We start from the raw sequence: 56,497 nt of genomic DNA on the forward strand, positions 1-56,497 counted from the left end.
GCAGCAGCATCTCTTAATTGGTCATTAACTGATGCAGCTGTTTTTGAACGTCTTGGATTTTTAATTTTGAGATATGAGCATATTCATCAATTTCTAAGAAATAAACAAGATATGTTTCATTTTTTGGTGTGATGTGCGAAACTTTCTGTAAATTCACGATATAAGACCGGTGTGTTTGACTAAATACAGAAGGGTTCAAATACATATAGATATCACTAATATTTTCATATGTCTCATAGACACGTGATTGAGTATAGATCAAACATTTTTTTCCGGATTTTTCAATAAAAATAATTTGATCAATTGGAATGTAGTAAGTAGATCCATTAAATTTTACAGGCAGCCTTTTTAATTGCTGACCTGGCTTTTTCGACTGATTTTCATCAATTCCAATGGAGTTTTTTGCCCGCTCTAACGCCATATAAAGCCTGGTTTTTTCAATCGGTTTTACGATGTAATCCAATGCTGACAGCTCAAATGCCTTCACAGCAAATTCATCGTAACCGGTGATAAAAATGAAGTTTAAATTCGGCTTAATTCGCAGGCACTTTTTTATGGCATCTACACCGTTAATCGTAGGCATATTAATGTCTACGAGCAAAAGGTCTGGGCTCTTGGCCATCACTTCCTGTACAAGCTGCTCTCCGTCTTTGCAGATGCTAATCACTTCAAATTCCGGAAGCTGTTCTATAAAATAATCTAAAATTTCAACCGAATCTTCGTTATCATCGGCAATAATTAAGTTAATTTTGTTCATCCTGACTCCCCCTAGGATACAATGTTAAAGTATAGTACGAACTATTGCCCATTCTGTTTTATGCATGTCTACACATCGTTATAGTGTTTTTATGTTGAGATGAATGATCTACACGGACGCTAATCGTTAATGAACACACAACGATTGTTCATGGGGAATATTGCAATAATTGTAGGTTTTCTAGAAGAAGACATAAAAACCGTTTATCTATTATCATTTATTTTCCTAACAATGATTTAATACCCTTTTTATAATCTGTAAATCAGCATGTCAAAATCTTTATTTAACATTTTCCATAAAGGCGACACGCTCTTTTCAATCATTTTGTTTTCTCTTACTATTAAAACATGTTCTACGCTCTTTCACCCGTACTTTTGTTAATTTTTTTACTTTTCATTAAAGGTAATTACTTACATATTGTCCTTAACAACCCTGATTTTGTGATTTAATCCAAAAGAATTTATGTATTTTTTATTCATTTTATTATAAAAATTCTAGCATACAAAGGTATGAACTTACATATGTATTCCGAACTAGTTCCTTTTAAAACTATGATTATTATACCATTTCATAGTATAAATCACATATAGTTAAACGTGAAGACTTTCCATTTCTTTAAGTGTTCAAAGCTATTTATTTGTAAAATAAATAGCTTCATTCCTCTATAAAGGCTACATAACTTAATTAACCATCTATTATTTGTAAAAAAACAGGCCTAAAGTTATAACCCGGCCTGTTTTACATTCATTTCTTATTTTGCATTTTTTACAATTTGCTGTGCTTGTTTTGATACAAAGAAGCGATTCTTTTTATCCTGTATCACTACGCTGTCCATTTGAATTTTTCTTCCATTTACAATAGCAATATTTTTATTTACTGGAAAACGTACCGTTCGCTTATTGTTTGTCACTACCAGCACAGGATTGTTTTTGTCTTTTGTGTCAACCGCTACATTTGAGCCTTTAAACGCTTTATTTGCTTCAATAAACAATTCGTTTGTTAATTCGTTTAAGTTAATGTTCATTGACTTAGCCATATGTTTGGCAATATCCGTATTATCAAAGTGCCCCGTTGGTCGATTTACGCCGTATGAATACAGAAATACATCTTCACCCGTATGACCGCCTGTTGTGAATCCAAGGTTTGCTCGGTTGGCTAATAACTTCGATAGTGTAGCACTGATTTCTTTTTTATCTCTTGCTTTAGTCAGCTGCGCTTTTTCCTCTGAAGTTAGATTTGATAAACCATACAAAGCAGCTACTTCTTCTTTATTTGATAAATCTTCTTTTAATTTAGACGTAGCACCTTCTAACGTCATTTTTGCTTTTTTTAATGGATCAATATAAGCAGAAACAGGTGTGGTATCGTATCCTTTTGTTGTATTTGCATTACCGATTGAAAGACCGCTGTTTCCGTGATCGGCAATCGCAATAACCATCGTATTTCCATCTTTTTTAGCGAACTCTACTGCTTTGCCCACTGCTTCATCAAACGCTAGTACATCGCTAATCATTCCTACTGGATCATTCGCATGAGCTGCCCAATCCGTTTTGCTTCCTTCAACAAATAAGAAAAAACCGTCTTTATCTTTGGATAGTGTTGTTATTGCTTTATTTGTCATCTGGGACAACTTTGGCTGTTCTGCTTTTGTCTGCGGTCGGTCCATATCATATGCTAAGTCTCGGTCGGCGAAGCTCCCCCAGATTTTTTTGGCGTGTGACTGCTCTAATTCCTTTTTATTTTCTACAAAGTCATATCCTCTTTTATTCAATACATTGACTAAGTTTTCACCGTCTTTCCGGCTTTTTTCTTCTTTTCCTGGAAGAAGAGATTGCTTACCTCCTCCAAGCACTACATCGATGTTTTGATACACTTGCTGCTCCGCTAGCGTTTGAAAATCATCACGGCTATAGTTGTGGGCTGAAAAACCAGCTGGTGTGGCGTGCTGGATTTCAGAGGTAGCCACAATTCCTGTCGCGCGCCCTGAAAGCTTTGCTCCTTCTAGAACGTTTGCTACGGGACGAAATTGATCTTCTTTTTCTACGGATTTAACCCCGGGTGTATTCACTACTGAAGGAAGCACACCTACATAGCCTGAATTTGATTTATTTCCTGTTGCTAAAGCAGTAGCTGCCGGAGCGGAATCTGTAATAGCAGATTCTGCCGAATACGCACGTACTCCCCCGGCCATCAGCTGATCCATATGTAACGGTTTTCCCTTGTACCATCTTGCGAGTGTAGTAGCATTTGAACTCGTCCCGTCCATTACCATCATAATGACATTTTGAGGTTTCTTAGCTGACTTGTGCTCCACTTTTGCTTCCGTTTGAATAAGTGAGTTTCCTACACCAAACGATGCCAATGCTACTGCTCCTGCCAGTGTAATACCTGCTAATTTTTTCTTCATATAAATGTACCCGCTCCTTTATTTAATTGTCTTCGACATGTCTAAAGTTACCATTCAAACGTAAACCCACTGTTTATCTGCTGTAAAAGAGTGTAAAGTTTGTCTTTATATTCTTCCTTTCTTCTTAAGAAAAAATAGTCGAATAAAAAGGAAGTACATGAACAAACTACCAGTAATAGAAAGTCAAGCGAGGGGCACGGTTATGTTTAAACATTTATTTAAAAGAAAAAATGCAGACGATCAGCCCAAAAAAACATTGGATGAACTGATTAACCAATTTAAAAAATCAAGTGATTTTACAACATTAGCCATTGGCTCGCAGCACCGAAAATACATCATTACTTATTTTAAACAGCTCGTAAACATGCAAAGTGTTGAAGATAAAATACTTGAGCCTTTTCAAAAACTAGACTTCACGTTAAGCAGTGTATATGAAGTCGAAAATGTTCTGCCCATTGAAGATATTTCCGTTACAAAAGATACAAAAGAAATTTTAGAAAAGCTGCTGCGCGGCTATGTGATGTTTCAACTGCATAAAGACGATAAGCTAGTAGCTCTTATTAAAGTTCAAAGCTTTGATACGGGGTTTCGAAAAGAAAATGAAACGGAAAATGAGTTCAGCGTCGTTGGTCCTAAAATTGGTTTTGTGGAGGATTTAGATGTCAATCTCTATTTAATGAGAAAAACGGTCATTTCCGAAAACCTTATTTTTAAAGAACTCACCGTAGGAAATAAATCGAAAACGCGCGTGGTGCTTGTTTACTTAGAAGGCGTAACGAACCCTCAGCACGTAGACACCATGACCCAGCGCCTTGAAGATATTGATTTCGACGTCATTTTTGATAGTACAATGCTTGATCAATTAATTTCCGATAATTCTTCTACGGCGTTTCCGCTTTTTTTAACAACAGAGCGGATTGATCGGGTCCTGTTTAGTCTGTTAAACGGGCAAGCTGCCTTCTTTTCGAGTGGTTCACCCTACGCAGTTACGGGACCGTCAACGTTGCTTGACTTCTTTATTTCACCTGAAGACTACTATTTACCATGGGTTCTAGGGTCATTTTTCCGGGTTATTCGTATTTTGGGCGTCTTTTTCTCTATTTTTGCTACGCCTCTTTATGTAGCCATTGTTACGTATCATTATGAGATGCTTCCAAAAGATTTGCTGGGGCCTATTATCTTTTCAAGGACAAACGTTCCTTTTCCACCGGTCATCGAAGTACTTTTTTTAGAAATCACCATTGAGCTGCTTCGGGAGGCAGGAGCCAGACTTCCAACAAAAGTAGGGCAAACACTGGGAATCGTAGGCGGGATTGTTATTGGGCAAGCAACGGTAGAAGCTGCGTTAACAAGCAATATTTTGCTTATTATTGTTTCACTGACAGCTTTAGCCTCTTTTACAACGCCTATTTTTAAAATGTCTAACACGATCCGGCTGCTACGTTTTCCGTTTATTTTGTTTGCCACTGCGTTCGGTTTAGTCGGCATCACCTTTGGCTTTTGTTTCTTGCTGGTTCATTTGCTTCGCTTAAAATCTTTAGGAATGCCTTATCTTGTTCCGCTTTTTCCGTTTCGCCCCACAGAGTATAGGGATACATTTCTGCGACTGCCCTATAGTCATACGGCCAAGCGGCCAAGCTACTTGCGCCCTTTAGAGCGCTTCCGCTATAACCCTAATAAAGCGAATAAGATGAAACGAAAAAGTAATTTAGATAATGAGTAAAGCGGGGAAACGTCATGAAAAGAATACTAATTTTATGCACTTGCCTTACTTTTTTAACGAGCTGTGCAGACCGTGAAACGATTGACGAAATTCAAGTAGTCAACTCCATCGGATATGATTATATTCCTCAAAGCAATAAAGTCAGAGGAACTATTTTATACCCTATCTATAAATACGGACCAACGGAAGAACCGAGTATTATTGCGGCTACTGCTAATTCATCATTTGATATTCCACTCCGTTTAAACAATAAATCATCTCTTCCCGTCGCGTTTGGGCAGCTGAGAAGCATCGTTATGGGAAAAGAATTTGCAACACATGGAGTAGAGGAGTTAGTAAATACAATTGCTAGAAATCCAGACCTTGGACGTAATATTAAATTAAGCATTGTAGACGGCAACGCACATGAATTATTAAGCTCCGTTACAAAAAAGAAAATTAAGGACTATCAGTTTATTTCTAATTTAATCGAACAAAATATCCGCACAGAAAATTTGCCTAACACCAATTTACAAATTTTTTTATTCAGTTTTTTTAGCGACGACCGTGACCCATACCTTCCTGTTTTAGCACAAGAAAAAGATGCTATTAAATTAAAGGGGCTGGCGCTTTTCAAAGAACAAAAAGTCGTTACAACCATCGGAATGAAAGAAACGTTTTTATTTAAGCTGCTAACAAGCGGAACAAAGCACGGCCGCTACTCAGTAAAAATTAAAGAAAGTGACCGTAAAGGCGAAATTATACTGCAAAACTTGCGAACCAAAACAAAATATGAAATTAAAGGAAATAATCAAAACCCAAGTATCGTTGCCCACTTAACTGTCGATGGTCTTGTAAAAGAGTTTCCTGGATGGATAGATTTAACAGACCCAGCCCGTATTAAAATGGTTGAAAAAACGCTTCAAAAAGATATTGAAAAAGACGGGGATGCTTTTATTAAGAAGCTTCAGCAGCACAAAATCGACCCCATTTGTTTTACAGATTATGTTCGAAGTAAAACGAGAAGGTTTAACAGTGAAAAATTCAAAGCGCAATATCCGGATATGAATATTGAAGTAAAAGCTCGCGTTCACCTTATTCAAACCGGTATTAGCAACTAGGAGGAAGAAAAGATGCACAATACAATTAAAGAAGAAAATCAAGTTTCCCCTTCTTTTCTTTTTTTCTTAGTTCACTCTACTCAGATTGGCGTTGGAATACTAGGATTTCAGCGTTATGTTATTAAAGGTGCCGGATATGAAGCATGGATATCTATCATCCTTGCAGCGATCAGCACCTGTATTTTATTGGCAATGATTTTTAATATTTTAACCCGTGAAAACAGCGATATTATTGATATTCACCGGCTATATTTTGGAAAATACCTTGGAGGGGCTTTAACCCTTGCCGCTTCCATTTATTATTTTATCTTTGCATTAACGATTTACCGAACATATGTAGAGATTTTGCAAATATGGATGTTTCCACAGTTAGAAACATGGGTCGTATCACTTGTATACCTGCCTATTATTTACTACACAGTTTCCGGTGGGTTTCGTGTGATTACTGGAATTGCCTTTTTTGGAGTCATGCTTCCCTTGCCGCTCGTATTTGCCTTACTCTATCCGTTAAAGTATGGGCACCTTAATAATTTATTTCCTTTATTTGACCACACAATATGGGAATTTTTAATTTCAACTAAAATGATGACCTTTGAGAATTTGGGATTTGAATCCGTGCTTTTTTTCTATCCATTTATAAAAAATGGCGCTACTAGTCAGAAGTGGGGGCAATATGGGGTTTTGTTCAGTACTTTTTTATATTTGTGCACAGCATTAGTATCATTTGCTTACTTTAGTCAAGGACAGTTAGGCCATACCATCTGGCCAACTTTAACAATGGCTAAAATTATTGAAATCCCATTTTTACAGCGTTTTGAATATATTTTAATTTCTCTGTGGCTTTTAGTCGTTCTTCCTACTATTGCTGTCAGCGTATGGTGTACAATTCGTGGATTTAGTAAAACATTTAATAAGCCGCCTACGATTTTTCTCATATTAGTTCTTATTGCTCTTCTTGGCTTTTCTATTTTCTTTGATGATAGAGAAACCATCGATCAGCTTAATACACGATTATCCATGACCGGCTTTTACTTTATTTATGGCTACATTCCTTTCCTTTTTCTCTATAGCCTTATTCGAGCCAAAATAAAACAAAAGAAAGCACAAAAAGAAGAGCGTGAGCCAACTTTAAGTTGAATCACGCTCTTTCTTTCATATTATTTTATTTGTTAAATAAAACAGCGTATTCCCCGTATCCTTCTTTTTCTAAATCTTCCTTCGGAACAAAGCGAAGAGCTGCTGAGTTGATGCAGTAGCGCAAGCCGCCTGCATCTTGCGGACCATCATCAAATAAATGGCCTAAATGAGAGTTAGCCGTTTTGCTTCGTACTTCTGTACGAACCATATTATGACTAACGTCCATGTTTTCTTTTACTTCATCTTTATTAATCGCTTTTGTGAAAGACGGCCATCCGCATCCGGCATCATATTTATCAGTTGAACTAAACAACGGCTCTCCTGATACGATATCTACATAAATACCATCTTCTGTATGGTCCCAAAATTCATTGCGAAACGGAGGTTCCGTTGCGTCATTTTGAGTAACTTCATATTGAATAGGCGTTAATGTCGTTTTCAGCTGCTCGTCGTGTCCAAAGTCTTTCCAGTTTTCTTTAATAAAACGATCACGTCCAGATCCGCGTCGATACATAGCATAGCGGAATTTATTTTTCTTATAGTAACCTTGATGATATTCTTCCGCTTCATAAAACGGTTTTGCCGGTAGAATTTGTGTAGCAATCGGCTCAGAAAAACGACCGCTTGCTTCTAATTGCTGCTTCGATTCTTCAGCTAGTGCCTTTTGATGTTCATTGTGATAAAAAATAGCTGTTCGATATGAATCGCCTCGATCCGCAAATTGTCCCCCTGCATCCGTTGGATCAATTTGAGGCCAGTATAGTTCTAAAAGCTTTTCATATGGAAAAACCTCTGGATCAAATGTAATTTGGACCGCTTCATAGTGGCCCGTGGTTTCTGAGCATACTTCTTTGTACGTCGGGTTCTCTTTGTGACCGCCTGTATAGCCAGATACAACTTTTATAATGCCTGGCTGTTCATCAAAGGGCTTCACCATACACCAAAAACAGCCGCCCGCAAAAGTTGCTACTTCATATTGTTCTGTCAAAAAGATGACCTCCTTCATGTGTTCTTTCTATTATTATACGCTGATTTTATGTTCTCACCAACTAACTTGCCTTTCATACTCTTTGCGTTTTAAGACAAAAAAATAATCAGTGAAAGCCATGTTCACTGATTATTCTTCCGCATTTAAAGCGCTTTATTTTTGATCGCCTTTAATTTTGTGAAACAGTTTATTCACCGTTTCAATTTCTTTATCTGTAAAGTGCTCAAAACGCTCAAGGAAATAGGCTCGTTTCTTCTCTTGAATAGCATTAAAAATATCCTGTCCTTCCTTGGTCAGTTCAATATCAATAATACGCCGATCGTTTTCAGACCGTTTGCGTGCAATGTAGCCTTTTGATAAAAGCAAGTCGGTTACCGCCGTAATGTGGCTTGCTGAAACCTGAAGATGCTTTGATAAATCAGTTGATCGCTGCCTGCCGGAATCAACCAGCATACGAAGCACCATAAATTCATTTGTTGATAGCTCTGAATTGTATACTTCATTAATTTCTTGGCGAAGCTGTCTGAACACAAAGCGAAACAGCGTCTCCATTTCTTGAACGAGCTCTTCTCTTTTTTTCACTTGTCACTCTCCTTAACGCTATCGCCTGATAACGAATATGTATTTACGAAAGTATTTCACTTTCTTAACTTAATTAGTTTTATCAAATTACTAAGCGTTTCGTCAACTATTATTGAGATTTTTTTCCACAATTCTGTACAAGTTGATGTATTTTTCATAAAATTCCATAAAAAAAGCGATTTACCGTTATGGTAAATCGCTGCTAATAGCTAAAAATACCGGTTAAAAAGCTTCTCCATCTCGGAACAGGCTTTTTACCTTTTAAGCTGTCTTCACTTTTTAACTGACTTTCAAGTTCCACTACTCGATTTTCTAATTTCGTAATAACTTTATTTAATCGATCTATTTCTGAACGATGCTCTAAAATTTGAAAAGTCACTACTTCTCCCGCTTTTTCTTCTGTACGCTTTTCATTTTCAATTAGCCTTAAAAAAAGCTGATCAAGCTGCTTTTGCATGTCTTGTGCACGTTCATCAGATATAACGACCTCCTCTTTTTCCACTACTTTTTCTACCACTTTGACGACGGCTTGACGATTGCGATTTTTTTGAAAGTTTCTAAGTGCTTCAACATTTTCTTCTGTAAACTCACAGTGTCCTGATTCATTTCTCTCTAGCTCGATATCCGCCATTTTGACCCACTTTAATACCGTACTTGGATGTATTCCCAGCGTTTTTGCCACATCTACCGTTTTCATCGTCATGTTCCATCCCTCCATTTTTTTCATTTACTAGCCATTTCGAGAGAAATTTTTAAATCCCTTCATGCGTGACAAAACTAGTATGAATTCGTCAAAGAAAGTGGACGTTCAACAAATGAAGAAAATGATGTCATTATTGCTTAGAAAAACTCGTACAATCCTTCTGCAAAATAACAAAATTCGTGCTGTGAAATCTGCTTGCCATATCCCTTAAAAAAAGACGCGCGCTCTTTACCTGTAAAGATTCCGTCTTCAAAGCGCACAGCAAGCGCCATATCATAACGAGCATCTCCGCAAGTTCCTCCGCTCCAGTCAATAACAGCTGTTTGAACGAATTTGTAAGCACTCGGGCTTTGAAAGTCCGCCAGTGCCTGTATATTTTTTAATACATAATATTCCTTATATAACCATTTTCTGTACTTTTCCCCTTTTGTCCGCTTTAAAACATACCTTCCTTTAGCGGTATGAAGGATACCAACATCCGACGTACATCCCTGCTTTGGAAACGTCACTTTTTCGATTTTTTTCACATACTTTTTTATAGAGTCAGGAATTTCTTCTACTATAATAGGATGCAACTGTCTCACTCTCCTTTCTTCCTACATTCTCTTTTAATTGCTCTTTCCCTACACAAAAAGTTGAGACATAACGAAATCAATTCAATCTAGAGACAAACAAATGGGGTAAATGAGCTATTATGAAGCGCTTGTTACCCCGCTGTTGATTTCCGTGCAAGACTTCGCTTTCCGCGGGCGGCCGGTGAGCCTCCTCGTCGCTTCCGCTCCTGTGGGATCTCACCTGTTCCGCTTTTTTTACAGGAGTCTCCGTCTTTCCCTCCAATCAACAGCTAGAAGCAGCTAACTACATACTTGAAACATACGTTCACCATTCCAATAAAAAAATCCGAACGATTACTCGTTCGGACCTTCCTTCAACTAAACTACTTTTGCCCAGTCTCTTAACCTTTACCAAGCACCCAGCGGCTTTTCGTAAACATCGTATAACCAACCGCAAATAAAACAACCGTACAAACCGATAAGCTTCCTATTGTATAGACGAGACTCTGCATGTCATAGACACCGTAGAGAAGCTGTTTCATAAGTGCAAATACGTTATAAATAGGAATTAAAAAGACATTGGACTGCAGCTCGTTTACAGATTTTCCCATCAGTAAAAAGCATGGCAGTATCGCTACTGTAACAATTTGCGATGTATAGCTTTGCGCTTCTTTAACCGAACTTGCTAAGAGACTAAAGATACAAAGAATTAGCCCTGCTAATAAGGCAAACAAAGTGATAGCCACTAGTAATGAAGCGCTAAAAGCAATGAGATGATTATTTAGATTCAAGGCATCATTTAACGTCACGGTAAAGTAGCGTACAAAAAGCACAAATGAAATAGTAGAAAGCACTCCGCTTAAGACCCCAAATGTAGAAATAGTAAACCACTTCCCTATTAGTAAATGTAGTCTTTTAATAGGAGCCATGAGTAGAGCTTCCATCGTTTTTCGCTCTTTTTCTCCTGCGAAAATATCATTAGCGGAAGGTACAATACCACCTAACACCCCTATAGCAATAATCATAGGAGCATAAATTGCCACCATAATTAATGAACTATTATCTTTATTTGAAAGGCTTTGTTCCTTGACATAGAAGGGCTGAATCGTTTGATCATTAATATTTAATTGTGTTAAACGTTCTTTTATAATGCCGTCCCTCTGTTTATTTAATATAGCTGTAACGTACTCTGTTGTACGTGAAGATTCTACGCTATCTGGACTTGTATAAATCATTACGTCCGGCGATTGCATATGGAGAATTTTATCAGAAAATTTCTTATCAACTTTTAAAGCTACTGATGCTTTGCCTTTTTCCACTGTTTGAAGTGGATCTTCGCTTTCCACAACTTGAAGGTTTCTATCTTTCTTTAACCATTCCACTACACTTGTATCTGAGCCTTTCTCAACAGCTATGGACATACCATCAGGTTGATTACTAGACATCATTCTATCTACAAAAAACAGCATCCCTACATTTAATAAAATCGGAATCAACACACTAAAGATAATCGTCTTTCGATCTCGCAAACAATCAATTAACTCTTTTTTATAAATATGCCAAATCATATTAAGCCCCCCTCACGATACGCGACATAAAGATATAGTTTAAATCTGTGCTTTCTTCTTCTTTATAAAGCTGTTCATTTGTTCCTTGATAAATCATTTTTCCTTTATGAATCATGATGATAGACTGACACAGCATCTCCACTTCTTCCATAATGTGACTGGAAAAAATAATCGTTTTTCCTTCTCTTTGCAGACTTTTAATAAGCTCACGAAACATGTTTGCTGATGTAATGTCTAATCCTGTAGTCGGCTCATCAAATAGGATAACGTCCGGGTTATGAAGAATAGTGCGTGCAATGGCTACTTTTTGACGCATTCCTTTTGAAAAGCCTCCGACGCGGCGATCCAAGTAGTCTTTCATTCCAAAACGTTTGGCCAGTTCCTCAATCCTTATCTTTGTTTCATGTTTGCTCATGCCATAAAACTTAGCAAAATAAGCTAAGTTTTCACGAGCGGTCAAACGGTCGTATAAGCCTGTTTCACCGCCAAAAAGCACGCCAATTCTTTGTTTTATTTTATCCGGCTGTTTATGAATGTTAATTCCGTGAATGAACATATTACCTTCCGATGGCTCAAGTACAGTCGACAGCATACGTAAAAGAGTTGTTTTCCCCGCACCATTTTCACCTAATAGCCCTACAATTTCTCCTTGTGAGATAGTTACATGAATATCTTGAACTGCTGCAATTGTTTGCTTTTTCTCTTTAAAATATTTCGTAACACCTTTGATTTCAATCATATCCGCTCTCCCCTTTTACTGTGATTGACTATATCTTAGCTTATTTTTCATACAGCATCTTCCATCTTGTCATAAAGAGGGTTTTTTATGTCGCGAAACGTCCTTTCCACCTTGTAAATCATGGTAAAATAGTGTGGTAATATCCAATAGAATGAAACAAAGAGGGTTTTTATTTATGAAAGTAGGATTAGTGGACGATCATTCATATGATTTAGAGAAATTGAGGATTTCTTTAGAAAGAGAAGATGATATAGACATACTTTTTTCGACTAGCAGCGCGGAGGAAGCTTATAACGAAATTAAAAAAAATGAAATTGATTTATTAATTACAGATATTGAAATGCCAAAGCTATCAGGTTATGAGCTTGCAGACTTTATCAATGCCTACGCACTTGATATTCAAGTCATCTTTGTCACTGGGCACAGCGGCTTTGCCGTTCATGCATTTGAACTCAACGTTTTAGACTACATTATGAAGCCTTATTCTAAAGAGCGTTTGTTAAAAGGCATTCAGCGTTTTCATCAAAAAAAACAATCAACTGACACAAGAGATAAGCTTATTTTAAAACAAAAAACCGAAATGCAAGTGCTGAACAAACAAGATATTATATATGCAGAACGAACAGGTCGCTCTACCACAATCATAACGACAAATGGAGAATTTAGTACCTATCAATCATTAAACGAAATTGAAAAAGAATTAACAGCGAGTCATTTTCTAAGGTCTCATCGAGCTTTTATTATCAACATTTCCTATATTCAAAATTTCTCCCTGTATACTAAGCACTCCTACTCAGTGATGTTTCAAAGCACCGAAAAAACAGCTTTAATCACGAAAACAAATTTAGACATCTTGCAAAAAGAATACTTTTAAAGGAGGGACTATCTAAAATGAAACTATTTTACACACTAGTTTTACTAACTGTTTTCGTGCTCCTCTTTTTTAAAGACCTGCCTGTTAGTTTACATCTCCTACTTAGTTCTTTTATAATTGGTTCATTTTTTATATGGAGAAAGAAATATCAAACGGCTCCTTCACTAACTATAAAAAAAGCAATCGTACTGACGTCTTTTTTCCTGCTTTTATTTAGCCTATCTTCACCTTTTAGTATTGGCCTAACCGTTATCGCAATGATTGGTTACATGACCGACATGTTTTCGTCTTATCAACAATACATATTCGTAACCAACCGGGAAAGCAGTGCTTCACGTGAAATTCAAAAAAACAATGAGCTTTTTCAAGCGTTAAGGGCTGAAAGACATGATTTTATTAAACATGTCAGTGCCGTATCCTATCTTCTAGAAACAAATCAAAGACAGCAGGCACAAGAGTATATTCAAGATTACGTTGAAGCTTTGAATGATACCCATTCATATATTCAAGGTGAACATTCGCACGTTGCTTCTGTTGTACATCAAAGCAAGAATCAAGCACATACGTGGGGAATACATATGAATGTTCAATTAGATTCACCTTTATCACAGCTGCCTTTAAAGCATCTTGACCAAATGAATCTCATCATGAATTTACTGCATAATGCTTTAGAAGCCGCTCATTCTTCTGAGAAAAAAGAGATAACCGTTTCGAGTATGATCCGAAGCGGCATTTACATTTTAGAAGTCAGCAATTCTACCGCTCCTTTATCACGAGAGCGTCAAGATCACTTGTTTACTTCTTTTCATGTTACAGAAAAGAAAGAACGCCACGAAGGCCTTGGCACGTGGATTATTTCTGAACTTGTTTCCAACTACCACGGACGCTTGGAATATACGTATAACGATTTAACTCTTTCCATTAAAATAAAATTTCCAATAGTCGTTGCCTCAAAACAAGCAACATAGCCGCTGCAGCCCAAGCGGCTTTTTTTCGTATGAGCCTCTTCTATACGCACACACTATAAAAAGCACCGAAAAAAAGAAATATTTCACACTTGTTTTAGCTCTTTTATCGTCACTTTCTTAGTTTTTGATTTTTTATATGCAAATCTATTGCATTTCAAGTAAAAAACGAATATTATATATCATGTTGCTTTTAATGTTCGTTATTTTTGGAGGTTACTTATGTTTAAGTTAAAAGAATATAACACGGATGCTAAAACGGAGATTTTAGCTGGTATTACAACGTTTTTAACCATGATTTATATCGTCATTGTGAACCCAGTTATTTTGTCCAGCGCCGGCGTTCCTTTTGATCAAGTATTTACAGCTACTATTATTTCAGCAGTCGTAGCTACGCTATGGATGGCTCTTGCAGCTAACTATCCAATCGCTATTGCTCCCGGTATGGGAATGAATGCATACTTTGCTGCTTTAGTTGTTGGTTCAAATGGAAGTATCGACTATGCTACTGCTTTTTCAGCTGTATTCGTAGCGGGTATTATCTTTATCATCCTATCGTTAACATCGTTTCGTGAAAAATTAATTGAAGCTATTCCAAACAATTTAAAGCACGCGATTAGTGCTGGTATCGGTTTATTTATTGCGTTTATCGGGCTTCGTTCAGCCGGTATTATTGTTGCAAATAAGTCAAATTTAATTGGACTTGGTGATTTGCAGTCTGAAAAAGTAGTTTTAACACTGATTGGACTTGCGATTACAATCATTTTATATACGCTAAATGTAAACGGCGCTTTATTCTTCGGTATGATTATTACGGGGTTAATTGCTTTCTTTAGAGGACAGCTTTCATTTGATAAAGGTTTGTTTGCTTCTCCTCACCTTCCAGACGGCTTAATGATTTCAAATCCTTTTGCTGCTTTTGGAGATGTTATTCATCATGATCTGTACACAGTTGTTTTTTCTTTCTTACTTGTTACAATTTTTGATACAACAGGTACAATGGTAGGAGTAGCTCAACAGGCCGGTCTTATGAAAGGTAATAAGATGCCTCGCGTACGTCAAGCATTGCTTGCTGACTCATTTGGTACAACGATTGGAGCTTTATTTGGTACAAGCCCAACAACGGCTTACGTTGAATCTTCATCTGGTGTAGCAGCAGGCGGACGTACAGGTCTAACAGGTGTGACGGTAGCCATTTTATTTATTGTTGCAGCGTTCTTTAGTCCGGTTGTAAGCTCGGTTTCTGGCGTAGCAGCTATTACTTCACCTGCATTAATTATTGTCGGAAGCTTGATGATGGGTGCTGTAGCTAAAATTAATTGGAATGACTTTGATGAAGCGTTCCCTGCCTTTTTAGTTGTTCTAGCGATGCCTCTTACATCAAGTATTGCAACAGGAATTGCGCTAGGCTTCATTTCTTATCCGTTAATGAAGCTGGTAAAAGGAAAAGGCAAACAAGTCCATCCACTTGTGTATGTCTTTGCTGTTTTATTTCTCTATCAGCTCATCTTTTTACCGCATTAAAAAAGCTTGGAGATTCGTCTCCAAGCTTTTTTTATTGAAAGTGATTGTTATTTTCTTTTGTTTGATAAAGATAATTTTCCACATAGATTTGTTCTGCATCAGAAGCATTCTTTATTCCTTCTTCTGGATCTAATTCGATACTTCTCTTCTTAGCTATATAATCCACTAGCGCCCCAAACCCTAAAAGACCGCCTATGATCCCAGCAAATACAATCCATATTGGCAATCGCTTCACGTCCCTTTTCTTTTAATTGTATCATCCTCAGCAAAACAGGTAAATATTAACATAGTTATCCATTTGTAAATAAAACGCTTTTTACCAAATATACGTAAAAAACTTCTTTGTATTTGGTATACTAAACTCACGGCATGTTCTACAGAGAAAGGGGCTTAATTGCATATGAACAAACAGCTTGGAACGTTAATGTTTGTTATTTTTATGGTATTTGTCGGCTTTGGAGTGATCATCCCCATCGTACCTGAAGTTATTCGTGCCACGGGTGCAAGCACGGTCAATTTAGGAGTACTAATGGCTAGCTATTCGATCGCATCTTTTATTACCGCACCTTTTTGGGGGAAGCTTTCCGATATAAAAGGCCGGCGTCCCATCTTACTTTGGGGCTTACTCGGCTTTAGCGCAAGCTTTTTTCTTTTTTCGGTGGCAGAAAACTCTCTGACTTTAATGTATACGTCGCGCATCATCGGAGGTTTGTTCGCAGGAGCTGTTATTCCTTGTGCTTTTGCATATGCTTCTGATAGTACAGATGAAGAAAACCGAACGAAAGCAATGGGACTGTTAGGAATGTCGATTGGCTTAGGCTTTATTTTTGGACCGGCATTAGGCGGCGTCCTTTCATCTTTCGGCTTGTTTGTTCCCTTCGTTATCTCTGGTATCTTGTCACTGATTATGACAGCGTTCTCATTCTTTACGTTAAAAGAATCTTTACGAAAAGAATCTGCTGATAAAGTACAGACATCGAGATGGCATGACTTCACGTCAGATTTTCAAGGAGCTATGAAGTATTTATATGTTCTTTCATTTTTAGCGACTTTTACGCTCGCTGGTTTAGAAGCTACTTTTCAATTTTTTCAAATAGCGAAAATTAATGCTACTCCTACGACAATCGGATGGATGTTTATGGCGAGCGGTTTAACTCAAGCGCTGATTCAAGGCGGTGTGCTGCAGCGATTTAAAAAAGGAAATGAAAAAAAGCTGATGGCCATTGGCTTATTGGTTTCAGCAATAGGATTTACGTCTATTTTGTTATCTTCTAGTGCCGTTAATGCTACCTTATTTTTGTGCATATTTACAGCAGGAAATGCCCTTATTCGTCCTTGTGTCCTCTCATTAATTACAATGAGAACCAAAGTAGGATATGGCTCTGCTTCGGGGCTAACCGCCTCAATGGATAGCTTAGGGCGTATTTTTGGTCCTCTGCTTGGTGCATTTGCCTTTAAACTCAATATGACGCTGCCCTTTATTATCGGAGCTGTTGTCACTTTAGCTGCTTTACTGCTGATTCAGCGTCATACAGCTCTAGATTATTCTGAGCAAACACTCTCATCGTAGAGGCCGGGACAACATTATTTTAGTCGAAAGAAGATCCGAACGGTGAATCGAGATTTTTGATGGAGAATCCAGCGCGTTCGGATTTTTTATTGTTAGGAGTATTCTAGCTGTGTTAATTGGAAATCAACAGTCGATTCCTACTAGCTCATATAGCTCATTTGTTGGCCTTTAGATTAATTTAGCGATGTCTCAATCTCTTTTCATCGTTACTAACACAAGGTTATCAGCAGCTGCAGTGTGTTTTATAATTGAAAACTGATGCGCTTTGTACAGCTTAATCGCAGGTGTATTTTTTTCGGCTGTAGACACCATACATTCACATTCAGAATATCTTTGAAGTACATGTGTTAAAAGACGGCTTCCGATTCCTTTTCGAAAGTAACGAGGACGCACAACGAGGCGGCAAATCGTTAATCGCTCATTTTCTTTTTCAAACGACAGCACTCCTGCTAGCTTACCTTCAATCATTTCTCCGATAAACACTTCCTTGCTTTTCATAATATCTTCTTTGCTTTCTGTAAGCTGAGGAATATCTGAAAAACCAATGAGCCTTGCTTCTTCTTGATAAGCTTCTACTTGCACAGCTACTATTTGAAGAGCGATATCTACTCTTTGATGTTCGAGGATTTGAAGCATGAAAACCACTCCATTTCTTTCACAAATTTAGACAAATTCCATGTTTTCACTATATCCAAACGCCTTCCTTGTACATATTGTATTATGTACCGAATTAGCCAGGAGGTGTTTATATGCATATCACTGCTGAAAGAATTAGAGAAGCAACAGAAGCGATTGCTTCTACTGAGCTTGAAACGTTTATGTACCAAGAGCCAACTGCTCTTCACAGACGCTCTCGTCGTCGTTCTACTCGCCGTTCTACTCGCCGTTCTACTCGCCGCACTACTCGCCGCACTACTCGCCGCACTACTCGCCGCACTACTCGCCGCACTACTCGCCGTTCTACTCGCCGCACTACTCGCCGTTCTACTCGCCGTTCTACTCGCCGTTCTACTCGCCGTTCTACTCGCCGTTCTACTCGTCGTTCTAGCCGTCGCCGCTGTCGCTGCGGTTCACCTTGCTGCTCATACCCATGGTTTAATAAATCATTTGGCTGCTGCTTTAAAGGGCATGGCTGTCGTCGCTAAATAAATCTAAAGCAAGTCGAGTTTAAAACATACGCGGCTTGCTTTTTTTAAGATTTTTATTTTACATAATCATTCGTTTTACTCTTCTTGAAAAGGAAAACAACGTATAATAATGGGAAAGAATCTCTCTTTAAAGGAGGCCTATCCATGCACTTATCTTTTGATCATCTTGTTCATTTTTCACCTGATCCTATTAAAGCTCAGAAAGAACTAAACGAATATGGAATAAATGTCATTAAAGGCGGCATCCATGAAAAATGGGGCACTTTTAACACGTTGGCTTATTTTAACCTCAGCTATATTGAATGGCTTGGGCTTAGAGATATCGCGTTAGCTCAAAACGTTACAGATAATGACCTTATTCAGCAGCTTGTTAACGAACATACACCGCTTGGTCATTTTGGCCGATTTGCACTTCGTACAGATGATATGGATTTGCTGATAAAAGAGCTGGAAAGCAAGAACGTCACTGTAAAAGGTCCTGTAGCGGGTTCTCGCCAAACCAATGATGGAGAAAGACTTCAATGGAAAATGTGTTTTATTGAAGCTGACCACGATTCCCTGCCTCTTCCTTTTTTTATTGAATGGGGTGAACCAGAAGAAAAACGCAAGCCAAAGCTAGCGGATCTTTCTTCCCACCAAGCTGGTCAGCTGCAGCTAAAAAATATTTACTGTGCTGTACATAACCTCGAAGAATCCATCAGCAAGTGGACGAAACTGCTGGACGTTCAGTCTGGCGAAAGCTACAAAGACTCTTTACTTGATGCACGTTGTCAAAAACTATATGTCAATGGAGGAAACCTTATTTTTTGCAGCGGAACACAAGGTGTTGTCCATGATACATTAAAAAAAGTTGGAGAACGTCCATTTTTGGTTGAATTGGATCACGCTCTAACACCGCAACAAATTACCGTACAAGGAGCTTTTTTTAAATTCAACAAATAAACATCCGCGGACGGATGTTTATTTGTGTGCTTCTTTTATAGCTTGATAAATGAAATGAGGCAAAATTTCAAAGGAATACTGAACGTCTAATCTTTCGGTCCATTGATGCGCATCTCTTCCCAGCGGTCCAATGTTCAGCACCGGCATCTTCAGCTCCTCTAGCTCTTCTAACGGGATATGATACCCTTTATTCCATAGGGGCATATTGGCTACTAACGTGTTAAATGTATGAAGCGGATGCTGCAGGCTGGCATAGCTTAAATCCGAAATTCCGCCAAAATAGCTTTGTTCAACTAGCTCCAATTGGAATTGCTCTTTGGCAGTTGCCTGTACGTTTGACAAAATCTCTTGTACAAACGGATCATCATGTGAACAAACGGCCGGATAAAAAGGCGGCGTAAAAAATAAGACCATCATCGGAGCTGCTTCTTTACATAAACCAGCTAAAGAGTTTACTAATTTAATGGTTTTATTTCTGTCATCCTCCTCTTGTGCCAAAAGTGCTGCTTCCATTTCGTGCACATATTTTTCGCCGTGCTGTTTGACTGCATGAGTATAAAGTTCTTCATACGTCCATACGTTCACGTCAAGAGATGAACCCTTCATTCCCTCAGCGTACTGCCTAGCGGCTTTATTATAATGTTTTTTTACATTCAAAGCCGCTTTGTCAGCCGATTTCAACAGCAGATCTGTTACTTCTTTAAGAGAGCGGTTTAACATAAATAAATTAAATAATACAACGGCAGAGTGCGGAACTTGAACTGAATACTCTTCTTTTAAATCTTTTTGTATCAGCACCGTAGGAGGTGGACTCGTTTCATCTCTTACTTTTTCGCAAAAATCAACGTTTAATTCTATTTCTTTTGTTAAATAAGAAGCTAGTAAATTAGCATTTAAACCAGCTAGCGGTTCCCCTACATGAGTTTCTTTTCCATAACACAAAAAGCTTGGCATGATTTTTCCAATCGATCCTGAGTACACATAGTTCGTTTGATCTCCAGGATAGCGGCTGAACACCGGTTCTGCATTTAGCATGAGAGAAAAATCCAGCTGATGTTTGCGGGCAAGTTCTAAAAGAACAGGCACTGCTTTTCTCATCCCAAGCGAATTTACTTCTTCATCCGGTACCGACAGCAGCAGGATGTTTCCGTCAAACTCTCCGTTGCATGCTCGTTCAACCATACTGATATGCAAGGCAATGCCTGCTTTCATGTCCATCGTTCCTCGGCCAAAAAGCCAGTCTCCTTTTATCATATCTTTTTGTACGTGCGCCGGAACTTGTTCCATATGGTTATAAAAAGTACTCGTTAATGTATCAGCGTGAAAAGCATCCTTTTTCCACTGTCCATAATCTTGTACATCCACTACATCGTAATGACTTACTAGTACAACTGTTTTATTCGTATTTTTCCCTTGAACAAAAGCTGTGACAATCGATCGCCCGTCTCCTGTTGAATGAAGCTCGACTTGCTCGTTTTTTTGAAAGTAAGGCAGCTTCAATAAATACGACGCTATCGATTCAGCCATTTCCACTTCTGCCATCGTTCCTGTCACGCTAGGTATAGAAACCAATTCGCTTACAAGTTTTTTTAACTGTTCTTTTGTTTGATACAAAGATGTTTTGTTCGACATACCCTTCATCTCTTTCCTTTTTCTAAATTTTCTATCAAACAAAACCATTCGTCAATCCCTTTGACAGAGACCCTTTCATTCTATCCCTATGTATCATAGTATGGCGCTGCCTTTATGCACATGATAAAAAAAGAGTGCGCGGCTAGGGATAGCACCGCACACTCTTTTTTTACTTTTGGTCATCTTCTAAAAAATCTAGGATACGATCAATAAGCTGTTCGCTTCCTGCATCGTTTCCGTGTTCAAGAGACATTTCCATTTCAATGCTCCTTTCATAAAATATTCTTGTTTTATAACATACCACAATTCATTTCGAATGTAACCTTTAATTTGTGTAAAAATTTCGACAATTTATGATTAATTTTAAAACCTAGTGAGTATTGATTATACCCACCAGATTCTTTGCTTGTCAAAAACCATGCTTTCTATTTAAAAACACTTAAAAAATAGAGGCGCGAGCAGACTTCTTCTATAAAAGACAGCCTACTCGCTCAAGCTTGGAACAGCATGATGAATAAATTTCTAGTTCATTTGCTTTTTGTATATCTTTAATATCTATGCCTACAGCATATGTACGAACATGGTTTTCGACCACAATTTCATAAAATGTTTCTAACTCACGATAAGCTACTTGATAATGCTTTCCTAATAATTTCACTGCTTCCTTTAATGCTTTCTCTCCTGTATGTGCTGCAACTGCTGTATGACTCATAAAACCCTCTCCTTTTAGAAAAATAAAAAAAACTCATTTTGCTTTGATGCAAAATGAGTTTTTCACCCGTTTTATCACCCAAAGCACATGCTTTGCTGGTAGGAGCACCTTACATTCGTAGGTTGCTGTGGAGTCAAAGAGCCAGATCTCTCGTCCACTCGTGATAACTTTTTAATTTAAAATTTATTTTATCAAACAATTCCATCCGCGTAAATAGAAAAATAAAAATATTTTAATTTTTTCGGTAATGGAATGAATTCAAAAAATGAAAGCTTAGATTAGCAAAATAAGAAGCTGCTACAAGTAATGCCTCTTCATTTAATGAAAAAGAAGGATGGTGCCATTCATATTCTCCAGCTGTACCCATCCATACAAAAAATCCTGGTACATGCTGCTGATATACGGCAAAATCTTCTCCTCCAGGCGATTGTTCAGCTTCTACGACTTGATAACTAAGATCCTCTGCCGCTTTAATAGCCAGTTTTTCCAGCTTATCATCATTGTTGACTACAGGAAGATATGGATACCATTTAACGTCTACTGAAGCCCCGAAAGCTGCGCCAATCCCTTCAGCAGTTCGTTTCATAAGAGCCGGTATTTTTTCTCTCGCTTCTTCTTGAAAGGTACGCACCGTTCCTTCAAGCGTTACTTTGTCAGGAATGACGTTCCACGAGCTCCCTCCGTGGATTTGAGTTATGCTGACAACAACATTTTGAAAGGGGCTGAGATTACGGCTGACAATGGTTTGTAAACTAGTAACAATTTGACCAGCAGCAGCAATCGGATCTATTGTTTTTTCAGGAATACCCGCGTGACCTCCTACTCCTTTGACGTCAATTTCAAAACGATCAACGCTTGCCATTAAAGGTCCCGGTTTGATACCAATGGTTCCTACAGGAAGATCCGGTTTGTTATGCATCCCAAATATCGCTTCCACTCCTTCGAGCACACCTTTTTCAACTAGCATTTTTGCCCCTGAAGCCGTTTCTTCGGCTGGCTGAAAGATAAATCGAATCGTACCGCAAAGCTCCTGCTGACGCTCTTTAAGAAGGATAGCTGCTCCGATTATAGAAGCCGTATGAAAATCATGGCCGCACGCGTGCATAACACCGTTCACTTCAGAAGCAAATGGCAGATTGGTTTTTTCTTCAATTGGCAGCGCATCAATATCAGCTCGAATAGCGATAGTAGGTCCCGGCTTTCCTCCTACAATTTCTGCTACTGTCCCTACGTCTAATTGGAATGCATCCGCTATAGAAATATCATAGTGCTTTAACCACTTTTTAATACGTTTAGTTGTTTCATATTCTTTCATTGAAAGCTCTGGAAACCGGTGCAGCTCACGGCGTATGTCTATTAACTCATTTAGTAGTAATTGGTCTGTCATATTTATCACTCTTTCACATTTCTTAATTTGGATCACTTCTCTATCTTTTACGACAAAGAGTGTACCTTATTGAATTTTTTATAAAGAAATACGGTCGTATAACCTTCTGCAAGGCGCTTTTCTTTAGCTTGAACATATCCTTTTCGTTCATACATCTCAACTAACCAAGGATGTTCTTTTGCTGTTCCTAAAGACACACCTGGTGATTTAAACATATTTTTTATTATCTCTTCCTCTACTAGATGCAGCAGCTTAGATCCAACGCCTTTCCTGGCAAACGACGGGTCTACTGCAAACCACCAAAGATGCGGAACAGCAAACGGACCTGGATGTTCTCCCCAAGGCATTCGTATAGACACAGTTGCAGCGATTCTTTTATCTTCTTCATATACATAGCAAAGGTTTTGAGAAATATTTTTCTTAACGAGGGCAAGATCAGCAGTAGCTGCTAAGAAAGGAATGCCTAGCTCTCGAATAGGCTTATATGCTTGTAGAGTTAAGTTCAATAAGTTATCTGCGTCGTCATTTGTTGCCAAACGGAATTCATTTTTCATCTCTTCGTCTCCTTATGTAGTGCTTAAATATTTTATTTAACTTATAAGTTTACTAAGAATTAAAAAAGACAGACTGCCGCCTTGCGTACTCACTATACAACTGCTTTTATAACGTGTCAATTCTATTTATCGTTTTCTATAAAGGGTATAAATAAAACAAAAGAGATTGAGACATAACTAAATCACTCCAAGCTGACGATGAAGAAATGGGATACATGAGCTGGACTGTTTGTTACACCGCTGTCGATTTCTGTGCAAACCTTCGCTTTCCGCAGGCGGCAGCTAAGCCTCCTCGTCACTTATGCTCCTGGGTGGCTCACCTCTTCCCCTTTTCCTTTTCCCCCAGAAGTCTTCATCTTGCCCTCCAACCAGTAGCTAGAAGCACCTACATACATGAAACCTACGTCCAACATAACCATGAAAAGATCTGAACGAAGTTGGATTCTCTATCAAGAATCTCCATTCATCGTTCGGATCTTCCTGCAACGAAAATACTTTTTTCACAGCCTCATTACGTATATACCAAGATCAACTTCAGGATTCACTTACCGTAGCTTTTAAAGTAGCTGCCAACACCACAAGTTCTTCTATAGATGCTAACTCCTCCTGTGAAGCCGCAGCTACTTCTTCAGCATAAGCAGCTGCTTGTTTAGCAACCTCTGAAAGGCCCATGACAGACTCCATTACCTTGAACGAATACCCATCAATCTCTCCTGTTGCCTTTGTCATTTTGTTCATTTGTTCTTGAGCAGCAAAAACATCTTCCATGATTGTGGAAAATTGTTCATTTACATCTTCGACAGTGGCAATACCAAGTGTGACTTCTTCTGTATTGACTTCCATGTTTTGATAAGCCTGCTTTGCCTGCGCTTCAATTTCTTTTAACAGATGACTGATTTGTATAGCGGACGTTTTAGATTCTTCCGCTAGCTTACGTACTTCTCCTGCTACTACAGCAAAACCTTTTCCATGTTCCCCAGCTCTTGCAGCTTCAATAGCAGCATTAAGTGCAAGAAGATTTGTTTGTTCAGCAATTCTTGTAATCGTGTCAATAATTCGTCCAATCTCTGTAGAACGATCTTCGAGTCCCTTTACTTCACTAGTGGATATCTTAACTGATTCATAGATTTTATTCATTTGGTTCGTCACCTCTTTCACCGAAACATTTCCAGTGGAAGCATGTTCAGAGGCTCTGTTCATCGATTGCTGTACCCTTGAAGAATGATCAGTCATTTTCTGAAGGAGCTTGGCCATATCCACCATAGCTTGCTCGGTTTCAACCACATTTAGCAACTGCTTATCAGAACCCGCAGCAATTTCTTGAATCGACATCGTAACTTCTGTCACAGCTGTTTTTGTTTCCTCCATGCTTGCAAACAGTTGCTCTGAGGAATGACTGACCGTGCTCTTTGTTTTACTTATTTTCTGACGCAGCATTCTCATGTGAATCATCATTTCATTAAATGAAGATATGAGTGTACTAATCTCATTTTTCCCTTTCAAAGGAGCAAGATCTACAGATAAATCACCGTTTGAAATCCCTTTCATTGTTTTTGACAAATTTTCAACCGCAATTATGTAGCGACGTATGATAAAATAGAACACGGTAGTTGTAAAAGAAACAAACAGAAATGTAATCACTAGCGTAATCGAAGCTGCTTGCTCTTGTTTCACAATAAGATAATAATTTGTTACTTCAATTACAGTAGATGTTATGGCCATCATGGCTGCAATCATACATAGCATTTTCATGCGTAAACTTTGAAAAGCTTTTTTCATTTTTTCATCCCCTATACAATCTAAAGACATAGAATGTCTAATCTATATTAGTAGTATCGGCATATTTTTATATTTTTTTGTAAAAACTAAAGAAGAATTGAAACAATTATTATTGGCGCTTTTCCACTAAATATTGGAATACATTTCATTCTGCAAGGCGCTGCAACAGCAGTTGATAACTGTCTGATTATTCTTTCATTTGACCAAACTCTACCTTTGCTTATAAAATGAAGATTTGTAGAAAGGAGTACGAAAAATTTTATGTATACGTATCAAACAGGCAATCAAACAATTGACTACAAAATTGAAGTCGTTCCAAATAGAACCGATATCACGGTGCAAATTTGTGACAAAGAAGGGGTAAAAGTTATTATCCCAAGAGGTCTTAATGAAAACAATGTGCGTTCAATCATCGCACGCAAAGCAACATGGATTTTAAAACAACTAAACGGTTCACAGCCAGCTGAGGAAAAGCCAGCTGCTCCAAAGAAAGAAGCAGTAAAAAAAGAAACAGCTAAAAAAGAGGCTCCTAAAGCAGCAGCTTCTGCAGCTAAAACTGGTTCTTTTGAAGAGGGAGACAAATTCCCTTACCTAGGACGTCAATACCGCTTAAACATCGTTCGTGGAGATGTAGCAAAGGCTGAAATGACATTCCGTGCAAAATTCATTGCTACAGTACCTGAAAGCTGGAACGAGCAGCAAACAAATGAAGGTATTGGACAACTATTAACAGAATGGTACCAAGGCCGCGCAGGTGAAAAATTCCAAGAAGCTTTGAAATCTGTTAAAAAAACTGCAGACAATGCTCCTGAATCTGTTAAGTGGGACGAGTTAGGTGAAGAATACGCTACGACTCAAGATAATACAATCGTATTAAACTGGCGTTTGCTAACAGCTCCTCTTGCAACAATTGAATATGTCATTGCTTCTCAATTTACAAATGCAGATGAGTTATTCGAAGATGCAGCTGAACGCAAACAGTGGTTAAGCGATAACACCCTAAACGCATTTTAAGTTTATACATAAAAAAAGCACGCGGCGAACGCGTGCTTTTTTTATTTGGATAGAAGTACCCGAATAATCTCACTGCTCAAAAATTAGTTAACCTGATAGGTTCATTCAAGCGCAGTTTATAAACCAATATATAATATACATATTTAAAGTTTTATTAATCTAATTTTAAAAGCAGTAAGTAAGAATAAACTGATTCTATAAAAAACTGCTTTCTATCCTTTTAATACTTTAAACGCTTCTCTTACTTTTCGTGCAAAATCTAACGGTGGTTCTACGGATTCAAAATGCACATACATTGCTCTCGGCTCTTCAAATAGCCAATGGTTGTGAACGGCCGTAACCTTAATATCTCTTTTTCTAAGCTCCGTTAATAATGGATTTACCTCTTCTTGCAAAAGCACGGTTTCACCTAGATTTAGCGCTCTTCCCTTGCTATCTAAATCTTCAAAAGTAAAAAATTGAGGAGTAACTAACGGAGAGCGTGTTGGACGCCCTAAAATTTTAAAACGAATCGTCCGAAATTTTTGTACCAAACAAACGCCATTTTCATCTAAACTGCCTTGTCCACCTAGAATTCTCGCAAACTCCTGACATAGACTCTTTTTATTTTCCCAACTCATTATGCTGACTTCCTCTCTTGTAATAACTTGTCCTACCTTAATAAATATATGTGAAAGTTATCAAGTAGAAACGGCAAACACACAGGAAAACTACCCATTTTATAAATCCTCATTATCAAAAGTCATATTTATTTTTCTTTGTTCATATCAATAGCATGTATTTTTGAATTTAACTAAACAGAGAAATTCAAATGTCCATTTAAAAAATTTACTTAAACAGTTTTTTAAAATTGAATTTATAGGGGGAAGTAAAATGAAAAAAATAGGCAAAGATGATTTTATTTCAGGGTTTGTTCCTCATCATAATCATGGCTCAGTGGACTACACTTCTGTTGCGTCAGGACATGTCCATCAGTGCCTCGATGTAACGTCTCCTCCAATTCAAAGCGAGGATGGAAGCCACATTCACTATACAGAAGGCTATGTTGTTTTTGAAGACGGACATACACATCATTACAAAGCCTACTCTGGTCCCGCTATTCCCATTGGCAACGGTATGCATGTTCACTATTATGACTTTTATACCAGTGAAGACAACCAGCATCGGCATCATGTCAAAGGTGTAGACCATCCTGCTCCGGGCGATAGATAATGAAATAGTTTAATGCAATTAAGCCAAAGTCTCAGCTTCTGGACTGATTTTCATCTTGTGTTTATACCCCTTTATTAACAGTGAGACCTTTAATAGATAAAGGTCTCTTTGTGCATATATGAGTTAAATGCCAGTCTCTCCCTCTGCTTAAGCAAAAAAGGATACGCGAGCTCTTTATTCCAAAAGTTCGACATACCAGGTCTTTGGACATGTCAAAGTTTCTACACCAATCGATATATTGTGTTTTAAAAGAAAGATATATATAATCAAGAAAATGTTTGATTTTGTTTAAATGTGGATACGTATACCTATAAGCAAGATAGCAAACACTTAAGATGAGTGGTTACGCTATAAAAGTTGTAATGACCCTGTAAAGAAAGGAAGTGCAGCTTATGAAAGGACAGAGCTTTTTTATTTTAGGACTTATATTTGCTCTTATCATTGCTGTTTTAGCTGTAATTAACAACGATCCTGTACAATTCAACTATGTATTTGGTTCACAAAAATGGCCTCTTATTTTAATTATCTTAACAACAGCCGTGTTTGGAGGAGTTGTTGCTGCTTCATTGAGCTTTGTAAAAATTGTTCAACTAAGAGGACAAGTGAAACAGAAAAACAAGCGAATTGCTGAGCTGGAAGAAGAAATCAAGCAGCATAAGCCTGTTGAGCCTGTTGTGGAAGAAGAACCAAATCAACCAGCTACTCGAACTGAGCGCGCTCAGTTATAATAAAGAAGAGCCGTTATTCCCTAGAATAACGGCTCTTTTCATTTTTTGTTCCCTCATGCATATTTTTGGCATACACGCATAAACAGATAGATATGGAAAACTTTAGTTCTGAATGGTACAATCAACACTGTTATATCTCTATGAAAAACTTAAATTGACAGTCTTACCGTTAAGAAGGTGTTCATCCATTATGGTCAATAAAAAAATAAAGCGTGAAATTCTTACATACATAAGCGTCATCCTCGGCACCGTTTTGCTTTCTGTTGTCGTTCAGCACTATTGGTTTCAGCCCTACACTGTAAAAGGCGATTCTATGAAGCCTATTTTGCACGAAGGCAATCGAATTATTATTAACAAACACAGCAAGCTGGAGCGCTTTGACATTGTCGTTTTGCAAGCTCCCTATAGCAGTGATTTTCTAGTAAAGCGCATCGTCGGCTTACCAGGAGAAACGGTCGAATACAAAGATGATGTTCTGTATATAAATAACAAAGTCAAAAAAGAACCGCATCTTCATAAATATTTATCCAAAGTGCCCGCTTACGAGCGATTTACTGAAAATTTTTCCACGTACGAACTGTCTCAAGACGGCACGATACCCGATGGATACGTATTAGTTCTTGGTGACAACAGACGCATTAGCCGAGATGGCAGACATTTTGGCCTCACTCCGATTTCTTCGATCATGGGAGAAGTCAATATGAAATACTGGCCTTTAAAGGAAATAACTTTTATGCATTAACACATAAAGAAGAAAGCTCAAAAGTGAGCTTTCTTTTTATTTTGGATTTTCCTTGTTTTCTACATGCTGTTCTTCTGCAAATTCTGTGTCATACGCTAGTTTTCGCTTAAAAGCGGGACGCGTTCTCGCTGTATGTTTCGTTTCAATATGGTTGAATAAGTAGCGGTGAACAAAAACCTCGGCAAATGTAATAATAGCTGCAGAAATAATACTTCCCCAAGCAATTTGAACGTAGCTGTCTAATAACAATGTTCCAAAAATCCATACGCTCATATAGGTTAGAACAAATTCAACAATAATGGCATCACGGTTGCCCACTCGAGGCAGTACAATTCGATCCACTACTAAATATGTCACAACTGTCGTTAGCAAGCTAAAGGAAATAATGTCTCCGATGGTTGCATCAAAAAACAAATCAAGGCCTATACCAAACGCAATAAGTGCCGCTGCAAATTTAATGAGCAATAATGTTGCATGATTCATATTTGAACCCTCCTTTTTCTATATTAATTTGAACAAAAATAGGGAAATTAATACCTTTTTTGCCAAGAAGGGTATAATATAGGCAAAGCCAGTACGTTTGAGGCTGCTCGAGCGTACAAGAATGATTTGGGAGATGTTGTAATGATTGTACTAGAAAATAGCAAAATGAAAGTAAGTATTCAAGAAAAAGGAGCGGAAGTTGTAGAAGTATTTCATAAAGAAAAAGACCTGCAGTTCATGTGGAGCGGAGACCCCGCTTATTGGGGACGAGTATCCCCCGTATTGTTTCCAATCGTAGGCCGATTAAAAAATGATCAGTATACCGTTGATCAGCGCGAATACTCTTTGCCACAGCACGGTTTTTTACGTGATTCTGCTTTCAGCGTGATCGAACAAACAAACGAAACGGCACGGCTGCAATTTGCTACAAACGGCCGCTTTAAAGACGTATATCCGTTTGAATGTTCAGTTGAAATCAGCTACCGTCTGGAAAATAACCGATTAACTTTTCAGTGGAAAGTAGTGAACGAAGATAAAGACGATATGTATTTTTCAATTGGAGCCCACCCTGCTTTTCGTATTCCGTTACGTGAAAACGAGCAGATTTCTGATTACTTTTTAGAAATAGAGCCTTCTGAAACTACGCCGAAGGAATTTATATTAAAAGACGCTCTTATTCATGAAAAAGGAGCTGCAGAAAATTTGCATCAGCTGCCGCTAAGCGCAGATTTATTTGCAAATGATGCGTTAATTTTTAGTCATATTGACGGAATTACGATTAAATCGCCGGTTAATGAAAATCAAATTAACGTTCAGTTTAATGATTTCCCGTATGTCGGTATTTGGTCAAAGTATGATGCAGAAAATCATACAATCGCTCCTTTTCTCTGTATCGAACCTTGGTTTGGAATTGCAGATACGCATGATCACAACGGAAATTTCAAAGAAAAATTAGGCATCAACCGTTTATCAAAAGACGGTGTATTTCAAACAGAATTCTCCGTTTCATTTAGCTGATGCAACATATAACATAACAAAATCCATCCAATCTTAAGACGAACAAATGGGATACATGAGCTGGACTGCTTGTTACACCGCTGTGGATTTCCGTGCAAGACTTCGCTTTCCGCGGGCGGCTGTTGAGCCTCTTCGTCGCTTACGCTCCTGCGGGGTCTCACCTATTCCGCTTTTCCCGCAGGAGTCTTCGCCTTGCCCTCCAATCAACAGCTAGAAGCAGTTAAATAGATTAAGCCTGCGTTCACCATAACAATAAAAAGCTCCGAACGATTACTCGTTCGGAGCTTTCTTCAACTAAACTATTTTTGTTCCTGCTTCTTTTTACATTAGTTATTTACAACATCGCTATTTTTTAGCGCATGGACTTGTTCTATTAGCTTCTGAACATATTCTTCGCTGAGTACACCTGTTGCCCCTCGAATAATTTCAGTCGAATAATGATCCGGAGGTGCGACTTCTTTTTCTTTATTTAACACAAAAAAAGTAAGAACATGATCCACCATCTTACCTTCATGCTCGACAGAAATAATAGCAGGACGATAGCCATTATTATCTACGCCTTCTCTGCCATACAGGTACGTAATTGCTTCAGGCGGCACGCGGTACAGTTTGCCTTCAACGACTCCGCCTTCTTCCACCATATCTGCACGTCCTCCGTCATGAATAACGTGGTTATATCGAAGCGTATAGCCTTTAAAAACCGCTCTGCCGAGACAGTCCTGGAAATGCTGATCCACCCCGTGCTTAATAAAACGATCGTTATCCATACATGAACCGTAAGCAAAATACAGCATACCTTCTAATAAATCTTCTTTCCACACGCGCCAGTTTCCGCTCGGGATAAATTCGTGCAGCAGCGAACGATCGCTTGCCACATACACAACGGCTTCAAATTCACCTTGGTCCGTTTCAACCGTTTGCACAACTTTATCATATTCATTATCTTTATGACCTTCATGAATATACCCTTCTAATTCATCAAGAGCCTTCCACATAAGCTGATCGGTCACTTCATATACTTCTCCGTATACACTATGTTCACTGTCAATATCAAGCATAGGATAGCCTTGCTTTGTGTCATATAATTTCCCTTTCGTTTTTGCCTGCTTGGCAATAGGGCGCGCATGATGCAGCAATCCGTGATTACCTTCTCCTTCAAGAAGCGTTCCGTATACAAATAAATAATTGCACATACTCCTTATTCCCCCTCTTTCTCTTCATAAAGCTCTAGCGGTAACCCGTCCGGATCAGCAAAAAAAGTGAATTTTTTTCCCGTTAGTTCATCTACCCTAATAGGTTCCACATCAATCCCTTGCTGCTCTAGTTCACGCTTGGAATCCTCTACGCTTTCAACGGCAAAAGCTAAATGGCGTAAACCGCACGCTTCAGGTCTTGAAGGACGCTGTGACGGATTTGGAAACGAGAACAACTCAATTTGATAGCCAGGAGCTACTTCTAAATCTAGTTTATATGAATCTCTTTCTTTTCTATATGTTTCTTCTATAATCTTGCATCCTAACACATTTACATAAAAAGCTTTTGAACGTTCATAATTACTTCCTATAATGGCTACGTGGTGCATTCGTTTTAAATTCATTTCATTCTCCCATAAAAACCCTTTTCTAATCATCCTACACAAAACGCCGGCAAACATCAAATAATTACGTTATCACCTTTGACTAGAGTGATAAAAGTCACGGACATAGCGCCTTATAACGAGTAACATAACAACGAGGTGAATAACATGATTTCGTTAACATTTAAAGCAAGAATTGACCGAACTCAAAATTTAGATTCGTTAAAAGAAGAAGCTGCTATTATGCACCGTATTGCTGATCAGCTATCTCCAATGAGCCCTGAGTTCATAGATTATACTGAACGTATTCAATATGTGTATGAACGCATGCACATTATCGTACGTCATCCTACTAAAAAACTCGCTTAATATAAGCGAGTTTTTTTATAAAATCTTTGTCAAACTACCTTATTTTGAGATATACTGAATGCTAATAAAAAAATGAAACTTTTTGATCTTACGCGCGTATACTTAATTACGATAGGATAAAAGATAAATAGTTACGCAGATAAAAACCATCACGTGATGGTTGACATAGTTAAAGGAGGTGGTATTCTGATGGGGTTGCGACATACAAAATTGGCGAACTTGCAGAGATGGCACATGTAACGAAACGCACGGTTGACTATTATACCAACATTGGTTTGTTAAAAGCAGAACGCTCTGCTTCTAACTATCGCTTTTATAACGAAGAAGCGCTGAAACGTCTTTACTTAATTGAAAAATTAAAAAGCGAAGGCCGTTCTCTTGAAGAGATCTCTTCTCTATTTTCTATAGAGCAATCCGAGAATAGCCACTCTAAAGACGAATTGGCATCCAAATTTTACGTACTAAACGACAGTTTAAAAGAAGTTGCACCGCTTATGGAAAAGCTGAATGAAGAAGATCGAAAAGTAATGATGAATCGGCTCTCACCAGAAAGCGTCACTCTTTTGCACTCTTTACTGCTGCTGCTGTCGTAAATTTATTATTTACAGGAGGTGTTTACTTACTTTATAGCATTATAAAGTAAGTATATTCATTGATAACCATTAACTTAATTATTTTTGCGATTTTAATTGTACTCACTGCTTTTTTCGTTGCTTCAGAGTTTGCAATTGTGAAGCTTCGTAGTTCACGGGTAGATCAACTTGTTGCTGAAGGAAAAAAAGGAGCGAATGCGGTTAAAACCGTGACGACACACTTAGATGAGTATTTATCTGCGTGTCAGCTTGGTATTACGATTACTGCTTTAGGACTCGGTTGGTTGGGAGAACCGACTGTTGCGAAGATTGTAGAACCCCTGTTTGAAAAAATGGGTGTTGCTGCATCTTTAACACATATTCTTTCATTCATTATCGCATTTGCGCTTGTAACGTTTGTTCACGTAGTCGTTGGTGAATTAGCGCCAAAAACATTTGCGATTCAAAAAGCTGAAACAGTTACGTTATTGTTTGCTCGTCCGTTAATTTTATTCTATAAAATTATGTTCCCCTTCATTTGGTTACTAAATGGTTCTGCCCGTTTATTAACTGGAATGTTTGGATTAAAGCCAGCTTCAGAGCATGAGCTTGCGCACAGTGAAGAAGAGCTGCGCATTATTTTATCAGAAAGTTTTAAAGGCGGGGAAATTAACCAGTCTGAATATAAGTACGTGAACAACATTTTCGAATTCGATAACCGTGTTGCTCGCGAAATCATGGTACCAAGAACAGAAATTTCAGCTGTTTCTGAAGACGACAGCATTGAAGATTTCTTAAAGCTTGCTGTAGAAGATCGCTACACTCGCTACCCTGTTACCGTTGACGGAGACAAAGATAACATTATCGGCTTAGTCAACGTCAAAGAGATTCTAAACGATGTCGTAATTAACGATGCGTTAAAAAAGCAAAGCGTGAAGCTTTATATGAATCCTATTATTCAAGTAATTGAAACCGTAGCGATTCAAGATCTATTGCGCTCGATGCAAAAGAAACGTACGCATATGGCTGTGTTGATTGACGAGTACGGCGGTACGGCTGGTATCGTTACCGTTGAAGATATTTTAGAAGAAATCGTTGGAGAAATTCGAGATGAGTTTGATACAGATGAAAAGCCGCTTGTTCAAAAAATCAGCGATCAGCACTTTGTCTTTAACTCAAAAGTACTGCTTGAAGAAGTTAACGAAGTCCTTCATATCGAAATTGAAAACGACGATATCGATACAATTGGCGGCTGGATGCTAATGCAAAATATCGATATCCAGGAAAGCGAATCGTTCAAACTTTTCGGATACGAGTTTATTGCAAAAGAAATGGACGGTCACCAAATGAAAGAAGTAGAAGTACGTGCCCTTCCTGAAGAAGAACGCGTGCAGCCTGAAAGTCATTCACCAGAACAAGAAGTTACACAAGCATAATAGAAAGAGCCGCTTCTTCAGGAAGCGGCTCTTTTTTTTATTATTACTTTAATCATGCAGCAGCTTATACACAACGTTCTCTTCTGCCTCTTTCCCAGTCTTTTCCTTCGCTTGGTCCATCGTGCCGACAAATTCCAGCTTTCCTTCCTTTAAGACAGCAAACCGATGACACACGTCTAAGATTTCATTCAAATCATGGGTGATATAGATAATCGTCTTTCCTTTTGCCGCCAGCTGTTTAATATAACGAATGATCTCGAGCTTGGACTGCAAATCAATTCCGACTGTCGGCTCGTCCATTAACAATACGGACGGTTCATGAATAAGTGAAACGGCTATATTTAGTTTTCGCTTCATGCCTCCTGATAAATTTTTCACTTTTTCCTTCCATCTTCCTTCGAGCTGTACAGCTGAGCAAAGAGACTGAAGCTGTTCATTGGAAACAGAGCGTGAAGTCATTTTGCTCCACATCTTCATGTTTTCTTTTACGCTAAGGTCTTCCCACAGCGCTATGTCTTGTGGAACGTAGCCAATGACTTCTCGAATTGCTTTTTGATTTTTCTTAAGCGATAAGCCTCCAATCGTGACATTCCCGCTTGAAGGAGCCGTAATGGTAGATAAAATAGACAGAAGCGTCGACTTACCAGCGCCGTTTGGTCCTAAAAGACCAATGACTTCTCCACTTTCTACGTTCAGGGTAACATTTGCTAACGACCGTTTTTTTCCGTATGTTTTGCTAACATTGTTAATTTCAATCATTTCATGCTCCTCACATTCCACACTATTTTAAACGCGCACAAACATATACATGCAATGGAAACAGCTAGCTCTTTCCAAATGAACGTAAGCGGCAGTGCATGCTGATACAGAAGCAGATGCTGCGGAAGCCACTGACTTATTCTTTCAATCGTTGCAGAAAGCTCTCCTACCGGGAAAAAGCTCCCTCCTATTATACTGAGTCCTGTGACCATGACAACGCTGATCATATAATAAGATCCAACTCGCTGGCTTTCACTTGCAAGCCACGTGCTAAAAGCAACGCACACAATCACATAGATACACATATACAGCAGCACACCGTAAGACTCTACTCCATAAAGCCATTTAAATAGAGCAAAGCTTATGAGAGCTTGAAGCACGTATAGCACAGCATAAGCAGTGCTGACGCTTCGAATATAACCGTAAAGTCCTTTTTGCATCGTTTTCATTCGTTTGAAAAGGTGCCTCCGCTCTTTAATCATCCAATCTGATGTGAGGCAGCAAAGTAAAAGCGTAAAGAATCCCCATAGCGGCACGTATCCGGTCACTTGAGCGCTCCCTTGCTTCGTATGCTTCGTTCCTTGCGCCTCGTAATCAATTGTCATCAGCGGCTTTGGCTTCCACTGGTTATCGGTATAACGATACGCTTCTTTCCATAAATCCGGTCCTGCATGAATGTTATAAACTTTATATAAAAAACGCACTTCATTTGCCGCTTTAATATTTGTCGTTAACCTTGTCACTTCACTCGCCACGACTTCTCGAACCGCTTCTGTGGCAACGGAAGAAGGCAGCGTGAGCAAATCAATGACTCCTTGATAATTCCCCGCTTCTACTTCTTGTTGAAATCCGTTAGGAAACATAAAAATGCTGTCAATTTTATTTTTGGCCAGCTGCTTTCTCGCTTGTTCTTCGTTCAGAGAAAGAAACTGAATTTCTGTTGTTTTCTGTAGTCGATTGATCACTTGTTTAGACATTTGGCTGTGATCTTGATCGACAAGAGCAACAGGTATTTTTGAATCACTTTGTACTTTTGCTAAAAACGAGCTGCTAATAATCGTTCCTATTAAAGGTAAAAAGAAAATCATGATAACAAGCATAGGGCGCTTCAGCAGCTGCTTTATTTTTTCACTGATCATTTTCTCCACCGCCTTTGCAGCGTCATCACGTAGAAAACAGCAATAACAAAACTTCCCGCTGCCGTAATGAGAATAGGCTTAAGGTAAAGAAAAGCTTCGTTTGTGTTATATCCATCAAATTCATAAAATAACAGCTCCAAGACTCTGGTGTTGAGTGACCATTTTTGAAAACCACTCGCCCAGTCCGGTAAATAGACGACCGGCACAACATGTCCACTTAAAATCGCACTCAGCAAAATAAACAGCAAACCAGCTATTTGATAAGCTTTTTGTGATAAAAAAAGAACCCGAAGCAGTAAAAACAAACATAAAAAAGCAAACAAGCTTCCGCTTACCCCTAAAAAAAGCTCTCCGTACGTACCGGTTACAGGCAGTTTGAGTCCTTTAAGGAGACTTCCTAACAAAACGACAGAGGCCGGTAGCAAAAGAACATACAGAGCCGTCAGCTGTGCTAAATAAATGTGGACAAACGATACACCTCTTGTTTTCATTCGAGCCAGCACGGGAGAAGTCTGCGTTTCACTAGCAAGCAGCCATCCGCCGTAGCTCCAAATCATAAGCAGCAAAGCAGCAAAAGACAGGACATAATATTGCTTCATATCCTGCTGAAAGAAACTCGTTTCTATTTGTTCATCAAATAAACTTCCTCGATCTAACACATGAAGCCCAAACGTCACCAAGCTCTTCTTAAACTCTGCGCGTCTATTTTCATCGGAAACATTTTCTTTTTCTAAAAAGGCTTCAACCGTATTAATACCGCTTTGAGCAGCTGATGTGTAGTCGGCTGCACTTTCCATCACATAGCGAAACAGCTGTGACTGAAGCGGCTTATTGCTATTCCCAATGACGTGTAAAGGCTGATTTTTCCCATGAGCAATATCGTGACTAAAACCTTTTGGCAGCGTCACAATGGCTGCCACTTTATTTTGCTGCAGCAGCTGTTTAGCTTTCTGTTCATTCGTGTAAAGAGGCTTCATGATCTTGCGAAGCTTACCTTCAGTCAGCTGTTCGATGACGTACTTCGTTTGTGCAGTGTCATCTTTATCCACAATTGCCACGGGGAACCGATTTACTCTCTCCTCACCTTGCATGGTCTGACTAATAATGATCCCTGCTCCAAGTAAAAACAGAGCAGGGATCATTATTAGCAGTATGAGAGATTTTATATTTTTCAATAGAACTTTACATGTAAAAAGAGTCAAAGAGAAATATATCTTCATCTGCTTTGCACCTTTTAGTAACCAGCGGTTCCCATATTCATCATGAGACCTTGAACATTTTTAGCGAAATTTTCTTGAATCGACAGCATATCTTCAGGCGTTACATCTTTTACATTTGTTGCATTAGACGCATCAAGCTCTGGAATAGCTGCTGATTTTTTTAATTGAGAAGCAGAGTCAATTTTTAACGTAACGTTTGCCGGATCTGCTTTTGGTCCTATTTTTGTACGAATATCAAACGAATAATCTGCTTTTCCTTTTGAAGCACTTATTGCTTGATTCTGCTTTACTTCCCCGTTTACTACTAGATCTTCTTGATCACCTAAGTCTAAAGAGAAAGTACGGTCAGCCGTTTGTTTCGCATCGGTTTTACCATTGATTACCGAATCCATTTTAAACGTCATATTCGTGTCTTCATCTTTTGAATCTTTTGTTAACAAATGAATAGACATGTTTTCTTTTCGTTTTTCACTTTCCGTTGTTACGTTATTTTTCATATCAAACGTAAACGCATCATCGGTAGTGCTATCCGCTAAAACTGCTTTAAACTGCTTAGCCGTTTTGTTATCTTCATACGGAATATTTTTAGTTACTACGTTAAGTTTGCCTTTATCGTTAGAAGCATTTTTTACGCCCATGTTCATATCTCGAGCTACCACAACATCATCTTGAACGTACACAGTTGATTTAACACCGCCAGGGTAAGTCGTATCTTTTGCTTCTTTTTGGAAGTCTTGAAGACTTTCTTTTACTGATTTTTTCAATTCTTTTGGATCTGCCATATCTTTTAATTCTGGATTCGTTGCTGCCGAAGATTTAAACAGCTTAGATACGTGATTTGCATAGATGGTATGAAGCTTGTCATCTTTTGCTACTTTCGCAATAAGCTTATCCATAAATTGTTTTGTTTCTTTATCAGACATGTTAAGCGTCACGCTTGTTAACTGAAGCGTTTTGCCATTTGTTTTATAATCCACATTTTTTTCTTTTGTAAAATAATCGCTGTCTAACTCATCATAAATGAACGTTCCGTACTCTTTTGCAATGTAGGTCTTTTCTTTTTCCGTTAACTTTAAGTCTTCTAAACTCACGTTGCTTGTGTTAATATCAAGCGTTTCAGGACCAGAATAAGAAGGATCGAACGTACGCGCTACCTGTCCATATTCGTCTAAGTTTAAATAGAAATATTCATTTGCTAGAATCGGGGCTTTAAAGCCTATTCTTTCTTTCGTTTGAAAGCCTTCTAGGTCAAGCGCTTTTGAACCGCCGATATTAAGAGCCAGTGAACCGTATCCTTCACTTTTTTTCGGATCTTGTTCCACTTTAATTTTAATTTCAGCTTTACTGATAAGATCTTGAATCATTTTAAAGCTTGGATCATACGAAAGTGAATCCATGTTAAAGCCGCCTTTGATAGTAGCATTTGTAGCAGAAGGCTGCTTCATCGCTTTTTCCTGATAAGCCATCGTTTCACTGTACTTTGTTTCTAATTCATCAGCTGCTTTTTGATACGTATTTACTTCAGAAATTAAGTATAATTGCTTAGGAGATTTTTTAAATACCGTAGCAAATGTAATTGCTCCTCCAATAATCACAATTAAAGCTGCTAAAATGATAATCCATTTAGCCGGTGCTTTTTTGGGAGCGGGCGCTGTTTCTAGCGAAGCCGCTGTTTCGTCTGTTGTTCTGTTTTGATCTTTCTCACTCATCTACACCAGAACCTCCTATGTATTTTGTTAGTCACTTTGTACATGATAAGGAATGGTTTCCATAAATTCTACTACTTCGACAAAATAAGACAATAATTAGTCCGATAAACCGATGTCTTTCGGTGCAATATCGTGTGCAAAGCACTCTACTTAAGTACCCAATATATTGAAAATAAAACCAATTATTCAAAACTATCTCAATAACTATTAAAATAGGTAAATGACTTAACTTCTTATTTTATTACAATATATTCCTATTTTTAAGCATTTACACCTAAGAATTACGAATCGGTACTTTTCTATAGTCGATCTCTTTTTCCTTTAATCACATACAGGTGATATCTATGTACGCCTTTATGAAAAGATGATAAAAAAGCAGCGTTTTGTTCTGGTTCGAAAGGGAAATAATATAAGAAAGCTTTTTTCTTGCCGGTGATATAAAAATCGAGTAAAGTATTGCTAAATACATTTTACACAATTTAATTTGAGGATAGAAAAAGGAGGATATCATTATGAATATACGCGTCACTCCTTCTGCAAAAGAAGCGTTGCGGAACGTAGAACAAAATCAAATGATTCAGCTTTCTTTTGATCGAGGAAGCTGCGATATTGTTAATACAATTTATGAAATGAAGATCATCTCAAAGCGCAGCCTTCAACCCTATGAAAAAGTTGTAACGGTTGAAGACTTAGAATTTATTGTTGATGACGACATGGAAGAAGTGTACGACAATGAGCTGGTAATTGATCACGCAGCAGGTGCTTTTATCTTCAAAAATCACAACCAAATTTTTAATAACCGCGTAGGATTGCGCTATATCAATTCATAGAAAAAAGCAGGGAGCTAACTCCCTGCTTTTTTTCTTGCATATGTTAGGAAACTCGCTTCTATCGATTGACCTTTAAGCGCTCTTGGATAAATAACAACACGTTCACAAGGCTGTTTTCTTCATATACATTCACCTGCTGACGCTTAAATTCTCCTTGTTCATGGTAGTAAATAATATCTCCCGTCCCTTTGTCTTCATTCATATGTAAATGAAAACTAAGCGGCGTTGCCAAAATAGATCCGTCTTCATCTCGCTGAAGAATTTGACAAAGCGTTTGATTTCCTTGTTTTTCAGATAAAAAGTCATAGCCAAATTGACGTGCTAACTTTTCCACTTGTGCAGCAATAAGAGCTGTAATCTGTTGATTGTCTTTCATAAGCAGTATTTCTCCTTACTTCATCTCATTAGGGTTTTCTTCTTAGTATACTATACCTTAAACTTCTGGAGCTAACGACTTAACCTGTGCAAATCATGACCACATGTCCATCCGGATCTTTTATGGTAAAAAACGAAAAATCTTCAAAAGAAGTAATCGGAGAATCAATCGTATAGTGCAGCCCTTTAACAAATTCATATGCTTCTTTAATATCTTCAGTATGAAAATTAAAAATTGGATGGAGACTAACCGCTATTTGTTTTTCTTTTCCTTCAGGACCTGCGTCTAGCGTTAATCCTGTTTCTCCATCAATTTTAAGATTATAAACCGGGTTCTTAACTTCGCTCATCTTGTATTCTTGATTCAATAACTCGCTATACCATTTTACCGAAGTTTTTAAATGAGCTACGTGAATAAATACCGTATTCATTTTATTGAAAACGGGACTCGGCATTTTTAATCCTCCTTTTTATTTTCGGTTCATTCTATACCATTATCCACGCATCATTTTATACCTGCTATTCCCTTAACTTTTGCTCATATATACAAAAAAGCTTGCGAATACTATTCACAAGCTTTTTCTTCATGAAAAATATGTATGCTGTACAACTACAATCACAACCGCAATTAAAATCGAAGGCAGTAAATTCGCAACTTTAATTTTAATAATTTCTAATAAATTAATCCCAATTGCTAAAATTAATACGCCGCCTACTCCCGTGACTTCGGCAATGATACTATTCATTAAATCTTGTGGCACAATCGCATTAATTTGCGTGGCAAATAACGCAATGATGCCTTCGTATAGAAACACGGGCACAGCTGAGAAAATGACGCCTATTCCAAGCGTAGTCGTTAATAATAATGAGATAAACCCATCCATCACCGCTTTTGTAAACAATACGCTGTGATCGCCGCGTATTCCGCTGTCTAATGCCCCGACAATCGCCATCGCTCCAATAACAAAAATTAACGTCCCTGTTACAAAGCCCTGTGAAATACTGAATGTTTGCTTGTCATTTTGCTGTGATTGAAATTTTCGTTCAATCATATTGCCTAAAAGGTTTAGCTTTTCATCTAAATCAATGAACTCACCAATAACCGCTCCAATGGCTAAGCTCAAAATTACAATTAAAAACTGATGACTTTTAAAACCCATTTGCAGACCGAGCGTGATAACCGATAAACCCATCACTTGCATCACCGTCACGCTTACCTTTTCAGGGATGCGGTGAGCAAGCTTGCCCATTAATGTTCCTACAACAATCGCTAATCCATTCACTAATGCTCCTATAATAAACATGTTGTCACTTTTACTGCAAATAATACCGCTTCTTTTTTCATTTGCTCTACTTCCTCTCTGCTCCGCACTAGCTGTATCAAACACACTAAATTTTAACACAAAATTCTCGCAATTATGAAGAAAAGAAAAAAGATCCGAATGATGAATCATTCGGATCTTTAACTAAAACACGTTTGTTCCAGCCTCTTTTGATTAAAATGTAATAACGTCTTTTGTGCCTTGCTTTTGGTAGCCTGTTTTTAACAGCTTCACTTCTTTATCTGCTGGCAAATTGGTAAATACAACTGGTGTCACAATAGACGGTGCATGCTTTTTAACATAGTCTACATTCACTTGTAAAAGCGGCGTCCCTTGTTGAACACTGTCCCCTTCTTGAACAAGCGCTTCGAATCCTTCTCCTTTTAAATTCACCGTATCTAATCCAACGTGAATCAGGATTTCAATTCCTTCTGCTGTTTTTAATCCAATCGCATGTTTTGTTGGGAATACGGTCATGACTTCACCGTTAATCGGTGATACGAGCGTTCCTTCAATCGGTTCAATCGCAAAGCCGTCGCCCATCATTTTTTGTGAAAACACTTGATCTTCTACTTCACTAAGCGGCTTTACAACGCCTTCAAACGGTAACACAAACTCTGTGTGTGCGTCTGCTTGGACAGCCTGTTGTTCAACAGGTGCAGCGGTTGACGCTGTGCCGTATTTAACTAATTGATTCATTGCGTCTGCAACAAACTCTACTTCTGTTCCGACAATGACTTGAACATTTGTTTTGCTGAGCTTCATAATTCCTCTCGCTCCGTGGCGCTTTAAGGCAGCTTCATTAATATTGCCGGCATCAGCTACTTGTAAGCGAAGACGAGTCGCACAGTTATCAATCACGGTTAAGTTTTCTTTTCCGCCTAAATCTTCAATAAAATACGATGCCATATCCACATATTTATCGCCTGTTGCTACAACCGTTTCGTTTGATGTGTCTACTTCTTCATCATCTTCACGTCCCGGTGTTTTTAAATTTAACGCTTTAATCAGCGTGTAGAAAATGACAAAGTAAATCACTGCATATACAATTCCAATTCCTGCTAACAGCAGCGGTTTTTGTGAAATTCCGTAGTTTAAGAAGAAGTCAATGGCACCTGCTGAAAATCCAAATCCAGCGTGAATGCCAAGAGCAACGGCTAAAGCCATCGATATTCCCGTTAAAACGGCATGAATAACGTATAATAGCGGTGCTACGAACATAAATAGAAATTCAATTGGTTCTGTAATTCCTGTTAAAAAAGAAGTAACAGCAAGCCCGATTAACATACCGCTGACTTGTTTGCGCTTTTCTTTTTTAGCTGCTGCAACCATCGCAAGCGCAGCTGCCGGTAAACCAAACATCATAACCGGGAAGAATCCAGACATGAATGTTCCTGCCGTTGGATCTCCTTTAAAGAAGCGATTCAAGTCTCCCGTTACGCCGTGATAGTCTCCGAATACAAACCAAACTAAGCTGTTTAACACGTGATGCAGTCCAATTGGAATTAATAGACGGTTTAAAAATCCGTATATACCTGCACCAAGCGCTCCTGCTCCTGTAATCCACGTTCCTAAGTTGTTAATTTGATCTTGAATTGGCGGCCAGATAACCCCGAAGATTCCTGCAAGCGCAAGCATAACGACTGACGTAATAATCGGTACAAACCGCTTTCCTGCAAAGAAGCCGAGCCACTCGGGCAGCTTAATCGCTGAGAAACGATTGTATAGTAAACCGGCCGTTACCCCTGAGACAATCCCGCCGAGTACACCCATGTTAATATCTTTATCAATAGCTACAGTTCCTTTTGTTAACACAAAATAACCAACGACTCCGGCAAGTGCTGCTGCGCCGCTTCCATCTTTTGAAAGCCCTACAGCAATTCCGAGTGCAAACAGTAGTGCTAAATTCGCAAAAATCGCATCTCCGGCTTGAGCCATAAATGGAATATCTAATAAGTCCTTTTGACCCAAACGAAGAAGCAATGCCGCAGCAGGTAATACTGCGATTGGCAGCATAAGCGATTTACCAATACGTTGTAAAAAATTCAGCATGTTTCTATCCCCTTTGTATAACGTATTTAACCCGATGTTACGAGCAAGGATTTTCGTAACAATATTTATCGGATGACAAGTTACCGCATTCATCCCGGCCTATGATTACATCATCAGCTGAAATGAAGGCGGTTTTATTGCATGGACTCATACTAGCACATAAAATATATAGTTGTCTATACCAATTTTCTTTTTAAAAACCTCTCTACATCAATGTTAAAAGCCCTTACAAAACTTTCTAGTTCACAAAAAAGAATCAACTGGTCTAGACAACTATTCCAAAAAGCGTTACACTTAAATCAATACAACGAGCAAAGGAGTGTATGTATGGATACACATTCATCCATCATTATTTATAATGTAACCGTTTATAGTGAAAATCAGACATTAAAAAACGGGTATATTAAACTAACGAACAAGAAAATTACTGAAATCGGAGAGATACATCAATACGTACGTCAGTCGAATGATCATGTGATTGAGCTTTCTCCTTCCTATAAAGTGATTCCTGGTGCCATTGATGTGCATATTCATGGCGTTAACAATGCCGATGCGATGGACGGTACAGCAGAAGCATTAAAAACAATGGCACGCACGCTCCCAAAAGAAGGTACAACAAGCTTTTTGGCAACTACTATGACGCAATCGAATGAAGCGGTTGAAAAAGCGCTTCGCAACGCGGGCGCTTATATCGAAGAGCAAACAAATGCGGATGCTGAAGTAGTAGGTATTCATTTAGAAGGTCCGTTTATTTCACCAAAACGTGCGGGTGCACAGCCCCCTACTCACATTCAAGATCCGAATGTGTTATTGTTTCAAGAGTGGCAAAAAGCAGCCGGAGGACATATTAAACTTGTTACATTAGCTCCGGAGCAACCAAACGGCTTAGCGCTTACTTCTTATTTAAAAGAAACAAACGTCGTCGCTTCTATTGGCCATTCCGACAGCACATATGATCAAGTTGGTGAAGCCATCGAAGCAGGAGCGTCTCATATTACGCATTTATACAACGGCATGCGCGGTCTTCACCATAGAGAGCCGGGCGTATTAGGCGCCGCTTATTTGAGAGATGAATTATTTGTAGAGCTGATTACAGACGGCATCCACTGCCGACCTGAAATGGTCAAGCTTGCGTACGATCAAATCACAAGTGAACGCATGATTCTTATCACGGATTCTCTTCGTGCCAAATGGCTAAAAAACGGTACGTATGATTTAGGAGGACAGCCTGTTCACGTAAACGACACAACCGCTACCCTTGCAGACGGAACATTAGCAGGAAGCATCTTAAAGATGAACGATGCGATTAAAAACACGATGAGCTTTACGAACTGTTCATTGGAAGAAATCGTAAAAATGACTGCTGAAAACCCAGCAAAACAGCTTAATCTGTTCGATACAAAAGGAAGCATCAAAATTGGAAAAGATGCGGATATCGTGGTGTTAAATGAAAACTTAGATGTTGAAATGACATTTTGCCGAGGCACACTGAGCTTTAAAAAGGAGGACTAACAATGAATATCATCCAAGTGAAAAATTACAGTGAAATGAGCGCAAAAGCAGCTGATATGCTGATTAGCAAACTTCATAAAAAACCAAATATGAATCTGGGACTTGCAACGGGAGGCACGCCGAAAGGATTATATGATCGTTTAATTCAAGATCATAAGGAGCACGGCACGTCTTACAAACACGTTACTTCATTTAACTTAGATGAATATGTCGGAATGAAGCCGCAAGATCCAAACAGCTATCACTACTATATGGCAGATGCGTTATTTAATCATATTGATATTGACGTAAGCAACACGCACGTTCCTAACGGCCTAGCTGATACGCCTGAAGAAGAATGCCGCCGCTACGATGAAATGATTCAAAATCACGGAGGCATTGACCTTCAGATTCTTGGAATCGGCCAAAACGGACATATTGGCTTTAACGAACCTGGTACGTCATTCAACTCCCCTACTCATATTGTGACGTTAGAAGAGTCAACGCGAAAAGCGAATGCGCGCTACTTTAATTCTCTTGACGAAGTGCCTACTCAGGCTATTACAATGGGAATTGAATCGATTATGAAAAGTAAAGAAATTTTACTGCTTATCTCCGGGGAAGCCAAAGCAGAAGCGATGTATCAGCTGCTTAACGGAGAAATCACAGAAGACTTTCCTGCTTCTATTTTAAAGAAGCATCACTGTGTTACAATTATTGCGGACCAAGAAGCTTTAGCTAAAGTGAGCCTTTGAAAGAATAGTCAAGTAGGCTGTTCCGACTATAATCAATCCGTCTTTATGAAAGAAAGGTGTCTGGCTATTAGTTAGAGTATATATAGATAACATACCTCCTCGTCTTTTTTAGATGAGGAGGTTTACATAAAGGAGAGAACTTAAGTGATTGATAAAAGCTCACCTCTTCCGATTTATTATCAAATTGAAGAACAGTTGAAAAAACAAATTGAAAACGGAGAGTTAAAACCAAATGATTCGCTTCCTTCTGAACGAGAGTTTGCAGAACGATTTGAAATCAGCAGAATGACCGTTCGCCAAGCGATTAACAATTTAGTAAACGACGGTTATTTATACCGTCAAAAAGGCCGGGGCACCTTTGTGTCTGAAAAAAAACTGGAGCAGCAGCTCGTTGGATTAACGAGTTTTACAGAAGATATGAAAGCGCGCGGAATGGTGCCAAGCAGTAAGCTGCTGAGCTTTGAAATTATTGCGGCTTCAGAAAAAATTGCCGAGCAGCTGCAAATTTCTCTTCATGCACCTGTTTATGAAATTAAGCGTATTCGTTTAGCTGACGACGTGCCAATGGCGCTTGAAAGCGTGTATGTATCCGCTAACTTAGTCAAAGGCTTAACAGAATCCATTGTTAATGACTCGCTCTATCGCTATATTGAAGAAGAGCTCGGGCTGAAAATCGGCGAAGCCAATCAAACGTTAGAATCCATTTTAGCTTCTGAAACCGAAGTGAAGCATCTTGGAATCAGCTCATATTCACCCGTTCTATTGATTCAAAGAAATACGTATTTGCAAGACGGCACGCCGCTTGAAGTGGTGAAATCTTCGTACCGAGCAGACCGCTATAAGTTTACGATTAATATGACACGATCTTAACTAAGGAGTTTTTTTATGTCTAGTTTATATCTACAGGAACTAACAAAACTGCTTGCCAAAGTGGAGACGTATGAACAGCAGGCAATAGAATCCGCAGCCGAGAAAATCTCACAGCAATTAGCTTCTCATCACCTCATTCATTTATTTGGGTGCGGTCATTCTCATATTTTAACGGAAGAAGTGTTTTACCGTTCCGGAGGGCTTGCGCCGATTCACCCTATTTTTGTAGAAGAACTGATGCTTCATAAAGGAGCTTCGCGCTCTTCGCAGCTAGAGCGTAAAAACGACTATGCCTCTACCTTTATGGAAAAAGAAGATATCGTACCAGGCGATATCATGATTGTAATTTCTACGTCGGGCGTAAATCCCGTTCCGGTTGATGTGGCCTTAATTGCAAAAGAAAAAGGCGCCTTTGTTATCGGGCTTACCTCTCCTTCTTATGCCACGAGCCGGGCTTCGCGACATAAAAGCGGAAAATACCTTCATGATGTCGTAGATCTTGTTATTAATAATCATATTCCAAAAGGAGACGTTCTTCTTCATCAGCAAGACATTTCTTTTGCTTCTGGTTCCACTGTAATTGGAGGCGCTATCTTAAACGATATTCTATCTAGAACTATTCAAAAACTGCTCAGCCGCGGCATTACGCCTCCTGTCTTTTTAAGCGGAAACATGGAAGGTTCAGATGAACATAACCAGCGGTTGATTGATGCTTACAAAGGAAGAATTACTGCCCTATAACAGCCCCTGCGGCTGTTTTTTTGCACAAAAAAAAGATGCTTGAAAGCACCTCATCAAAGCCGGACTGTAAGATTTGGACTAGATCTCCTCTTTATCAGTAGAAGTCTTGTTCACAGCACCATAACCTACTTATCCGACATAATTACTATGTTTAACATAAGTATACTCTTTTATACCTTAGGTGTCAAATAAGTTATAAGAAATTTCGTAGTGCATTCATTTGAAGATTTTTTTACGGTAATGTTCCAGCTGGCTTTTAGCTTCTTTCATAATTGTTGTATGTATGATTTCATCCGTGATGGTAAAATAATTTACTATACTTAACTTATAGATTTTACATATAAATTTCCGCCAAAATTTTGTATACGATTTCGTGCCGCATCTTACAAAAAAGAAGCTGCATCAAAACTGATGCAGCTTCTTCCCTTCATATCATGCTAATTATTTCATGTTCATTTGCCCTTGTGAGGCCCTTTCGCTACGTATATCGGTTCATAACGAGAGTGCCAATTGTCAGATCAGAATATCTGCTTTTCATATGAGGTAATACGTTTGCTGAAGTTGCTGTTAAGTATTCCAAAACGAAACCAGTCCCTTCATGAAGCTAAGTATTTACCTTTCACAGTAGCCTTAGAAAAATTTCTATCGGCTCTGTACTATTTGTATACCACGTTTCAATTGAACTAAACTAAAAAATTCATTTTAATCAAAAAATTCTTACTACGGAGATACAATCATTAATAGCGAATTACAAATGGAGCTTTAATCCTTCATGAGAAGCTGTGAATCCAAGCTTTTGATAAAAACGCAAAGCCTCTGACCGTTCCTTGTCAGTTGTTAATTGTATCAACTGACAATTACGTTCTTTCGCTCGTTGAATCGCCCATGTAATCAGCTGATATCCAACCCCTTTTCCGCGCTCTGACGAAGCGGTTCGGACTCCTTCAATCGTTGCTCTCCACGCGCCTTGTCGTACAATGTGGGGCGTAAAGGTTATTTGTTGAACACCTATTACTTCACTATCTTTACATGCGACAATCAGTTCATTGTTTGGATCCGCATCAATTGCCTGAAATGCTTGAACATAACAGGCTGGAAGCGGTGATTCGTAGCGCTCTCGTTTGCTTCCAAGCATATCATCAGCAAGCATTCCAACAATTTGATCTAAATCTTCCCGCACTGCTTCTCTAAAGGTTATTTCTCCCATTTCACACAGCACCTTTCCCGTGTCTATTTATGATATTAAAAAGAACACTGACGAACAAGCCCAAAACAGATGCCAAGAACAAAGCAGCCGCTAAAGCACCAAGCCCCATTCCTTCAAAGCCGCCAACTCCAAATATGCTATATAGAAATAGAAATATGCTTATTAGCATGCTGCTAAGTGAAATTCCGTACTGCACAGGTGAGTTCCTTCTATATTCCTTCTATAGAAGAAATACGACGCACCCAAAAGCAAAACAAAGAAAGCACCCATTAATCCAAATAAAGAAATCATTTACATCCTCCGCCTTCTTTTTAAAAAAGGAATTTATATCCATTATATACTATTATTTTTATTTATTCTATCTATATTAATAGCCCTGCAGCCACAACTAAATAGACATGACCAAAACGGCCATGTCTATTTTTCTACTATATTAAAAAGAAAGTTCTTTGAACCAAAAAGAATAAGGGGCTAAGCAAGCTTCATCAATTTCATTCATACGTTTTTTGCATCGCTGCAGCACCTCAGCAGGAATGTGTCTCTCTAAGTATGCAGATTCTCCGTTAGCTTGAATCGTTTTTTCTACTAGCTCTTCAAACACATCTAAGCATGCTAAAAACTGCGGAAAAGTTGTATTCACGAAACGCTCGCAGTCATCGTTGGACGTATCGAGCAGCACAACCGAACCGTTTTTTTGATGAAGACAAATTGGATCTCCAGCGCCTGTTGTTCCTAAAAACCAATAGTGCTGGTAGCGAGATGATAACTCAAATGTTTCGCATAATGTTGTTAACTTTCCTTTGGATGAAACGAACTCTAGAAATGGTGAAGCTTCTTTGGGCAATCCTTTTTCTGTTAGCAACTTCTTTGTCTCTTTATCAATATCAAGGGGTGCAAGCTGTTCGGCATCAAACTTCATTCGTTTTTCCTGTCGTTGCATCACATTTGACAACTTCTTTCACTCCTTTTCACCATTTGCTCTTTCTTTGCTTTTGTTTATTATAAAAGAAATCCAGCTCGTATTATATGCTACAAATGAACTTAATTAGACTGAAATTTTTTCCAATCTTTATTTATATAGCCCGATTTCCTCTTTATAAACACAGGTAAAAAGAAACCGATCAGATTTTCTCCAGTGAATTCTGCTTTGAAAAATAATTCTCATTCCCTTCTTCCCTTTTCAGCGTACTCTCGCCTCTTATAAAAAGGCTCAATCTTTATTATTCCAATTTTTTCTACTTTTTGCAACTAGGACTTATCTCACCATTTCTTATGCGAGATTAATAACTTGACAAAATACTAAAATAAGCAACAGTAATTATTTACAATTTTTTAAACTTTATGGTTTAATAGGTATGTAATTCCTGTTTTTTACTATATTTTTTTGGAGGTTTAACATGAAAAAAGGGTCAATTTATCGTTTTATTGCTTTTGCTTTAATGTTCACCTTGTGTTTTAGCCAATTAGGCTTACTGAAAACACAAGCGGCAGGCAATCCGCCTGCTAATGAAAAAACATTAAGCATTGGTAAAGCAGCAAAAGGAACATTTACAGAACCAGAACAAACACATTGGTACAAAATTAATCCTTCTAAGCAAGAGGTAGCAAAATTTTCACACTACCGAATTAAGCTTCAAAGTGATGATGAAGTAAACATCACGGTTTACTCTAGTCTTGAAAATGCCAAAAACAACGTGGCATTTGACCGTTATATGGGATACTCCTACAAAGATGAGCCTGCTCAGCTTGATTTTCCAATCGCTTGGACTGGCCCTTATTATGTGAAAGTTGAGTATTACGGAAGCGAAGACGACATGATTGAAGAAGATGCGGAAGATGGTTCAGCTTCTCCAGAACCACAGCCGGAAGAAAAAACAGAAGTTCCATATACAATCAGCTATGAAGGCGCTTCACTTCCTCCTTCTCAAATGATGGAAGAAGAATGCCCGGCTGAATTAAGTACAAGCCAAAAAGAAAACGGAAAAGGTATTTTAAAAGATTTGCGTACGATTCGCGACGCTGTGCTTTCAAAAACAGCAAGCGGAAAAGACCTTTCTTCTCTTTACTACAAAGCCGCTCCGTTTATCAGTTCTAAAATGATTATTGATAAATCGATGCGCGAACAAGTATACAAAGATTTAGTTCAGCTAAAGGGTCTATTTACAGATGTGGCGAAAAACGGCGCATCAAGCACATATATGATTACAAGTGCTGATCAAAAAGCAATCAATGATTTATACAGCATCGCTTATAAATCCGTTCCGGCTGCTTTAAAGAAAGACTTAGAAAAAGTAGCAGCACAGACAAAATTAAAAGACGTAACGGACTTAAACGTATCGTCTGTATTAGTAAGAGCTAAGTTAGTCAGCGCAAACAGCGTTTCAACAAAAGCTGAAACTCGCTATATTGTTAAATTAAAAGATGGTGCAAATGCTAAATCATTCAAAACAAAAGCACAGTCAAAATCAGCAAGCATTGAATCTATTAATCCATTAAAACAATCAGCTGCTTCTTTTGATAATATGTTTGTTATTCAATTAGATGACAGCAATGCAAAAAGCTTCAGCACGTCATCTGCTCAAGGTAAAATGACGGCAAAACAAATTCAGGCACTTCCTGAAACTGAATTTATCGAGCCGGTTCAAGAGTACCACGCTCTTTCAATGGATTCACAATATCCGTATCAATGGTCATTAAACAATACGGGTAAAAATGACGGTACGCAACATGCCGATATTCAATACGAATCACTTGAAAAATTACTAAACGGTCAAAAATTAAAAGATACGGTTATTGCCGTTGCCGATACGGGCGTCGATTCATCACTAGCTGATTTAAAAGGCGTGGTGGATACAAAAACAGGCTATAACTACGTGGATCGTTCGTCAAATGCAACAGACGACAACGGACACGGAACTCACGTAGCAGGTATTATCGCAGCCTCTGCAAACAATAACTATTCAATGGCCGGCATTAATTCTCATGCAAAAATTTTACCGGTTAAAATTCTAGACGCATCTGGAAGCGGAGATACAGAACAAATTGCGTACGGTATTAAATACGCGGTTGATCACGGTGCAAAAGTCATTAACTTAAGCCTTGGCGGATCTTACAGCCGCGTGCTTGAATATTCGTTAAAATACGCATACGATCATAACGTAACGGTTGTAGCTGCAAGTGGAAACGACGGTATGGAAGAACTCTCTTACCCTGCTTCATCTGCCTATGCGATTTCAGTAGGCGCATCAAACCGTTTAGATATCGTATCTGACTACTCAAACTACGGAAAAGGATTAGATATTACAGCTCCTGGCTCTGATATTCCAAGTCTTGTTCCAGACGGAAACGTCACTTATTTAAGCGGAACATCAATGGCAACACCTCACGTGGCAGCCGTTGCGGGATTATTGCTATCACAAAACCCAGGCTTAAAGCCAAAAGACGTTGAAAAACGTCTAACGGATACAGCTAAAGATATTAAATTTGATGAAAAAGATGCTCCTGTATACGATGATGAAGAAAGTCCAGCAGAACCCCCTGCTCCAGGCTACGATTACGTATCAGGATGGGGACGTTTAAATGCGTACAGCGCAGTAAGTGCACAGCAGCTGCAAGCGCAGGTAAATACATTTGTCAGCACGCAAAAAATTGTTACAGGTAAAGCTCAAAGCGGTTCAACTGTTAAAGTAATGAACGGCTCAAAAACACTTGGCACAGTTAAAGCTGATGCAAAAAATACGTTCTCTGTGAACATTCCAGCTCAAAAAGCTGATACCGTTTTACAAGTAGTTGTCACAAACGGAAAAGCAAGTACGAGCATTCGTGCAGTTGTTCAAAAAGCACCTGCCAAACCAGCGGTAAAAGCGGTGACGAATAAAGATGAGTATGTAACAGGAACGTCTAAAGCGAATTTTACGGTAAATGTTAAAAACAGCGCTAAGAAAGTGATTGCTTCAGCAAAAGCTGATGCAAAAGGCGCGTTCAAAGTGAAAATTCCAAAACAAAAAGAAAACACAGTCTTGTACATCACGGCTACAAACAGCCAAAAACAAGAAAGTGAAGAAGTAAAAGTAACGGTGCGTGACGTTATTGCGCCAAATGCACCTAAAGTGAATCCAGTCAGTGACGCGGATACAGCTATTAAAGGAACAGCTGAAGCAAATGCATCTGTTGTAGCGAAAGTGAACAACAAAGAAATCGGCAAAGCAAAAGCCAATGCAAAAGGTCAGTACAGCATAACGATTAAAAAACAAAAAGCAGGTACAGCAATCAGCGTAACAGCAGCAGACGCAGCCAACAACACAAGTAAAGCTACGACTGTAAAAGTGAGCGATAAAACTCCCCCTGCTGCACCAAGCGTCAATGCTGTCACAACAAAAAGCACGGCTGTAACAGGTAAAGCAGAAGCAAATGCTACCGTAACGGTAACAGTAAACAAAAAAAGCATTGGCTCTGCTGCCGCTAACAGCAAAGGACAATACTCAGTAAAAATTAAAAAGCAAAAAGAAAAAACAGTCTTAAGCGTAACTGCAAAAGACAAAGCGAACAATACGAGTAAAGCAACAACAAAAACGGTGACAAAATAAAGAAAAAAGGCGCTTGGCTTATGGCCAAGTGCCTTTTTGTTATAAAAGCTGTTTGTTTTTAAAGTATTTCCACATTCCCCACGTTAACACAATTAACATAACAATAATAACAGCAGTAGCCCAGTGGGAATTTTGATATGGAATCGGTACGTTCATCCCAAAAAATCCGGTTACGAACGTTAACGGAAGCATAATCGTTGAAATCAGCGTTAAGACGTTCAGCTTTTCAGATGAAGTGGCATTGGTAATAGAATAGTACGTATCAAGTGCACTGTTTACGAGGTCTCTAAATGTTTCAGCAGAGTCTACAATACGCTCTAAGTGGTCAAGCAAGTCAATGTAGAAAGGAACATTTTCCTCTCGTATGTCAAATTTCCATTTTCCATTAACCGTTAAGAAAATTCGGCGCTGAGGCAGAATAACGCGACGGATTAAGATAATCGTTCTTTTTAAGGCCAAGAACTCTTCCGTCACTCCGCGGACTTCTTTGTTATAGATTTCATCTTCTAATTCATCAATACGCATGTCAATTCGGTCTAAAATCGGAAAGTATTCGTCCGTGATGCCATCAATCAAAGCATACAGTAAAAAGTCGGCGCCGCGGTTCATAAACTTTGGATAGCGTGAGCACACAGCATCCATTTTGCGAAGCCAGCCCATTTTATGTTTATGAATCGTCACTACGTAATTTGATCCGACAAAGGCATTTAACTCAAGCGTCGTAATCTCGTCATCACTTTCTTCGTTATAGCGAAGCGCGTGAAAGACGAAAAATTTATAGTCTTCGTAATCATCCATTTTAGCGCGAGGACTGTCGTGTAAGCAGTCTTCAATCGCCAATGGGTGAAAATCGAATAATTTAGCAATTTGAGCAAGCTCTTGTCCGTGGACATCATACAAATCAATCCACAGCAAATTATCAGGATTGCGCAATTTCTCATGCACGTCTCCTAAATCAAGATTCGTTACCATTTCTTTTGTTTCATCATCATATAAGTATGTTTTAATCATTGATTTTTCACCTCACATCATTGAGGCATTAAGGAGTATTTTCCTTCGTTGAAATGAGAGGAACATATACACCTTTGTTGCCCCTATCTTGTTTTGCAGTAACCTTCATCGAAATGGGGTCATCAGTGCCCATTCATCTCACCTCCTAATTAGTTGAAGGAACGCTGACTTGTAATACAGCTACTTCACAAAGTTTAATTTTAACATACAATCCAACTCTAGCGTAGCGCTTTTTTCAAAACCTTTTCCTCACCTTTTAAAGTTTCAAACAAAACTTCCGATACTATAAAAGCAGTTATAATCGGCAATCGATAACTAATAAAGCTTGAATCCTCCCGCAAAGGTTAACCTAATCGTAGACGATCAACCCCTCAAGGGGGATCGCCTACGATTAGGTCTAGAATATCTATCATGGCCGGTCTTTGGTCATGTGAGATTTTCTACACCGATAAACATTATATGTATGATGGGGAAAAACGTGTAGGAATTTTTGGACTTTCATCGAATACTTACTTAACAAACTTAGATTACGAAAAGGACTGATGATACATGCATTTTAAACGTGAAGAACCGTTTCGCTTTTTATTTGAGACTCCCATTGTTGGAACGTTTTCCATTGCTAAATACGACAACAAAGAAATCGATTCTAAGCCAGGTCCTTTGTCCGTTATCGACCTTTCACCAAAAGGAATCAAAATAATCTCACCGCTTGATTTACCTATTTTCAACCATCAAATTCAGCTAAAAATCAGCTTTTATTTAAATGAAAAACCCATCCATATTACCGGACTTTGCGTGTGGAAAGAAAAACGGCACACCGAATACCTTTATGGCATCGAAGCGTTTAACGATGTGGAAGAACAAGCGATTTTAATTACAGAACTCAAAACCTACGCCAAGAAAAAGCAAGATAAGCAATAAAAATAGCGCTCATTTGTTTTACTCCCCTTTTAAGATGGCAATACTACGAACGACTTCGATAGAAAAAGGTGAGACGATGAGCAGCAAAGCAAAAAAAGAGTGGATTGGCGGTCTCGTACTATTTTTACTCGTCAGTTTTGTCAGCATCACATTTGCAGGCTATCATACGGTGAAAGCTGCTGTTGATCAAACGTATGTACCGCTTGAGCATGGTAACAAAACACACGTCAATTTTAAAAAAGGGCAACCGTTTTCCCTGCTTTTAATTCAAGAGAACGATCAAAATACGTCATTTGTATATATGACTGTTAATAAACAGCATGAATCAATAAAAATGACCCACTTGCCAGGGTCAACTCAGCTCGGCAATGAAACACTGAGAACCATTTATCATCGAGGAAATATGAATGCTGTCGTAAAGAACGTCGAAACGTATGCAAAGCTTCCTGTTGATTATTATGTCAAAATGGATCAGCAGTCAGTCGTCGATGCTGTAAATAAATTAGGGGGCATTATCGTCACAAACAAACGTGCTTTTGAACATAGCAACATTGTTTTTCCAAAAGGATCGATTCGCCTTAACGGAAAAGAAGCACTTGTTTTTTTAAAGGAGCGTAATGAGCAAGACATCTTTACTGCGCATGAAAGGCAGCTGTCCGTCGCGAAAGCCATTTTCAGCCAAGCAGCTACGATTCCCAATGTTGCAAAGCTGCATTCCCTTGTATTTACGCTCGCTGATCACATTGAAACCAATGCAACCTTTAATGATATCAAACGAATTCAAAAAACCTACAAACCGGCCGTTTCTCACGTAGACAAGCAGCAGTTTCCGCAAAACGAATGGAATCAAAAACAAGTCACAACGCGGCTGTATAAGCATTTAGAACGCAACGAGCTGTTTTTATAAAACACGCCTCACGAAAAAACCATTGACCATAGGGACTGACCCCTGATTTCGAGACAGGGATCAAAACACCTTTTAAACAGCCAGTTGTCGGTATTGTACCGGTGACTG

The 56,497-nt window shown here is 38.6% G+C and carries 58 protein-coding genes and 1 riboswitch; of the genes, 25 read left to right on the forward strand and 33 right to left on the reverse strand.

What is annotated here, in order from left to right:
- Window positions 1-13: 13 nt before the first annotated feature.
- The gene (locus ACFX4G_RS25865) at window positions 14-757 is read right to left on the reverse strand and encodes a LytR/AlgR family response regulator transcription factor (protein WP_318331094.1); all 744 of its coding nucleotides are present in this window, start codon (window positions 755-757) and stop codon (window positions 14-16) included.
- 751 nt (window positions 758-1,508) lie between these two features.
- On the reverse strand, window positions 1,509-3,164 hold the full coding sequence (locus tag ACFX4G_RS25870; RefSeq protein ID WP_377577894.1) for an alkaline phosphatase: 1,656 nt from the start codon (window positions 3,162-3,164) through the stop codon (window positions 1,509-1,511).
- A 202-nt stretch (window positions 3,165-3,366) separates the two neighbouring features.
- Here ACFX4G_RS25870 and ACFX4G_RS25875 point away from each other — a divergent pair, with 202 nt between their 5' ends.
- Genes ACFX4G_RS25875 through ACFX4G_RS25885 form a run of 3 tightly spaced genes read left to right on the forward strand, consistent with a single transcriptional unit; the run spans window position 3,367 to window position 7,124 of the window.
- Window positions 3,367-4,887 carry a spore germination protein gene (locus ACFX4G_RS25875; RefSeq protein ID WP_097824038.1) on the forward strand — a complete coding sequence of 507 codons (1,521 nt, stop codon included), beginning with the start codon at window positions 3,367-3,369 and terminating at the stop codon, window positions 4,885-4,887.
- A 14-nt stretch (window positions 4,888-4,901) separates the two neighbouring features.
- The gene (locus ACFX4G_RS25880) at window positions 4,902-5,987 is read left to right on the forward strand and encodes a Ger(x)C family spore germination protein (RefSeq protein WP_097824039.1); all 1,086 of its coding nucleotides are present in this window, start codon (window positions 4,902-4,904) and stop codon (window positions 5,985-5,987) included.
- Between the two features lie 12 nt (window positions 5,988-5,999).
- Window positions 6,000-7,124 carry a GerAB/ArcD/ProY family transporter gene (locus tag ACFX4G_RS25885; protein ID WP_097824040.1) on the forward strand — a complete coding sequence of 375 codons (1,125 nt, stop codon included), beginning with the start codon at window positions 6,000-6,002 and terminating at the stop codon, window positions 7,122-7,124.
- Window positions 7,125-7,149: 25 nt separating this feature from the next.
- Here ACFX4G_RS25885 and msrA read toward each other — a convergent pair whose 3' ends face one another.
- From msrA to ACFX4G_RS25920, 7 genes are all read right to left on the reverse strand, one after another.
- Window positions 7,150-8,112 carry a peptide-methionine (S)-S-oxide reductase MsrA gene (gene msrA, locus ACFX4G_RS25890; RefSeq protein ID WP_097824041.1) on the reverse strand — a complete coding sequence of 321 codons (963 nt, stop codon included), beginning with the start codon at window positions 8,110-8,112 and terminating at the stop codon, window positions 7,150-7,152.
- Window positions 8,113-8,265: 153 nt separating this feature from the next.
- A complete protein-coding gene (locus ACFX4G_RS25895; protein ID WP_097824042.1) occupies window positions 8,266-8,694 on the reverse strand; it encodes a MarR family winged helix-turn-helix transcriptional regulator in 429 nt (142 codons plus the stop codon).
- A gap of 202 nt (window positions 8,695-8,896) precedes the next feature.
- On the reverse strand, window positions 8,897-9,397 hold the full coding sequence (locus ACFX4G_RS25900) for a MerR family transcriptional regulator (protein ID WP_377577900.1): 501 nt from the start codon (window positions 9,395-9,397) through the stop codon (window positions 8,897-8,899).
- Between the two features lie 137 nt (window positions 9,398-9,534).
- On the reverse strand, window positions 9,535-9,981 hold the full coding sequence (locus tag ACFX4G_RS25905; RefSeq protein WP_318331092.1) for a hypothetical protein: 447 nt from the start codon (window positions 9,979-9,981) through the stop codon (window positions 9,535-9,537).
- Window positions 9,982-10,103: 122 nt separating this feature from the next.
- Window positions 10,104-10,238: a hypothetical protein gene (locus ACFX4G_RS25910; protein ID WP_318331091.1), complete on the reverse strand. Its 135-nt coding sequence runs from the start codon at window positions 10,236-10,238 to the stop codon at window positions 10,104-10,106.
- 114 nt (window positions 10,239-10,352) lie between these two features.
- A complete protein-coding gene (locus ACFX4G_RS25915; RefSeq protein ID WP_318331090.1) occupies window positions 10,353-11,519 on the reverse strand; it encodes an ABC transporter permease in 1,167 nt (388 codons plus the stop codon).
- Between the two features lies 1 nt (window position 11,520).
- Window positions 11,521-12,258, reverse strand: a complete 738-nt coding sequence (locus ACFX4G_RS25920; RefSeq protein ID WP_028407859.1) for an ABC transporter ATP-binding protein — start codon at window positions 12,256-12,258, stop codon at window positions 11,521-11,523.
- Between the two features lie 175 nt (window positions 12,259-12,433).
- Between ACFX4G_RS25920 and ACFX4G_RS25925 the strand changes: the two genes are divergently transcribed.
- The 3 genes from ACFX4G_RS25925 (at window position 12,434) to ACFX4G_RS25935 (ending at window position 15,621) form a co-directional block, all read left to right on the forward strand.
- Window positions 12,434-13,132, forward strand: coding sequence for a LytR/AlgR family response regulator transcription factor (locus tag ACFX4G_RS25925; protein WP_318331089.1), 699 nt, complete (start codon window positions 12,434-12,436; stop codon window positions 13,130-13,132).
- A gap of 17 nt (window positions 13,133-13,149) precedes the next feature.
- Entirely contained in the window at window positions 13,150-14,100 is a 951-nt protein-coding gene (locus ACFX4G_RS25930) for a sensor histidine kinase (RefSeq protein ID WP_318331088.1), read from the forward strand.
- Window positions 14,101-14,319: 219 nt separating this feature from the next.
- Window positions 14,320-15,621 carry an NCS2 family permease gene (locus ACFX4G_RS25935; protein WP_013055916.1) on the forward strand — a complete coding sequence of 434 codons (1,302 nt, stop codon included), beginning with the start codon at window positions 14,320-14,322 and terminating at the stop codon, window positions 15,619-15,621.
- A gap of 31 nt (window positions 15,622-15,652) precedes the next feature.
- Here the strand turns inward: ACFX4G_RS25935 and ACFX4G_RS25940 are convergent, their stop codons facing one another.
- Window positions 15,653-15,847, reverse strand: a complete 195-nt coding sequence (locus ACFX4G_RS25940; RefSeq protein ID WP_013082184.1) for a hypothetical protein — start codon at window positions 15,845-15,847, stop codon at window positions 15,653-15,655.
- 174 nt (window positions 15,848-16,021) lie between these two features.
- Here ACFX4G_RS25940 and ACFX4G_RS25945 point away from each other — a divergent pair, with 174 nt between their 5' ends.
- Window positions 16,022-17,191 (forward strand): MFS transporter, encoded by a 1,170-nt coding sequence (locus ACFX4G_RS25945; RefSeq protein WP_050688235.1) that lies wholly within the window; start codon window positions 16,022-16,024, stop codon window positions 17,189-17,191.
- A gap of 189 nt (window positions 17,192-17,380) precedes the next feature.
- Here ACFX4G_RS25945 and ACFX4G_RS25950 read toward each other — a convergent pair whose 3' ends face one another.
- Window positions 17,381-17,827 (reverse strand): GNAT family N-acetyltransferase, encoded by a 447-nt coding sequence (locus ACFX4G_RS25950; RefSeq protein WP_025749479.1) that lies wholly within the window; start codon window positions 17,825-17,827, stop codon window positions 17,381-17,383.
- Window positions 17,828-17,940: 113 nt separating this feature from the next.
- On the opposite strand from ACFX4G_RS25950, the gene ACFX4G_RS25955 reads away from it, so the two are divergent.
- Window positions 17,941-18,336, forward strand: a complete 396-nt coding sequence (locus tag ACFX4G_RS25955) for a CotG/ExsB N-terminal domain-containing protein (protein WP_377577907.1) — start codon at window positions 17,941-17,943, stop codon at window positions 18,334-18,336.
- 147 nt (window positions 18,337-18,483) lie between these two features.
- Window positions 18,484-19,281, forward strand: coding sequence for a VOC family protein (locus tag ACFX4G_RS25960; protein ID WP_097824049.1), 798 nt, complete (start codon window positions 18,484-18,486; stop codon window positions 19,279-19,281).
- 18 nt (window positions 19,282-19,299) lie between these two features.
- Here the strand turns inward: ACFX4G_RS25960 and ACFX4G_RS25965 are convergent, their stop codons facing one another.
- From ACFX4G_RS25965 to ACFX4G_RS25985, 5 genes are all read right to left on the reverse strand, one after another.
- On the reverse strand, window positions 19,300-20,913 hold the full coding sequence (locus tag ACFX4G_RS25965; RefSeq protein ID WP_377577911.1) for a M20/M25/M40 family metallo-hydrolase: 1,614 nt from the start codon (window positions 20,911-20,913) through the stop codon (window positions 19,300-19,302).
- 469 nt (window positions 20,914-21,382) lie between these two features.
- Window positions 21,383-21,625: a hypothetical protein gene (locus ACFX4G_RS25970; protein WP_013082177.1), complete on the reverse strand. Its 243-nt coding sequence runs from the start codon at window positions 21,623-21,625 to the stop codon at window positions 21,383-21,385.
- A gap of 68 nt (window positions 21,626-21,693) precedes the next feature.
- Window positions 21,694-21,795, reverse strand: a riboswitch (SAM riboswitch).
- A gap of 62 nt (window positions 21,796-21,857) precedes the next feature.
- Window positions 21,858-23,012 carry a M20 peptidase aminoacylase family protein gene (locus tag ACFX4G_RS25975; protein ID WP_097824051.1) on the reverse strand — a complete coding sequence of 385 codons (1,155 nt, stop codon included), beginning with the start codon at window positions 23,010-23,012 and terminating at the stop codon, window positions 21,858-21,860.
- Between the two features lie 47 nt (window positions 23,013-23,059).
- Window positions 23,060-23,566, reverse strand: a complete 507-nt coding sequence (locus ACFX4G_RS25980) for a GNAT family N-acetyltransferase (protein ID WP_162213822.1) — start codon at window positions 23,564-23,566, stop codon at window positions 23,060-23,062.
- Between the two features lie 534 nt (window positions 23,567-24,100).
- Entirely contained in the window at window positions 24,101-25,345 is a 1,245-nt protein-coding gene (locus ACFX4G_RS25985) for a methyl-accepting chemotaxis protein (RefSeq protein ID WP_176521254.1), read from the reverse strand.
- Between the two features lie 261 nt (window positions 25,346-25,606).
- On the opposite strand from ACFX4G_RS25985, the gene ACFX4G_RS25990 reads away from it, so the two are divergent.
- Window positions 25,607-26,359, forward strand: coding sequence for a M48 family metallopeptidase (locus ACFX4G_RS25990; RefSeq protein ID WP_043979736.1), 753 nt, complete (start codon window positions 25,607-25,609; stop codon window positions 26,357-26,359).
- A 212-nt stretch (window positions 26,360-26,571) separates the two neighbouring features.
- Here the strand turns inward: ACFX4G_RS25990 and ACFX4G_RS25995 are convergent, their stop codons facing one another.
- Complete coding sequence (locus tag ACFX4G_RS25995; RefSeq protein WP_377577915.1) at window positions 26,572-26,979, reverse strand: DUF1259 domain-containing protein; 408 nt, start codon at window positions 26,977-26,979, stop codon at window positions 26,572-26,574.
- 253 nt (window positions 26,980-27,232) lie between these two features.
- Between ACFX4G_RS25995 and ACFX4G_RS26000 the strand changes: the two genes are divergently transcribed.
- The 3 genes from ACFX4G_RS26000 (at window position 27,233) to lepB (ending at window position 29,041) form a co-directional block, all read left to right on the forward strand.
- Window positions 27,233-27,571 (forward strand): YmaF family protein, encoded by a 339-nt coding sequence (locus tag ACFX4G_RS26000; RefSeq protein ID WP_013055902.1) that lies wholly within the window; start codon window positions 27,233-27,235, stop codon window positions 27,569-27,571.
- Window positions 27,572-27,963: 392 nt separating this feature from the next.
- Window positions 27,964-28,299, forward strand: coding sequence for a LapA family protein (locus tag ACFX4G_RS26005; RefSeq protein ID WP_014461129.1), 336 nt, complete (start codon window positions 27,964-27,966; stop codon window positions 28,297-28,299).
- Between the two features lie 190 nt (window positions 28,300-28,489).
- Window positions 28,490-29,041, forward strand: a complete 552-nt coding sequence (gene lepB / locus ACFX4G_RS26010; RefSeq protein ID WP_097824054.1) for a signal peptidase I — start codon at window positions 28,490-28,492, stop codon at window positions 29,039-29,041.
- Between the two features lie 36 nt (window positions 29,042-29,077).
- Here the strand turns inward: lepB and ACFX4G_RS26015 are convergent, their stop codons facing one another.
- Window positions 29,078-29,524, reverse strand: coding sequence for a YndM family protein (locus ACFX4G_RS26015; protein ID WP_016763336.1), 447 nt, complete (start codon window positions 29,522-29,524; stop codon window positions 29,078-29,080).
- Between the two features lie 141 nt (window positions 29,525-29,665).
- Between ACFX4G_RS26015 and ACFX4G_RS26020 the strand changes: the two genes are divergently transcribed.
- Window positions 29,666-30,541, forward strand: a complete 876-nt coding sequence (locus ACFX4G_RS26020; RefSeq protein WP_013082167.1) for an aldose 1-epimerase family protein — start codon at window positions 29,666-29,668, stop codon at window positions 30,539-30,541.
- Window positions 30,542-30,613: 72 nt separating this feature from the next.
- Here ACFX4G_RS26020 and ACFX4G_RS26025 read toward each other — a convergent pair whose 3' ends face one another.
- The 3 genes from ACFX4G_RS26025 to gloA2 form a co-directional block, all read right to left on the reverse strand.
- Entirely contained in the window at window positions 30,614-30,748 is a 135-nt protein-coding gene (locus ACFX4G_RS26025) for a hypothetical protein (protein WP_255255733.1), read from the reverse strand.
- A gap of 119 nt (window positions 30,749-30,867) precedes the next feature.
- On the reverse strand, window positions 30,868-31,734 hold the full coding sequence (locus ACFX4G_RS26030) for a gamma-glutamylcyclotransferase family protein (RefSeq protein ID WP_043979742.1): 867 nt from the start codon (window positions 31,732-31,734) through the stop codon (window positions 30,868-30,870).
- 5 nt (window positions 31,735-31,739) lie between these two features.
- Window positions 31,740-32,138 carry an SMU1112c/YaeR family gloxylase I-like metalloprotein gene (gene gloA2 / locus ACFX4G_RS26035; protein WP_097824056.1) on the reverse strand — a complete coding sequence of 133 codons (399 nt, stop codon included), beginning with the start codon at window positions 32,136-32,138 and terminating at the stop codon, window positions 31,740-31,742.
- Window positions 32,139-32,285: 147 nt separating this feature from the next.
- Between gloA2 and ACFX4G_RS26040 the strand changes: the two genes are divergently transcribed.
- The 3 genes from ACFX4G_RS26040 to ACFX4G_RS26050 all read left to right on the forward strand — a co-directional run bounded on the left by ACFX4G_RS26040 (window position 32,286) and on the right by ACFX4G_RS26050 (window position 34,494).
- A complete protein-coding gene (locus tag ACFX4G_RS26040) occupies window positions 32,286-32,486 on the forward strand; it encodes a hypothetical protein (RefSeq protein WP_013082164.1) in 201 nt (66 codons plus the stop codon).
- A gap of 227 nt (window positions 32,487-32,713) precedes the next feature.
- Window positions 32,714-33,079 carry a MerR family transcriptional regulator gene (locus ACFX4G_RS26045; RefSeq protein WP_013055894.1) on the forward strand — a complete coding sequence of 122 codons (366 nt, stop codon included), beginning with the start codon at window positions 32,714-32,716 and terminating at the stop codon, window positions 33,077-33,079.
- A gap of 59 nt (window positions 33,080-33,138) precedes the next feature.
- Window positions 33,139-34,494 (forward strand): hemolysin family protein, encoded by a 1,356-nt coding sequence (locus ACFX4G_RS26050; protein WP_013082163.1) that lies wholly within the window; start codon window positions 33,139-33,141, stop codon window positions 34,492-34,494.
- Between the two features lie 48 nt (window positions 34,495-34,542).
- Here the strand turns inward: ACFX4G_RS26050 and ACFX4G_RS26055 are convergent, their stop codons facing one another.
- Genes ACFX4G_RS26055 through ACFX4G_RS26070 form a run of 4 tightly spaced genes read right to left on the reverse strand, consistent with a single transcriptional unit; the run spans window position 34,543 to window position 39,321 of the window.
- The gene (locus ACFX4G_RS26055; RefSeq protein ID WP_097824057.1) at window positions 34,543-35,253 is read right to left on the reverse strand and encodes an ABC transporter ATP-binding protein; all 711 of its coding nucleotides are present in this window, start codon (window positions 35,251-35,253) and stop codon (window positions 34,543-34,545) included.
- Window positions 35,250-36,392: an ABC transporter permease gene (locus ACFX4G_RS26060; RefSeq protein ID WP_097824058.1), complete on the reverse strand. Its 1,143-nt coding sequence runs from the start codon at window positions 36,390-36,392 to the stop codon at window positions 35,250-35,252. Before ACFX4G_RS26060 ends, ACFX4G_RS26055 begins: the two co-directional genes overlap by 4 nt.
- Window positions 36,389-37,612: an ABC transporter permease gene (locus ACFX4G_RS26065; RefSeq protein ID WP_318331084.1), complete on the reverse strand. Its 1,224-nt coding sequence runs from the start codon at window positions 37,610-37,612 to the stop codon at window positions 36,389-36,391. The genes ACFX4G_RS26060 and ACFX4G_RS26065 overlap by 4 nt, the downstream gene beginning before the upstream one ends.
- A 14-nt stretch (window positions 37,613-37,626) precedes the next feature.
- Complete coding sequence (locus ACFX4G_RS26070; RefSeq protein ID WP_377577921.1) at window positions 37,627-39,321, reverse strand: hypothetical protein; 1,695 nt, start codon at window positions 39,319-39,321, stop codon at window positions 37,627-37,629.
- 512 nt (window positions 39,322-39,833) lie between these two features.
- Between ACFX4G_RS26070 and ACFX4G_RS26075 the strand changes: the two genes are divergently transcribed.
- Complete coding sequence (locus ACFX4G_RS26075) at window positions 39,834-40,151, forward strand: iron-sulfur cluster biosynthesis family protein (RefSeq protein ID WP_097824061.1); 318 nt, start codon at window positions 39,834-39,836, stop codon at window positions 40,149-40,151.
- A gap of 58 nt (window positions 40,152-40,209) precedes the next feature.
- Here ACFX4G_RS26075 and ACFX4G_RS26080 read toward each other — a convergent pair whose 3' ends face one another.
- From ACFX4G_RS26080 to nagE, 4 genes are all read right to left on the reverse strand, one after another.
- Window positions 40,210-40,527, reverse strand: coding sequence for a hypothetical protein (locus tag ACFX4G_RS26080; RefSeq protein WP_013082157.1), 318 nt, complete (start codon window positions 40,525-40,527; stop codon window positions 40,210-40,212).
- 79 nt (window positions 40,528-40,606) lie between these two features.
- Window positions 40,607-40,981 carry a VOC family protein gene (locus ACFX4G_RS26085; protein ID WP_097824062.1) on the reverse strand — a complete coding sequence of 125 codons (375 nt, stop codon included), beginning with the start codon at window positions 40,979-40,981 and terminating at the stop codon, window positions 40,607-40,609.
- A gap of 129 nt (window positions 40,982-41,110) precedes the next feature.
- Entirely contained in the window at window positions 41,111-41,830 is a 720-nt protein-coding gene (locus tag ACFX4G_RS26090) for a DUF554 domain-containing protein (protein ID WP_377577945.1), read from the reverse strand.
- Between the two features lie 192 nt (window positions 41,831-42,022).
- Window positions 42,023-43,900: an N-acetylglucosamine-specific PTS transporter subunit IIBC gene (gene nagE / locus ACFX4G_RS26095; protein WP_097824063.1), complete on the reverse strand. Its 1,878-nt coding sequence runs from the start codon at window positions 43,898-43,900 to the stop codon at window positions 42,023-42,025.
- Between the two features lie 327 nt (window positions 43,901-44,227).
- Between nagE and nagA the strand changes: the two genes are divergently transcribed.
- The 4 genes from nagA (at window position 44,228) to ACFX4G_RS26115 (ending at window position 47,757) form a co-directional block, all read left to right on the forward strand.
- A complete protein-coding gene (nagA, locus tag ACFX4G_RS26100; protein ID WP_377577926.1) occupies window positions 44,228-45,412 on the forward strand; it encodes an N-acetylglucosamine-6-phosphate deacetylase in 1,185 nt (394 codons plus the stop codon).
- Window positions 45,413-45,414: 2 nt separating this feature from the next.
- Window positions 45,415-46,146 (forward strand): glucosamine-6-phosphate deaminase, encoded by a 732-nt coding sequence (gene nagB, locus ACFX4G_RS26105; RefSeq protein ID WP_057274513.1) that lies wholly within the window; start codon window positions 45,415-45,417, stop codon window positions 46,144-46,146.
- Window positions 46,147-46,290: 144 nt separating this feature from the next.
- A complete protein-coding gene (locus tag ACFX4G_RS26110; protein WP_013055880.1) occupies window positions 46,291-47,016 on the forward strand; it encodes a GntR family transcriptional regulator in 726 nt (241 codons plus the stop codon).
- A gap of 15 nt (window positions 47,017-47,031) precedes the next feature.
- Window positions 47,032-47,757, forward strand: a complete 726-nt coding sequence (locus ACFX4G_RS26115; protein WP_377577930.1) for an SIS domain-containing protein — start codon at window positions 47,032-47,034, stop codon at window positions 47,755-47,757.
- 748 nt (window positions 47,758-48,505) lie between these two features.
- On the opposite strand, the gene ACFX4G_RS26120 is transcribed toward ACFX4G_RS26115, so the two are convergent.
- The 3 genes from ACFX4G_RS26120 to ACFX4G_RS26130 all read right to left on the reverse strand — a co-directional run bounded on the left by ACFX4G_RS26120 (window position 48,506) and on the right by ACFX4G_RS26130 (window position 49,907).
- On the reverse strand, window positions 48,506-48,964 hold the full coding sequence (locus ACFX4G_RS26120; protein ID WP_043979775.1) for a GNAT family N-acetyltransferase: 459 nt from the start codon (window positions 48,962-48,964) through the stop codon (window positions 48,506-48,508).
- 1 nt (window position 48,965) lies between these two features.
- The gene (locus tag ACFX4G_RS26125) at window positions 48,966-49,160 is read right to left on the reverse strand and encodes a YesK family protein (protein WP_377577933.1); all 195 of its coding nucleotides are present in this window, start codon (window positions 49,158-49,160) and stop codon (window positions 48,966-48,968) included.
- Window positions 49,161-49,397: 237 nt separating this feature from the next.
- Window positions 49,398-49,907, reverse strand: coding sequence for an SUKH-4 family immunity protein (locus ACFX4G_RS26130; RefSeq protein WP_230184660.1), 510 nt, complete (start codon window positions 49,905-49,907; stop codon window positions 49,398-49,400).
- A 454-nt stretch (window positions 49,908-50,361) separates the two neighbouring features.
- Here ACFX4G_RS26130 and ACFX4G_RS26135 point away from each other — a divergent pair, with 454 nt between their 5' ends.
- On the forward strand, window positions 50,362-53,550 hold the full coding sequence (locus ACFX4G_RS26135) for a S8 family peptidase (RefSeq protein ID WP_377577936.1): 3,189 nt from the start codon (window positions 50,362-50,364) through the stop codon (window positions 53,548-53,550).
- A gap of 39 nt (window positions 53,551-53,589) precedes the next feature.
- On the opposite strand, the gene corA is transcribed toward ACFX4G_RS26135, so the two are convergent.
- Window positions 53,590-54,561 (reverse strand): magnesium/cobalt transporter CorA, encoded by a 972-nt coding sequence (corA, locus tag ACFX4G_RS26140; protein WP_013055874.1) that lies wholly within the window; start codon window positions 54,559-54,561, stop codon window positions 53,590-53,592.
- Window positions 54,562-55,110: 549 nt separating this feature from the next.
- Between corA and ACFX4G_RS26145 the strand changes: the two genes are divergently transcribed.
- Complete coding sequence (locus ACFX4G_RS26145) at window positions 55,111-55,482, forward strand: PilZ domain-containing protein (protein ID WP_377577939.1); 372 nt, start codon at window positions 55,111-55,113, stop codon at window positions 55,480-55,482.
- A 76-nt stretch (window positions 55,483-55,558) separates the two neighbouring features.
- On the forward strand, window positions 55,559-56,389 hold the full coding sequence (locus ACFX4G_RS26150; RefSeq protein WP_377577942.1) for an LCP family glycopolymer transferase: 831 nt from the start codon (window positions 55,559-55,561) through the stop codon (window positions 56,387-56,389).
- The last annotated feature ends 108 nt before the right edge of the window (window positions 56,390-56,497 follow it).

The organism is Priestia sp. YIM B13486 (genome assembly GCF_042787865.1).
Classification (GTDB): domain Bacteria; phylum Bacillota; class Bacilli; order Bacillales; family Bacillaceae_H; genus Priestia; species Priestia megaterium.

What these genes read in the sequence shown, in the direction of transcription:
- ACFX4G_RS25865 (WP_318331094.1), bottom strand. Translation starts at nt 757, where the DNA reads ATGAACAAAATTAACTTAATTATTGCCGATGATAACGAAGATTCGGTT.
- ACFX4G_RS25870 (WP_377577894.1), bottom strand. Translation starts at nt 3,164, where the DNA reads ATGAAGAAAAAATTAGCAGGTATTACACTGGCAGGAGCAGTAGCATTG.
- ACFX4G_RS25875 (WP_097824038.1), top strand. Translation starts at nt 3,367, where the DNA reads ATGTTTAAACATTTATTTAAAAGAAAAAATGCAGACGATCAGCCCAAA.
- ACFX4G_RS25880 (WP_097824039.1), top strand. Translation starts at nt 4,902, where the DNA reads ATGAAAAGAATACTAATTTTATGCACTTGCCTTACTTTTTTAACGAGC.
- ACFX4G_RS25885 (WP_097824040.1), top strand. Translation starts at nt 6,000, where the DNA reads ATGCACAATACAATTAAAGAAGAAAATCAAGTTTCCCCTTCTTTTCTT.
- ACFX4G_RS25900 (WP_377577900.1), bottom strand. Translation starts at nt 9,397, where the DNA reads ATGACGATGAAAACGGTAGATGTGGCAAAAACGCTGGGAATACATCCA.
- ACFX4G_RS25915 (WP_318331090.1), bottom strand. Translation starts at nt 11,519, where the DNA reads ATGATTTGGCATATTTATAAAAAAGAGTTAATTGATTGTTTGCGAGAT.
- ACFX4G_RS25920 (WP_028407859.1), bottom strand. Translation starts at nt 12,258, where the DNA reads ATGATTGAAATCAAAGGTGTTACGAAATATTTTAAAGAGAAAAAGCAA.
- ACFX4G_RS25925 (WP_318331089.1), top strand. Translation starts at nt 12,434, where the DNA reads ATGAAAGTAGGATTAGTGGACGATCATTCATATGATTTAGAGAAATTG.
- ACFX4G_RS25930 (WP_318331088.1), top strand. Translation starts at nt 13,150, where the DNA reads ATGAAACTATTTTACACACTAGTTTTACTAACTGTTTTCGTGCTCCTC.
- ACFX4G_RS25935 (WP_013055916.1), top strand. Translation starts at nt 14,320, where the DNA reads ATGTTTAAGTTAAAAGAATATAACACGGATGCTAAAACGGAGATTTTA.
- ACFX4G_RS25945 (WP_050688235.1), top strand. Translation starts at nt 16,022, where the DNA reads ATGAACAAACAGCTTGGAACGTTAATGTTTGTTATTTTTATGGTATTT.
- ACFX4G_RS25950 (WP_025749479.1), bottom strand. Translation starts at nt 17,827, where the DNA reads ATGCTTCAAATCCTCGAACATCAAAGAGTAGATATCGCTCTTCAAATA.
- ACFX4G_RS25955 (WP_377577907.1), top strand. Translation starts at nt 17,941, where the DNA reads ATGCATATCACTGCTGAAAGAATTAGAGAAGCAACAGAAGCGATTGCT.
- ACFX4G_RS25960 (WP_097824049.1), top strand. Translation starts at nt 18,484, where the DNA reads ATGCACTTATCTTTTGATCATCTTGTTCATTTTTCACCTGATCCTATT.
- ACFX4G_RS25965 (WP_377577911.1), bottom strand. Translation starts at nt 20,913, where the DNA reads ATGTCGAACAAAACATCTTTGTATCAAACAAAAGAACAGTTAAAAAAA.
- ACFX4G_RS25970 (WP_013082177.1), bottom strand. Translation starts at nt 21,625, where the DNA reads ATGAGTCATACAGCAGTTGCAGCACATACAGGAGAGAAAGCATTAAAG.
- ACFX4G_RS25975 (WP_097824051.1), bottom strand. Translation starts at nt 23,012, where the DNA reads ATGACAGACCAATTACTACTAAATGAGTTAATAGACATACGCCGTGAG.
- ACFX4G_RS25980 (WP_162213822.1), bottom strand. Translation starts at nt 23,566, where the DNA reads ATGAAAAATGAATTCCGTTTGGCAACAAATGACGACGCAGATAACTTA.
- ACFX4G_RS25985 (WP_176521254.1), bottom strand. Translation starts at nt 25,345, where the DNA reads ATGAAAAAAGCTTTTCAAAGTTTACGCATGAAAATGCTATGTATGATT.
- ACFX4G_RS25990 (WP_043979736.1), top strand. Translation starts at nt 25,607, where the DNA reads ATGTATACGTATCAAACAGGCAATCAAACAATTGACTACAAAATTGAA.
- ACFX4G_RS25995 (WP_377577915.1), bottom strand. Translation starts at nt 26,979, where the DNA reads ATGAGTTGGGAAAATAAAAAGAGTCTATGTCAGGAGTTTGCGAGAATT.
- ACFX4G_RS26000 (WP_013055902.1), top strand. Translation starts at nt 27,233, where the DNA reads ATGAAAAAAATAGGCAAAGATGATTTTATTTCAGGGTTTGTTCCTCAT.
- ACFX4G_RS26005 (WP_014461129.1), top strand. Translation starts at nt 27,964, where the DNA reads ATGAAAGGACAGAGCTTTTTTATTTTAGGACTTATATTTGCTCTTATC.
- lepB (WP_097824054.1), top strand. Translation starts at nt 28,490, where the DNA reads ATGGTCAATAAAAAAATAAAGCGTGAAATTCTTACATACATAAGCGTC.
- ACFX4G_RS26015 (WP_016763336.1), bottom strand. Translation starts at nt 29,524, where the DNA reads ATGAATCATGCAACATTATTGCTCATTAAATTTGCAGCGGCACTTATT.
- ACFX4G_RS26020 (WP_013082167.1), top strand. Translation starts at nt 29,666, where the DNA reads ATGATTGTACTAGAAAATAGCAAAATGAAAGTAAGTATTCAAGAAAAA.
- ACFX4G_RS26030 (WP_043979742.1), bottom strand. Translation starts at nt 31,734, where the DNA reads ATGTGCAATTATTTATTTGTATACGGAACGCTTCTTGAAGGAGAAGGT.
- gloA2 (WP_097824056.1), bottom strand. Translation starts at nt 32,138, where the DNA reads ATGAATTTAAAACGAATGCACCACGTAGCCATTATAGGAAGTAATTAT.
- ACFX4G_RS26040 (WP_013082164.1), top strand. Translation starts at nt 32,286, where the DNA reads ATGATTTCGTTAACATTTAAAGCAAGAATTGACCGAACTCAAAATTTA.
- ACFX4G_RS26045 (WP_013055894.1), top strand. Translation starts at nt 32,714, where the DNA reads ATGGCACATGTAACGAAACGCACGGTTGACTATTATACCAACATTGGT.
- ACFX4G_RS26055 (WP_097824057.1), bottom strand. Translation starts at nt 35,253, where the DNA reads ATGATTGAAATTAACAATGTTAGCAAAACATACGGAAAAAAACGGTCG.
- ACFX4G_RS26060 (WP_097824058.1), bottom strand. Translation starts at nt 36,392, where the DNA reads ATGATCAGTGAAAAAATAAAGCAGCTGCTGAAGCGCCCTATGCTTGTT.
- ACFX4G_RS26065 (WP_318331084.1), bottom strand. Translation starts at nt 37,612, where the DNA reads ATGAAGATATATTTCTCTTTGACTCTTTTTACATGTAAAGTTCTATTG.
- ACFX4G_RS26070 (WP_377577921.1), bottom strand. Translation starts at nt 39,321, where the DNA reads ATGAGTGAGAAAGATCAAAACAGAACAACAGACGAAACAGCGGCTTCG.
- ACFX4G_RS26075 (WP_097824061.1), top strand. Translation starts at nt 39,834, where the DNA reads ATGAATATACGCGTCACTCCTTCTGCAAAAGAAGCGTTGCGGAACGTA.
- ACFX4G_RS26080 (WP_013082157.1), bottom strand. Translation starts at nt 40,527, where the DNA reads ATGAAAGACAATCAACAGATTACAGCTCTTATTGCTGCACAAGTGGAA.
- ACFX4G_RS26085 (WP_097824062.1), bottom strand. Translation starts at nt 40,981, where the DNA reads ATGCCGAGTCCCGTTTTCAATAAAATGAATACGGTATTTATTCACGTA.
- ACFX4G_RS26090 (WP_377577945.1), bottom strand. Translation starts at nt 41,830, where the DNA reads ATGTTTATTATAGGAGCATTAGTGAATGGATTAGCGATTGTTGTAGGA.
- nagE (WP_097824063.1), bottom strand. Translation starts at nt 43,900, where the DNA reads ATGCTGAATTTTTTACAACGTATTGGTAAATCGCTTATGCTGCCAATC.
- nagA (WP_377577926.1), top strand. Translation starts at nt 44,228, where the DNA reads ATGGATACACATTCATCCATCATTATTTATAATGTAACCGTTTATAGT.
- nagB (WP_057274513.1), top strand. Translation starts at nt 45,415, where the DNA reads ATGAATATCATCCAAGTGAAAAATTACAGTGAAATGAGCGCAAAAGCA.
- ACFX4G_RS26115 (WP_377577930.1), top strand. Translation starts at nt 47,032, where the DNA reads ATGTCTAGTTTATATCTACAGGAACTAACAAAACTGCTTGCCAAAGTG.
- ACFX4G_RS26120 (WP_043979775.1), bottom strand. Translation starts at nt 48,964, where the DNA reads ATGGGAGAAATAACCTTTAGAGAAGCAGTGCGGGAAGATTTAGATCAA.
- ACFX4G_RS26135 (WP_377577936.1), top strand. Translation starts at nt 50,362, where the DNA reads ATGAAAAAAGGGTCAATTTATCGTTTTATTGCTTTTGCTTTAATGTTC.
- corA (WP_013055874.1), bottom strand. Translation starts at nt 54,561, where the DNA reads ATGATTAAAACATACTTATATGATGATGAAACAAAAGAAATGGTAACG.
- ACFX4G_RS26145 (WP_377577939.1), top strand. Translation starts at nt 55,111, where the DNA reads ATGCATTTTAAACGTGAAGAACCGTTTCGCTTTTTATTTGAGACTCCC.
- ACFX4G_RS26150 (WP_377577942.1), top strand. Translation starts at nt 55,559, where the DNA reads ATGAGCAGCAAAGCAAAAAAAGAGTGGATTGGCGGTCTCGTACTATTT.